This window comes from Catellatospora sp. TT07R-123, assembly GCF_018327705.1.
Classification (GTDB): Bacteria; Actinomycetota; Actinomycetes; order Mycobacteriales; family Micromonosporaceae; genus Catellatospora.
The window spans coordinates 169,833-227,503 of sequence record NZ_BNEM01000002.1 but is presented as its reverse complement, the minus strand read 5'-3'; the positions used below and the strand labels follow the sequence as shown (position 1 = coordinate 227,503).

Annotated in this window: 37 protein-coding genes (2 of these 37 cut by a window edge); 26 read left to right on the top strand and 11 right to left on the bottom strand. The window is 73.4% G+C overall.

Annotated features, from left to right (window positions below; translation table 11 throughout):
• Positions 1–236, bottom strand: the start of a protein-coding gene (locus Cs7R123_RS21330) for a hypothetical protein (protein WP_212829477.1). Its footprint begins 364 nt before the window's first position; only the first 236 of its 600 coding nucleotides appear in the window; the start codon lies at positions 234–236; its stop codon lies beyond the left edge, outside the window.
• A 578-nt stretch (positions 237–814) separates the two neighbouring features.
• Between Cs7R123_RS21330 and Cs7R123_RS21325 the strand changes: the two genes are divergently transcribed.
• The gene (locus Cs7R123_RS21325; RefSeq protein WP_374707008.1) at positions 815–1,870 is read left to right on the top strand and encodes a helix-turn-helix domain-containing protein; all 1,056 of its coding nucleotides are present in this window, start codon (positions 815–817) and stop codon (positions 1,868–1,870) included.
• A 12-nt stretch (positions 1,871–1,882) separates the two neighbouring features.
• Positions 1,883–2,215 (top strand): PCC domain-containing protein, encoded by a 333-nt coding sequence (locus Cs7R123_RS21320; protein WP_212829475.1) that lies wholly within the window; start codon positions 1,883–1,885, stop codon positions 2,213–2,215.
• Between the two features lie 120 nt (positions 2,216–2,335).
• Here the strand turns inward: Cs7R123_RS21320 and Cs7R123_RS21315 are convergent, their stop codons facing one another.
• Positions 2,336–2,854, bottom strand: a complete 519-nt coding sequence (locus tag Cs7R123_RS21315) for a (2Fe-2S)-binding protein (RefSeq protein ID WP_212829474.1) — start codon at positions 2,852–2,854, stop codon at positions 2,336–2,338.
• Positions 2,855–3,027: 173 nt separating this feature from the next.
• Between Cs7R123_RS21315 and Cs7R123_RS21310 the strand changes: the two genes are divergently transcribed.
• The 3 genes from Cs7R123_RS21310 to Cs7R123_RS21300 are packed head-to-tail and all read left to right on the top strand — an operon-like array spanning position 3,028 to position 7,440.
• Entirely contained in the window at positions 3,028–5,424 is a 2,397-nt protein-coding gene (locus Cs7R123_RS21310) for a phosphoketolase (RefSeq protein WP_212829473.1), read from the top strand.
• Positions 5,421–6,473 carry a universal stress protein gene (locus Cs7R123_RS21305; RefSeq protein ID WP_212829472.1) on the top strand — a complete coding sequence of 351 codons (1,053 nt, stop codon included), beginning with the start codon at positions 5,421–5,423 and terminating at the stop codon, positions 6,471–6,473. Before Cs7R123_RS21310 ends, Cs7R123_RS21305 begins: the two co-directional genes overlap by 4 nt.
• Positions 6,474–6,501: 28 nt before the next feature.
• Positions 6,502–7,440 (top strand): Dyp-type peroxidase, encoded by a 939-nt coding sequence (locus Cs7R123_RS21300; RefSeq protein ID WP_212829471.1) that lies wholly within the window; start codon positions 6,502–6,504, stop codon positions 7,438–7,440.
• Positions 7,441–7,445: 5 nt separating this feature from the next.
• On the opposite strand, the gene Cs7R123_RS21295 is transcribed toward Cs7R123_RS21300, so the two are convergent.
• Entirely contained in the window at positions 7,446–10,220 is a 2,775-nt protein-coding gene (locus tag Cs7R123_RS21295) for an AAA family ATPase (RefSeq protein WP_212829470.1), read from the bottom strand.
• 128 nt (positions 10,221–10,348) lie between these two features.
• Here Cs7R123_RS21295 and Cs7R123_RS21290 point away from each other — a divergent pair, with 128 nt between their 5' ends.
• Positions 10,349–11,434, top strand: a complete 1,086-nt coding sequence (locus Cs7R123_RS21290; protein WP_212829469.1) for a S8 family serine peptidase — start codon at positions 10,349–10,351, stop codon at positions 11,432–11,434.
• Positions 11,435–11,448: 14 nt separating this feature from the next.
• Here Cs7R123_RS21290 and eccCa read toward each other — a convergent pair whose 3' ends face one another.
• On the bottom strand, positions 11,449–15,450 hold the full coding sequence (gene eccCa / locus Cs7R123_RS21285; RefSeq protein WP_212829468.1) for a type VII secretion protein EccCa: 4,002 nt from the start codon (positions 15,448–15,450) through the stop codon (positions 11,449–11,451).
• A 146-nt stretch (positions 15,451–15,596) separates the two neighbouring features.
• Between eccCa and eccD the strand changes: the two genes are divergently transcribed.
• The 10 genes from eccD to Cs7R123_RS21235 all read left to right on the top strand — a co-directional run bounded on the left by eccD (position 15,597) and on the right by Cs7R123_RS21235 (position 33,600).
• A complete protein-coding gene (gene eccD, locus Cs7R123_RS21280) occupies positions 15,597–16,979 on the top strand; it encodes a type VII secretion integral membrane protein EccD (RefSeq protein ID WP_212829467.1) in 1,383 nt (460 codons plus the stop codon).
• Positions 16,980–16,982: 3 nt separating this feature from the next.
• Positions 16,983–18,365 carry a type VII secretion protein EccB gene (gene eccB, locus Cs7R123_RS21275; protein WP_212829466.1) on the top strand — a complete coding sequence of 461 codons (1,383 nt, stop codon included), beginning with the start codon at positions 16,983–16,985 and terminating at the stop codon, positions 18,363–18,365.
• Positions 18,366–18,532: 167 nt separating this feature from the next.
• Positions 18,533–18,817 carry a WXG100 family type VII secretion target gene (locus Cs7R123_RS21270; protein ID WP_212829465.1) on the top strand — a complete coding sequence of 95 codons (285 nt, stop codon included), beginning with the start codon at positions 18,533–18,535 and terminating at the stop codon, positions 18,815–18,817.
• A gap of 46 nt (positions 18,818–18,863) precedes the next feature.
• Positions 18,864–19,145, top strand: coding sequence for a WXG100 family type VII secretion target (locus Cs7R123_RS21265; protein ID WP_212829464.1), 282 nt, complete (start codon positions 18,864–18,866; stop codon positions 19,143–19,145).
• Between the two features lie 25 nt (positions 19,146–19,170).
• Positions 19,171–19,512 carry a hypothetical protein gene (locus Cs7R123_RS21260; RefSeq protein WP_212829463.1) on the top strand — a complete coding sequence of 114 codons (342 nt, stop codon included), beginning with the start codon at positions 19,171–19,173 and terminating at the stop codon, positions 19,510–19,512.
• Positions 19,513–19,542: 30 nt separating this feature from the next.
• Complete coding sequence (locus Cs7R123_RS21255; RefSeq protein WP_212829462.1) at positions 19,543–21,177, top strand: WXG100 family type VII secretion target; 1,635 nt, start codon at positions 19,543–19,545, stop codon at positions 21,175–21,177.
• Between the two features lie 37 nt (positions 21,178–21,214).
• Entirely contained in the window at positions 21,215–21,631 is a 417-nt protein-coding gene (locus tag Cs7R123_RS21250; RefSeq protein ID WP_212829461.1) for a YbaB/EbfC family nucleoid-associated protein, read from the top strand.
• Positions 21,632–21,646: 15 nt separating this feature from the next.
• Positions 21,647–22,000, top strand: coding sequence for a hypothetical protein (locus Cs7R123_RS21245; RefSeq protein ID WP_212829460.1), 354 nt, complete (start codon positions 21,647–21,649; stop codon positions 21,998–22,000).
• Positions 22,001–22,011: 11 nt separating this feature from the next.
• A complete protein-coding gene (locus tag Cs7R123_RS21240) occupies positions 22,012–32,547 on the top strand; it encodes a hypothetical protein (protein WP_212829459.1) in 10,536 nt (3,511 codons plus the stop codon).
• Positions 32,548–32,574: 27 nt separating this feature from the next.
• On the top strand, positions 32,575–33,600 hold the full coding sequence (locus tag Cs7R123_RS21235; RefSeq protein ID WP_212829458.1) for a hypothetical protein: 1,026 nt from the start codon (positions 32,575–32,577) through the stop codon (positions 33,598–33,600).
• Positions 33,601–33,606: 6 nt separating this feature from the next.
• Here Cs7R123_RS21235 and Cs7R123_RS21230 read toward each other — a convergent pair whose 3' ends face one another.
• From Cs7R123_RS21230 to Cs7R123_RS21215, 4 genes are all read right to left on the bottom strand, one after another.
• Positions 33,607–34,551 carry a hypothetical protein gene (locus Cs7R123_RS21230; RefSeq protein ID WP_212829457.1) on the bottom strand — a complete coding sequence of 315 codons (945 nt, stop codon included), beginning with the start codon at positions 34,549–34,551 and terminating at the stop codon, positions 33,607–33,609.
• 99 nt (positions 34,552–34,650) lie between these two features.
• Complete coding sequence (locus tag Cs7R123_RS21225; RefSeq protein WP_212829456.1) at positions 34,651–35,367, bottom strand: response regulator transcription factor; 717 nt, start codon at positions 35,365–35,367, stop codon at positions 34,651–34,653.
• A gap of 161 nt (positions 35,368–35,528) precedes the next feature.
• Entirely contained in the window at positions 35,529–37,835 is a 2,307-nt protein-coding gene (locus Cs7R123_RS21220; protein WP_212829455.1) for a hypothetical protein, read from the bottom strand.
• 124 nt (positions 37,836–37,959) lie between these two features.
• Entirely contained in the window at positions 37,960–38,604 is a 645-nt protein-coding gene (locus tag Cs7R123_RS21215; RefSeq protein ID WP_244872059.1) for a DUF5701 family protein, read from the bottom strand.
• 131 nt (positions 38,605–38,735) lie between these two features.
• Here Cs7R123_RS21215 and Cs7R123_RS21210 point away from each other — a divergent pair, with 131 nt between their 5' ends.
• Together Cs7R123_RS21210 and Cs7R123_RS21205 are read left to right on the top strand one after the other, a co-directional pair.
• A complete protein-coding gene (locus Cs7R123_RS21210) occupies positions 38,736–40,412 on the top strand; it encodes a SulP family inorganic anion transporter (RefSeq protein ID WP_212829454.1) in 1,677 nt (558 codons plus the stop codon).
• Between the two features lie 160 nt (positions 40,413–40,572).
• On the top strand, positions 40,573–41,244 hold the full coding sequence (locus tag Cs7R123_RS21205) for a phosphoribosyltransferase (RefSeq protein ID WP_212829453.1): 672 nt from the start codon (positions 40,573–40,575) through the stop codon (positions 41,242–41,244).
• 37 nt (positions 41,245–41,281) lie between these two features.
• Here Cs7R123_RS21205 and Cs7R123_RS21200 read toward each other — a convergent pair whose 3' ends face one another.
• Positions 41,282–41,692 (bottom strand): VOC family protein, encoded by a 411-nt coding sequence (locus tag Cs7R123_RS21200; protein ID WP_212829452.1) that lies wholly within the window; start codon positions 41,690–41,692, stop codon positions 41,282–41,284.
• 103 nt (positions 41,693–41,795) lie between these two features.
• Positions 41,796–42,389, bottom strand: coding sequence for a TetR/AcrR family transcriptional regulator C-terminal domain-containing protein (locus tag Cs7R123_RS21195; protein ID WP_212829451.1), 594 nt, complete (start codon positions 42,387–42,389; stop codon positions 41,796–41,798).
• A gap of 64 nt (positions 42,390–42,453) precedes the next feature.
• Between Cs7R123_RS21195 and Cs7R123_RS21190 the strand changes: the two genes are divergently transcribed.
• The 4 genes from Cs7R123_RS21190 (at position 42,454) to Cs7R123_RS21175 (ending at position 47,394) form a co-directional block, all read left to right on the top strand.
• On the top strand, positions 42,454–43,689 hold the full coding sequence (locus Cs7R123_RS21190; RefSeq protein ID WP_212829450.1) for a beta-ketoacyl synthase: 1,236 nt from the start codon (positions 42,454–42,456) through the stop codon (positions 43,687–43,689).
• Between the two features lie 579 nt (positions 43,690–44,268).
• The gene (locus Cs7R123_RS21185) at positions 44,269–45,534 is read left to right on the top strand and encodes an ABC transporter substrate-binding protein (protein ID WP_244872058.1); all 1,266 of its coding nucleotides are present in this window, start codon (positions 44,269–44,271) and stop codon (positions 45,532–45,534) included.
• A 139-nt stretch (positions 45,535–45,673) separates the two neighbouring features.
• Positions 45,674–46,501, top strand: a complete 828-nt coding sequence (locus tag Cs7R123_RS21180) for a carbohydrate ABC transporter permease (protein WP_374707091.1) — start codon at positions 45,674–45,676, stop codon at positions 46,499–46,501.
• On the top strand, positions 46,498–47,394 hold the full coding sequence (locus tag Cs7R123_RS21175) for a carbohydrate ABC transporter permease (protein ID WP_212829448.1): 897 nt from the start codon (positions 46,498–46,500) through the stop codon (positions 47,392–47,394). The genes Cs7R123_RS21180 and Cs7R123_RS21175 overlap by 4 nt, the downstream gene beginning before the upstream one ends.
• Positions 47,395–47,453: 59 nt before the next feature.
• Here the strand turns inward: Cs7R123_RS21175 and Cs7R123_RS21170 are convergent, their stop codons facing one another.
• Positions 47,454–48,563: an RICIN domain-containing protein gene (locus Cs7R123_RS21170; RefSeq protein ID WP_212829447.1), complete on the bottom strand. Its 1,110-nt coding sequence runs from the start codon at positions 48,561–48,563 to the stop codon at positions 47,454–47,456.
• A gap of 426 nt (positions 48,564–48,989) precedes the next feature.
• On the opposite strand from Cs7R123_RS21170, the gene Cs7R123_RS21165 reads away from it, so the two are divergent.
• From Cs7R123_RS21165 to Cs7R123_RS40270, 4 genes are all read left to right on the top strand, one after another.
• The gene (locus tag Cs7R123_RS21165; protein ID WP_212829446.1) at positions 48,990–51,998 is read left to right on the top strand and encodes a lectin; all 3,009 of its coding nucleotides are present in this window, start codon (positions 48,990–48,992) and stop codon (positions 51,996–51,998) included.
• An 89-nt stretch (positions 51,999–52,087) separates the two neighbouring features.
• Positions 52,088–54,868, top strand: coding sequence for a ricin-type beta-trefoil lectin domain protein (locus Cs7R123_RS21160; RefSeq protein WP_244872057.1), 2,781 nt, complete (start codon positions 52,088–52,090; stop codon positions 54,866–54,868).
• 83 nt (positions 54,869–54,951) lie between these two features.
• Positions 54,952–56,052: an RICIN domain-containing protein gene (locus Cs7R123_RS21155; RefSeq protein ID WP_212829445.1), complete on the top strand. Its 1,101-nt coding sequence runs from the start codon at positions 54,952–54,954 to the stop codon at positions 56,050–56,052.
• A 130-nt stretch (positions 56,053–56,182) separates the two neighbouring features.
• Positions 56,183–57,671, top strand: partial view of a ricin-type beta-trefoil lectin domain protein gene (locus Cs7R123_RS40270; RefSeq protein ID WP_244872056.1) — the 5' portion only. 338 nt of this gene lie beyond the right edge of the window; only the first 1,489 of its 1,827 coding nucleotides appear in the window; its start codon is at positions 56,183–56,185; the stop codon falls past the right edge of the window.

Sequence of the window (57,671 nt, the reverse complement as noted above, 5' to 3'; positions counted from 1 at the left end):
ACCTGGGGCGACACGGTGAACACGACCGCCTTGCCGGAGGCCGTCTTCTCCGTGCGGATGCTGAAGTCCACCGGCTTGCCGTTGTCTGCTACGAGATACGCGAACGGCACAGCGTCGGCCGGGATCTCCATCCGTACCTCGGTCTTCGCCGGCCCGGCATACGCCGGGCCGTTGAGCAGCGGGACAAGCATCGCCAGCAGGGCGATCGCGCTCAGTCGAGCGGTTAGCTGTCGCACGTTGTTACTCCTTCGGAGGGTTGGGATAGGCGGTGGTGCCGGAGTGACGGCTACCAGTTCGTCGAGCAGGCCCTGCTTGATCGTCGAGAGGCAGTCCGTCGGCTGAAGCAGAAATGCCACCTCGGGCAGGACTACGACCGGGGGCGCGGCCTGGTCGTCGCGGATATGCGCTGGGGGAGCGCGTACTCGGCCGTGTCCTCGGTGGCCCAGGCCGGGCGGTCGCCGGTCACCGGAGGGCCGCCGTGACGCGGTCGGCCCATTCGCGGGTCGAGCACGGGAACCACACGACGACACTGTTCGTGCCCTCGGGGGCCATAAGACATCCCCAGCAGACGCCGCCGTGGTCGACGTGCGTCGCGATCACGAGCACAGCCGTCTCGGCGGCTGCGGCTATGTCCGTGTCTGTAGTGAGCATCGTTGATCCCCTCCCATGGCGGGCGTACCGTCTGCCTTGGGCGTGAGGCGGCCGGATCTCGGATCTACGACCGCCCCGCGCTGGTAAGAGCGTCACTCGCCACAGGGATGACGGTCACTGGATACGCGTGCCGCAAAGAACTTGCCGCAAGCCGGGGGTATCGATGATTACGGGCAGGGACCTTCGCGCGGCCCGTCGCGCGATGGACATGACTCTCGATGTCGTGGCCCACCGAGGTGGGCTCTCATCAGGGCATCTTTCCCGCGTGGAGAGTGGCCTGCGTGAGGTGACGCCTGCGCTCGTCGCCCTGTATGAGCGAGTGACGGGCCGTGTGATCGAAGCTTCCCCGGATGATCTATCGAGCCTTAATGTGGACGACGTGCACAGACGAGATGCGTTCAGGCTGGCCGGTGCCACCTTGGCCGGCAGCTTCGGGGACGGTGAGGAGGCGCGGGTCAATGACGACGCCGTCGCCTGTGCGCAGTGGCTCAGCTGGGAACTGTGGCACCGCGACCGCGTAGACCTCCACGAAAGCGAGATCCCGACCGAGCTCCGTGCCGGGGCCGCGCAGCTCTTGCGCGAGCTTCAGATCATCCGGAGCGGGACCGGCGAAGTACGTTTCGCGCATGCGGGACTGATCGACTTCCACATCGCGGCACGTGTATACGCGGGTATCGCGGTGTCGAATCCGGCACTGCTCGCCACAGCGCAAACCAGCCATGCTACCGACCAGGTCATCCGCCAGTTCGTAGAGCAGGACGGGTCGAGCGCTCGCTCTTTGTCTGCGTGGATGACCTCGGGCTCTAGTCCTGTCCTGCGTGTGAACGCGGCTGGCATTCTGGCGAAGGTGCCATCGCCTACGCTCGCCGATGGCGTGATCACGGCGTTGCGGGCTGACCGGCCTGCGCGACAGCTCTACGTGACCGCCGTCGCGCATCGGGTCCTCGGGATTCCGTGGTCTGCGGCGCTGTCGCTGACTGACCGGCACGCCCACGGTACGACTCCCGAACTGTACGCCGGCCAGCTGGCCGCCGAGCTGAGGAACCCTCGCGATGCTGCTGCCCGGTGGTGTAGCGCAGTTCTGTTGCATGACCTGGGCCTTGCCGGACACGAACCTGTGCGGGCCGCCGTTGTGTCTGCGCTCCACACAGAGAGCGCACGGGAGAATCTTCGGACTATGGCCGCACTCCTGGCCGGTGTCAGCCCAGTCAACCCCTGATGAGGAAGAGCAATGCTTCTAGTGTCTGTCCAGCCGGGGCAGGAAGTCATGGAAACCATCGCGACTCAGCTCGCGGAGCGTGGCGTTACGGACGGGGCGGTCGTGTCACTCATCGGTGCCGTCGATGAGTGTTGCATCTCGAACATGCCTGCCGACGACGCCAGCAAGGACATCCTCACTGAGTATCGGCAGCCATTCGAGCTGACGGGGACCGGGGAGATCAAAGACGGGAAGGTGCATCTTCACGTAGTCCTCGGTCGCGAGGGTGACGCCGCGCTCGCGGGTCACCTTCACTGGGCGCGGGTCGAAACGTTCTTCGTCAACGCCTATGTACTGGCCCTGTAGGGCCTTGGCAAATTGTGATGCACGGCTCGGAGGCGTAGGGCTCCCTGGCGGAGCCCTCGTCCCTGCGCATCCCGTGTGACAAATTCACTGGTAGATGCCAGGTTATCCAACGGTGTGAACCTAGCGGGCCGCATGCGGCACCCCGTCGCGTACCTCGCGGATGGCGGCGCGGATGTTCGGGTACGCCGCGCAGCGGCAGATGTTGCCGCTCATCCACTCGCCGATCGCGGCGTCGTCGTCGGCGTGGCCCTCGTCCAGCAGCGCGACGGCGGACATGATCTGGCCGGGGGTGCAGTAGCCGCACTGGAACGCGTCGTGGCTGAGGAACGCCTTCTGCATGGGGTGGAGGTGCCCGTTCTCGGCCAGGCCCTCGATGGTGGTGATCTCGCGGCCCTCGCAGGCGATGGCCAGCGTCAGGCAGGACACGACGCGGCGCTTGTCCACCCATACCGTGCACGCGCCGCAGGCGCCCTGGTTGCAGCCCTTCTTGGTGCCGGTGAGGTCGACGACGTCGCGCAGGCAGTCCAGCAGGCTCACCCTGGGTTCGATGCGTACGACGTGGGTGCGTCCGTTGATGTTGAGCACCACGTCGACCGGGCCGGGACCCGATTCGGCGTCGGGCAGGTTGGAAGCCGACATCGCTCCTCCTAGTGGCAGGCCTTCCCGTCACGCTATAGCGCCGGGTCGGCATACTCGGGCAAATTCGCATTTCGGACATTGCCGTAAAAGCGCAGGCGGCGGCCTGGATCTCAGGCCGACGAGGCGGACATTTTCCATGCGGACCGGGGTCTAAACCGGCGAAGATCGGTCATATGACCCTGCAATCGCACGGCACCGACACCACCGCGGGGGTGGTGCACCTCAGCCATGAGGACCTGACCCGCATCGACACCTGGTGGCGCGCGGCGAACTACCTCACCGTCGGCCAGATCTACCTGATGGACAATCCGCTGCTGCGCGAGCCGCTGCGCCCGGAGCACATCAAGCCGCGGCTGCTCGGGCACTGGGGGACCAGCCCCGGCCTGAGCCTGATCTGGGCCCACCTGAACCGGGCCGTCATCGCCCGCGACCTCGACGCCATCTACGTCACCGGCCCCGGCCACGGCGGCCCCGCGATCGTGGCCAACACCTGGCTGGAGGGCACCTACAGCGAGCTGTACCCCAGCGTCGACCGGTCCGAGGCGGGCATGGCCCGGCTGTTCCGGCAGTTCTCCTTCCCCGGCGGCATCCCCAGCCACGTCGCGCCCGAGGTGCCCGGCTCCATCCACGAGGGCGGCGAGCTCGGCTACTCGCTCATGCACGCCTACGGCGCGGTGCTGGACAACCCGGATCTGCTGGCCGTGTGCGTGGTGGGCGACGGCGAGGCCGAGACCGGGCCGCTGGCGGCCAGCTGGCTGTGCAACACGTTCTGCAGCCCGCTCAGCGACGGCGCGGTGCTGCCGATCCTGCACCTCAACGGATACAAGATCGCCAACCCGACGGTGCTGGCCCGCATCCCGGAGGAGGACCTGCTGTCGCTGATGCGCGGCTACGGCTACCGCCCGATCCTCGTCTCCGGCGACGACCCCGAACGGGTCCACCACGAGTTCGCCTACGCCCTGGACCGGGCCCTGGACGAGATCAGGTCGATCCAGCGCCGGGCCCGGCGCGGCGAGGGCGACGCCCGGCCCCGCTGGCCGATGATCATTTTGCGTACGCCGAAGGGCTGGACCGGGCCGAAGGAGGTCGACGGCGTCACGTTGGAGGGCACGTTCCGCGCGCACCAGGTGCCGCTGGCGCAGGTGCGCGACAACCCGGCACACCTGGCCGAGCTGGAGCGCTGGCTGCGGTCGTACCGGCCGGAGGAGCTGTTCGACGCCACCGGCCACCCGTCCGCGCTGCTGGACCCGCTGGCACCGCGGGGGGACCGGCGTATGTCGGCCAACCCCCACACCAACGGCGGCCTGCTGCTGCGCGACCTGGTCCTGCCCGACATCGCGAACTACGCGGTGCCGGTCGAGGCCCCCGGCGCCGTCAGCGCCGAGGCCACCCGGGTGCTGGGGACCTGGCTGCGCGACGTGATGCGGGCCAACCCCGACCGGTTCCGGCTGTTCGCCCCCGACGAGGCGAACTCCAACCGGCTCGGCGCCGTGTTCGAGGTGACCGACCGGGTGTTCTCGGCCGACATCATCCCGGGCGACGACCACCTGGCGCGCTCCGGCCGGGTCATCGAGGTGCTGTCGGAGCACCTGTGCCAGGGCATGCTGGAGGGCTACCTGCTCACCGGCCGCCACGGCCTGCTGACCAGCTACGAGGCGTTCACGCACGTGGTCGACTCGATGGTCAACCAGCACGCCAAGTGGCTCAAGACGACCCGGACCATCCCGTGGCGGCGGCCGGTGGCGTCGCTGACGTACTTGCTGTCCAGCCACGTGTGGCGGCAGGACCACAACGGCTTCTCCCACCAGGACCCCGGCTTCATCGACCACGTGGTCAACAAGAAGGCCGAGGTCATCCGGGTGTACCTGCCACCGGACGCCAACACGCTGCTGTCCACCATGGACCACTGCCTGCGCAGCCGCCACTACGTCAACGTCGTGGTGGCGGGCAAGCAGCCGCAGCCGTCCTGGCTGTCCATGGCCGACGCCGCGCTGCACTGCCGCCGCGGCCTGGGCATCTGGGACTGGGCGGGCAACGACGCCGGGACGCTGCCCGACGTCGTCATGGCCTGCGCCGGGGACGTCCCGACGCTGGAGACCATGGCCGCGGTCGACCTGATGCAGCGCCACCTGCCCGGACTCAAGGTCCGCGTGGTCAACGTGGTGGACCTGATGCGGCTCCAGCCGGAGTCCGAGCACCCGCACGGCCTGCCCGACCGGCAGTTCGACGCGATCTTCACCACCGACCGGCCGGTCGTCTTCGCCTACCACGGCTACCCGTCGCTGATCCACCGGCTCACCTATCAGCGGGCCAACCACGACAACATCCATGTACGCGGGTACAAGGAGGAGGGCACCACCACCACGCCGTTCGACATGGTGATGCTCAACGACCTGGACCGCTTCCGGCTGGTCATCGACGTGATCGACCGGGTGCCGGGACTCGCGGTCACCGCCGCCGGGCTGCGCCAGCAGATGACCGACGCCCGCCAGCGCGCCCGCGACTACACCCGGGCCTACGGCACCGACGCGCCCGAGATCACCGACTGGACCTGGCCGGGCCGGCGATGAGCACGCACGACGACCCGCCGGGCCCGGTCGTCGTCGGCGTCGACGGCTCGGACTCCGCACTGCTGGCGGTGCGGCTCGGCGTCCAGGAGGCCGCCGCCCGGCACCTGCCGCTGCACCTGGTGCACGCGTTCATCTGGCCGCTGATGAACGTCAACACCGGCCCGTCGGAGTCCGGCCCGGCCACCGGCGGCCTGCGCCACGACGCCGAACGCGCCCTCGCCGACGCGGCCGCCGCTGCCGCCGCGGTCGACCCGGCCGTGGCGGTCACCGCCGAGCTGATCACCGGCGCGCCGGCTCCGGTGCTGATGCACGCGGCCAAGGACGCCAGCCTGCTCGTGATCGGCGACCGGGGCCTGGGCGGCTTCACCGGCCTGCTCGTCGGGTCGGTCGCTGTGCACTGCACCCAGCACGGGCGCACCCCGGTGCTGGTCGCCCGGGGCACCGAGCACCCCGGCGGCCCGGTCGTCGTCGGCGTGGACCTCGCCCTGGACAGCACCAACGCGATCGAGGCCGCGTTCGGCGAGGCCCGGCTGCGCAAGGCCGAGCTGCTGGCGGTGCACACCTGGACCCGCCACTCCGGCCACGGGCACGAACCGGTGCCCGGCGCGGTGCACCGCGACGACGCGCACCACGGCGCGGTCCAGGGCGGCGAGCCGCACCACGGCGCGGTCGTGCACGATGACAGCGACCACGTCGGCGGGGTGCAGGTGGGCGCCATCCGCCCCGGAGCGCCGCCGACCGAGCCCACCGGTGCCGCGCTGCTGCGCCAGGACCGCGCCACCGCCGTCGTCGCCGAGCGCGAGGGCCGCAGCCTGGCCGGGGCGCTGGCAGCGGTCCGCGAACGGCACCCGGACGTGACCGTACGCGAGCACCTCGTGCGCGGCCGCCCGGCCCGGGTCCTGGTCGAGCTGTCCGAGCAGGCCCAGCTCGTCGTCGTCGGCGGCCGCGGCTGCGGCGGTTTCACCGGCCTCGTGATGGGTTCGGTCAGCCACCAGGTGCTGCACCACGCCCGCTGCCCCGTGCTGATCGCGCCCCGCCCGGCCGCGTGACCGGCCGGGCCCGCAGAGAGGACCACGAATGACGGCAATCCCCGAGGCTGTGCTGCGGCCGCTGACCCGCGACGCGCTCATCCTGGTGCTGACCGTCGACCCCGGCGGTGAGCAGACCGTACGCGACCTGCTGCCCGACCTGTCCGGTCTCCAGCGCTCGGTCGGGTTCCGTGAGCCCGACGGCGACCTCAGCTGCGTGGCCGGGATCGGCTCGCAGGTCTGGGACCGGCTGTTCGGCGGCGCCCGCCCGGCCGAACTGCACCCGTTCCGGGAGGTGGCAGGGCCGGTGCACCGGGCCGTGGCGACCCCGGGCGACCTGTTGCTGCACCTGCGCGCCCAGCGGCCGGACCTGTGCTTCGCGCTCGGCGCCGAGATCATGAAACGGCTCCGCCCGGCGGTGACCGTCGTCGACGAGGTGTACGGCTTCAAGTACTTCGACGTCCGCGACCTGCTCGGCTTCGTCGACGGCACCGAGAACCCGGTCGGCCCGGACGCCCGCGACGCCGTCGTGGTCGGGCCGGAGGACCCGCCGTTCGCGGGCGGCAGCTACGTGATCGTGCAGAAGTACCTGCACGACCTCGACGCGTGGAACGCGCTGTCCACCGAGGCGCAGGAGCGGGCGATCGGGCGCACCAAGCTGGCCAACATCGAGATCGACGACGCCGCCAAGGCCGCCGACTCCCACGTCGCGCTGACCACCATCGTCGACCCCGACGGCACCGAGCGGCAGATCCTGCGCGACAACATGCCGTTCGGGTCGGCCGGGCACGGCGAGTTCGGCACGTACTTCATCGGCTACTCCCGCACGCCGACGGTGACCGAGCGGATGCTGGACCGGATGTTCCGCGGCGACGGGACCTCGGGCCACGACCGCATCCTGGACTTCTCCACCCCGGTCACCGGCAGCCTGTTCTTCGCCCCGAGCGGGGAGTTCCTCGACGACCCGCCCGGCCCGCCGGGGACCTGACCCGGTCAGTGCAGCGGGACGAAGTCCTCCGGCAGCAGGGTGGACAGCTCCTCGACGGTCGGGTCGGCGATCAGGCACACCCGGCCCGCCTGCCGGGTGATCATCGAATCGAGCAGGCGGCGCGCGTACCGGCCGTTGCCGAACGCGCGGCCGCGCGGCAGCTGCTCGACGTGGCGCAGCAGCAGCGCCTTGGCCTCCAGCGTCGGGGCGTACCCCGACTCGGCCGCGTGCTGCTCCAGGATCGTGACCAGCTGCTCGGGGCCGTAGTCGGCGAAGTGGACGGTACGGGAGAAGCGCGAGGCCAGCCCCGGGTAGCCGTCGAGGAACGCCGCCATCTCGTCGGCGTACCCGGCCGCGATCACCACCACGTCGTCGCGGTGGTCCTCCATCAGCTTGATCAGCGTGTCGACGGCCTCGCGGCCGAAGTCGCCGCCGGTGCGGTCGCCGGGCGCCAGCGTGTACGCCTCGTCGATGAACAGCACCCCGCCCCGGGCCCGGTCGAACACCTCCCGGGTGCGCTGCGCGGTCTGGCCGACGTACTCGGCGACCAGGTCGGCGCGGGTGACCTCGACGAGCTGGCCCCCGGCGAGCACCCCGAGCGCGGTGAGCAGCTGGCCGTACAGCCTCGCCACGGTGGTCTTGCCGGTGCCCGGGGCGCCGGAGAAGACCAGATGGCGGCTCAGCGGCGGCACCGGCAGCCCCGCCGCGACCCGGCGGCGGGCCGTGGACAGCAGGTTCACCGTGTCGGCGACCTCGCGCTTGACGTCGTCCAGGCCCACCATCGCGGCCAGCCGCGCCTGGAGCTCGCCGAGGTCGGGGCGCTGCCCGTCGCCGGTGCGGATGCCGCCGGTCGGCGGCGGCCCGATGTCCTCCGGCAGCAGCCGGGTCAGCTCCGGCCCGGACACCGCGTCGAGCTTGGCCAGCCGCTGCGCCTGCCGCCCGACCGCCTCCTCGAAGACCTTGCGCGCGGTGCGGCCGTTGCCGAACGTCGCGTCGCGGGGGATGCGCGCGAACAGGTCCGCCAGCGTCTGGCTGGTGCCGTAGTCCAGGGTGTACCGGTGGCGGCGGCAGAAGTCCTCCACGATGGTCACCAGCTCCGGCACCGAGTAGTTGCCGAACTCGATGGTCTTGGTGAACCGCGACGCCAGACCCGGGTTGGACGCCAGGAACGTGCGCATCTCGTGCGAGTAGCCGGCCGCCACCACCACGATGTCGTCGCGGTGGTCCTCCATCAGCTTCACCAGGGTGTCGATCGCCTCCTGGCCGAAGTCGGCGCCGCCGCCGCTGTCGGCCGACAGCGCGTACGCCTCGTCGACGAACAGCACCCCGCCCAGGGCCGACTCGAACTTCTCCGTGGTCTTGATCGCGGTGCCGCCGATGATCTGCGCGACCAGGTCGGCCCGCGACACCTCCACCACGTGGCCCTGCCGCAGCGCGCCCAGGGCGCGCAGGATCTGGGCGTACAGGCGCGCGATGGTGGTCTTGCCGGTGCCGGGCGGCCCGGCGAAGACCAGGTGGCGGCTCATCGGCGGGGCGGGCAGCCCGGCCGCCTCCCGCCTGCGGGCCAGCAGCTGGAGGTTGACCAGCATGCTGACCTCCTGCTTCACCCCGGCCAGGCCGACCAGCGCGTGCAGCTCGTCCAGCAGCGCATCGACCGAGGCCGCCGGGACCGGCGGTGGCGCGGGCGCCGTGGCCTGGGTGGCGGCCGGGGCGGGGGCCATGGCGGCTCCTTCGGGCAGGGGCGAGTCGGGCGCGCCGTTGGCGCGGCTGTCCAGCCCGGTCACGACGAGGTCGGTGCCGCCGGTGTGCCGCAGCCCGGCCCCGCCGTTGTCGTACACGGCGCAGCCGGTGAGCACGGTCGGGCGGACGGTCTCGACGCGTACGCCGTCGCCGGTGTTGCCGTACACCTCGGTGCGGGTGATCCGGGCCGTGCTGTCGGGGTCCAGCAGCAACCCGGCCCCGCCGTTGCCGTGTACGCGGCACCGGTCCACGGTGACGTCGCCGCCCGGCCCGACCCGCAGCCCGTCCCCGGCCGCGCCGCTGACGGTGCAGTCCTCGAACACCGGGCGCGCCTCGCCCATCACCAGCACCCCGGTGTCGGCGGTGTCGGTGATGGCCAGCTGCCGGAACACGGTGCTGCTCAGCTTGTCGACGGCGACCGCGGGCGCCTGGGCCCGGCTGATGGTGCAGCGCTCCAGGGTGCCGCGCGCGCCGTCGGTGGCCACGACGGCGTTGCCGCCGGTCTGGCTGACGGCGCAGTCGCGCAGCACCGGATCGGCGCCGGACCGCAGCACCACCCCGGACGTGCCGATCGGGTGGAACACGCAGTGCTCGACCAGCGCGGTCGTCTGCTCCACCGCGATCAGCCCGGCCCCGCTCGGGTTGGCCACCACGCAGCGGCTCATCGCCAGATGGGCGCGGTTGCGCAGGTACACCGCGGCCGCCGCCGTCGACCGGATCCGGCAGTCCTCCAGCCGCAGCCGCCCGACCGGCACGTCGACCGTCGCCAGGTCGGCATCGGAGCTGGTGAACGTGATCCCGGTGATGGTGGCCGACTCGGCCTCCAGGGTCAGCGCGCTGCCCGCCGCCGCGGTGACCACGACCGAGTCCGGGCCGTCCTCGCCGGTGATCGTGCACGGCACCCGCAGCCGCAGCGACTCCCGGTAGGTCCCGGCCTGCACGGTGATGACCGCACCCGGCTGGGCCAGGTGCAGCGCGTCGCCGATGGTGCGCGGGCAGCCGGGCAGGGTGGGGGAGACGGTGATGACCCGGTCGTTCAAGGGTTCCTCCGGGGCTGGCGGGCAACGTGCGCGAATAGGACCGCGGGCCCATGCCGGGGCGCGGGCACCCCCGTAGCCTGCGGCGCGGGGCGGGCGCCGGGCCTGCCCGACGAGACCGGGGTGAACGGATGGTTCGGCTGATCGCCGCGATCGCGGGCGCCGCCGCAGTGCTGGCCCCGGCCCCGGCGGCGTACGCGGCCGGGGCCGGGCCGTGCCTGCCCGCCGCGACCACGGTCCGGCCGGGCGTGCCGTGGGCGCAGGACCTGCTCGGCCCGCAGCGGATCTGGCCGCTGACCCGGGGCGGCGGCGTCACCGTCGCCGTGGTCGACACCGGCGTGGACGCGGTGCCGCAGCTGGCGGGCCGGGTCACCGGTACGCGCACCGACTGCGCCGGGCACGGCACCTTCGTCGCCGGGATCGTCGCGGCGGCCCCCGCCGACGGCGCCGGCTTCACCGGCCTGGCACCGGCGGCGACCGTGCTGTCGGTCGCGGTCACCGCCGACGCGTCCCGCCGCCCGCCGCAGGCCCAGCTCGCGGCCGGCATCCGTACCGCCGCCGCCCAGGGCGCAGACGTCATCGCCGTGGCACTGCCGCTGTGGCGCGCCGGGGACGAGCTGCTCAGCGCGGTGCAGGAGGCGGCCCGCCACGACGCGCTGGTGGTCGTGCCCGCCCTCGCCCCGCAGGACGGCGACCCGGCCCTGGACCCGCGGCTGCTCGACCTGGTCCTGGCGGTCGGCGGCATGGACGCCCAGGGCGCCCCGGTCGCCGACACCGCCGCCCCGGCGGACCTGCTGGCCCCGGCCGCCGAGATCGTCAGCACCGGCCCGCGCGGCCCCGGGCACCTGGCGGCCGGGGGCACCGGCTACGCGGTGCCGTTCGCGGCGGGAGCGGCCGCGCTGGTGCGCGCGTACCACCCCGATCTCACCGCGGCGCAGGTCAAGCGGCGGCTCACCGTCACCGCCCGCACCGCCGGCGGCGTCCTGGACGCCTACGCCGCGGTCACGGCGGTGCTGCCCGAGGAGCTCGGCACCCGCCCGGCCGAGACGGCACCCCGGCCGGTGACCGTCGCGGCCCCGGTGCGGTCCGACCGGCGGGCCCTGGTCGTCGCGGCGTACGCCGTCGGGGCCGCCGTGGCGGTGCTGGCCGGGCTCGCGGTGCTGGCCGTGCTGCTGCCCCGGGCCCGGCGCCGCGGCAGGCGAGCGGTCGCGCGCTGACGCGGACCGGCCCGTCACGGCCGGTCACGGGGGGACAGGGCGGTCTGCACCAGCAGCGCCGCGCGGCGGCGGCTGACCAGCTGGGCGCGGCCGCGCGGCAGGCGCCGGGGCTTGGCCTCGCCGAGGAAGGAGCCCTCCTCCTTGTCGTACGAGAACAGCAGCGCGTCCCCGCCCAGGTCCCACAGCCGCCGCAGCACCGGGTCCATCATCATCGCCCGGCTCGCCCCAGCCGTGGTGCGGGCCAGCACCAGGTGCAGGCCCACGTCGGCGCCCTGCGGCAGCGCGTCCAGCAGCGGCTCCAGCGGGCTGCCGTGCCCGCCCGACAGCAGGTCGTAGTCGTCCACGAGCACGAACAGGTGCGGGCCGACCCACCAGTCGCGGCGGCTGAGTTGCTCCGGGGTGATGTCCGGGCCGGGCAGCCGCTCCCGGATCGCCTCCATCGCCTGCTTGACCAGGTCGGTCAGCGCCGGGCCGGACACCGCGTAGCCGACCTGGCTGTCGGGCGGCACCGCGTCGAACAGGGTGCGCCGGGCGTCGGCGACCAGGACCCGGGCCTGGCCCGGCGGGTTGTTCGCCACGATCGACGCCGCGATCAGCCGCAGCAGGTTCGTCTTGCCCGACTCGGACTCGCCGAACACCAGCAGGTGCGGCGAGGCGTCGAAGTCGTGCCACACCGGGGCGAGCTGCTGCTCGTCCAGGCCCAGCGCGACCCGGCGCGGCGCGGCCGGGGCGGGCAGGTCGGCGGCCGCGACGAGCTGCGGCAGCAGCCGCACCGGCGGCGCGGCCGGGCCGGTCCAGGCGTCGGCGCTGCGCGCACCGGTCAGGCGCACCGCCTCGGCCAGGTCGTCGGTGCGGGCCAGCCCGTCCAGGCGGGGCAGCGCGGCCAGGAAGTGCAGCGCGTCGCGGGTCAGGCCCCGGCCCGGCACGGCCGGCACGTTCGCGGCCTGGCGCATCCCGACCTCCGAGTCGACCGGGTCACCCAGGTGCAGCTCGAACCGGGTGCCCAGCAGGTCGCGCAGCCACGGCCGGATCTCCGACCAGCGCGAGGCGGTCACCACCAGGTGCACGCCGTAGTTGAGGCCGCGTGTGGCCAGCTCCGAGAACGACGGCTCCAGCGTCTCGAAGTCCTGGTGCAGCGTCAGCCAGCCGTCCACGACCAGGAACACGTCGCCGTATCCGTCGTCGGCGCCCTCGGGCAGCCGCCCCTCGGCCCGCCCCTGCCGGTACGCGGCGATGCTGTCGACGCCGTGCGCGGCGAACCGCTGCTCCCGCCGGGCCAGCAGATCGGCGACCTCGGCGACGGTACGCGACACCCGCTCGCGGTCCAGCCGCCCCACCACCGTGCCGACGTGCGGCAGCCCCGCCAGCCCGGCCAGGCTGCCGCCGCCGAAGTCCAGGCAGTAGAACTGCACCTCAGCCGGGGTGTGCGTGAGTGCCAGCGCCGTCACCAGGGTCCGGACCAGGGTGCTCTTGCCGCTCTGGGTGCCGCCGCCGATGCCGACGTGCCCGCCCGCCCCGAGCAGGTCGGCCATGAGCAGGTCGCGGCGCTGCTCCAGCGGCCGGTCGATCACCCCGACCGGCACCCGCAGCGTGCCGGTGCCGCCCTGCCGGGTCGACAGCCCGAACCGCGGATGCGGCAGCACCGGCGGCAGGAGCTGGTCCAGCGTCGGCGGCTGGGCCAGCGGCGGCAGCCACACCTGGTGCGCCTGCGGGCCGTGGCCGACCAGCCGCGCCGCGATCACGTCGAGCAGCCGGGCGCTGCCGACCGCCTCGGCGTCGGCCGGTGCCGGTTCGGGCGCGGCGTCGGGCTGCTCGGGCAGCGGCACGTGGCCCAGCCCGTACGGCACCAGGCCCAGGCGGGCCTCCTCGCGGCGGGCCCGGCGCTCGGCCCGGCGCAGCGCCGCCGACACGTACGCGGCCTTGAACCGGATCAGGGTGCTCATGTCGGCGCGCAGGTAGCCGTTGCCGGGGGCTGACGGCAGCTCGTACGCGTCGGGCACGCCGATGACGCTGCGGCTCTCGATCGCGGAGAAGGTGCGCAGGCCGATGCGGTAGGACAGGTGCGACTCCAGCTGGTGCATCCGGCCCTCCTCCAGCCGCTGCGAGGCCAGCAGCAGGTGCACGCCGAGGCTGCGGCCCAGCCGCCCGATCATCACGAACAGGTCGATGAAGTCGCGTTTGGTCGCCAGCAGTTCACTGAACTCGTCCACCACGATCAGCAGAGTGGGCAGCGGGTCCAGCGGCGCGCCCTCGGTGCGGGCCTTCTCGTAGTCCTTCAGCGCGCTGAACCCGGACTGGCGCAGCAGCTCCTGGCGGCGTACCAGCTCGCCCTGCAGCGTCTCCTGCATCCGGTCGACCAGCGGCAGCTCGTCGGCGAGGTTGGTGATCAGCGCCGAGGTGTGCGGCAGCGTCTCCAGGCCGAGGAACGTCGCCCCGCCCTTGAAGTCGACCAGGATGAAGTTCAGCACGTCGGAGGAGTGGGTGACGCCCAGCGCCAGCACCAGGGTGCGCAGCAGCTCGCTCTTGCCCGACCCGGTCGCGCCGATCAGGATGCCGTGCGGGCCCATGCCGCCCTGCGCGGCCTCCTTCAGGTCCAGCTCGATCGGCGTGCCGTTGGACGACACCCCGATCGGCACCCGCAGGTGGTCCCAGCGCGAGCGCCCCGCCCGCACCGCGTCCGGGTCGAACGTCTCCGGGTCGCCCAGCCCCAGCAGCGTCGTCAGGTCCAGGTCGACGGTGAGCGAGTCGGTGGTCTCCACCGACGCCCCCAGCCGGTACGGCGACAGCCGCCGCGCCAGCCCCGCCGCCCCCGCCGGGCCCAGCCGGTCGGGCACGCCCAGCCGCGTCGAGGTGTCCCGGCCGCGGCTGTCCGCGCCGACCATCTCGACCCCGTCCGGCCCGGCCAGCAGCCGCAGCGTCAGCGGGTCGGCGGCCCAGCGCAGCGCCCCGCTGACGTCGACCACGGTCGCGTTGCGCACGCTGCCCGCCGCGAACCGCGCCGTCGGCGGGATGATCGCCCCGTCCACCACGATCACCGTGTACGGCTCGTCGCGGTGCGGCAGCGCCGGATCGTCGAACCTCGGCCGCTCCGCGAACGACGGGCCGAGCAGCCGCTCCAGGTCGGCGAAGTTCTCCGCGAGCAGCCGGGCCGCGCCCGCGCCGTCGCCGTGCCCCGGGTGCTGGGCGTGCGGCAGCCACTTCACCCAGTCCCAGCGCTCCTGCCGCTCCGGCGGGGCGCACACCACGATCCGCAGGTCGTCGGGGCTGTGGAAGGTCGCCAGCTGCGCCAGCATCGCCCGGACCAGACCGAGCACGCCGTCGTCGGCGTCCGGTCCGGAGCCGTCCTCGGCGGTGCCGGACGGGGCGAGCAGCACCCGCGCGAAGCCGCGCAGCTGCACCGCGACCGGCAGCCCCGGCACACTCCAGTGCGCCTCGATGAACCGGCGCAGCGCCTGCGCGCACAGCGGCTCCAGGTCCTCCACCGGCTTGGTCTGCGGCGGGGTCAGCGTCACCGTCAGCCGCTGGCTGCCCAGGCCCAGCCGGATCTCGCCGAAGTCGGCGGAGGTCGGCCGCCGCTCCCACATGCGCCGCTGCCCGGCCAGCGACCACAGCGCCGCCGGATGCGGATGCGTCCACGCCAGCGCCTTGGCCTGCCGGACCGCCACCTGCCGCACCTGGCGGCGCATCTGCGCCAGGTAGCGCAGGTAGTCGCGGCGCTCGCCGCGCAGCCGCCGCCTGCGGTCACCGCCGCCGCGGCCGAGCTGCCCGACCAGCATGCCCAGCCCCGACACGCCCATCATGCCGCCGGCCAGGTAGCTCAGCGACGACCCGCCCGGCTGGATGAAGATCAGCGCCATCGCGCCGGAGCCCAGCGCCGCCGGCAGGTACGTGAACGCGGCCGACAGATCCGCCCCGCCCACCTCCGGCAGCGTCGGCGGCTCCTGCAGGACCAGCTCGCCGCGGGGCAGGGACGGCCCCGGCTGGCGGGCCGGGCGGCGGAACACGACCGTCGTCACCTGGCCCCCTCCCGGGCGACATGGCTACGCACCGGATCATTCTGCGTGCCGCTGACCGGCCTGACTTGGGTCCGCGGGCCCATGTTCGCGCCGCCTCCGCGTCACTACTGTCGCCGCGTGAACGACATGGCCGGGCCAGGCACCCGATGAGCGCCCCCGCGGCCGAACGCTGCCGCATCACCGTCGTCGCCCCGCAGCGGTCGCTGGACCTGGCGGTCCCGGCCAACATCCCGCTCGTCGACGTGCTGCCCGCGATCGTGGACCTGCTCGGCGCCGACGCCGCGCAGGAGTACGCCGGACGCGGGGTGGTGCTGCAGCGCCTCGGCGGCGGCGCCCTCGACGAGGACCAGACCGTCACCGCGCTGGGCCTGCGCGACGGCGACCTGGTCTACCTCAGCCCCCGCGACACTCCGATGCCGACCTTCCCGCATGACGACCTGATCGACGGCGTCGCGGGCAAGGTGCGGGAGAGCTCCGGCCGCTGGTCCCCGGCGCTGACCCGCGGCAGCCTGCTGGCCTCGGCCGCCGCCGGGCTCGCCTTCAGCCTCGGGGCGCTGCTGCTGCCGGGCCCCGCCGCGGCCCGGACCCTCACCGCGGGCGTGCTGGCCGCGGTGCTGCTGGCCGGGGCCGCCCTCGCCGCGCGGGCCCTGGCCGACCGGGCTGTCGCGCTGCTGCTGGCCCTGGGCGGCGTCGGCGCCGCCGCGCTCGGCGGGTCGCTGCTGCCGGAACTGTCCGGGGCGACCACGGTGCCGCCGGGCGCGCGCCTGGCCGCCGCGGTCGCCGCGACAGCGGTCACCGGTGCCGCGGCCGCCGCGGCGATCAGCGGGCTCGGACCCGCCCTCGGCCTGGTCGCGGCCGTCGCGGGCGCCGCCGCGCTCGGCGGGCTGCTCCAGGCCGGAGGGCTGGCCACCACCGAGGGCGCCGCCGCGACGGTCGTGGTGCTGATGCTGCTGCTCAGCCCGGCCGTCCCGACGCTGGCGTTCCGGCTGGCCGGGATGCGGCTGCCCGACCTGCCGACCAGCGTCGCCGACATCACCCGCGAGGTCGAGCCCATCCCCGACGACCTGCTCAGCCGCCGCAGCGCCCTGGCCGACGCGTACGTCACCGCGGGCTACACGGCCATCGCGGTGACCGCCGCCGTTGCGGCCGCGGTGCTGCACCGGGGCGGCTGGGCGGCGCTGACCCTCACCGGCACGGTGTCCGTGCTGCTCCTGCTGCGGTCGCGGGTGCTCACCGGCGCCTGGCAGCGGCTCGCGCTGCTGGGCGCGGCCGCCGCCGGGATCGCGCTGCTGGTGCTGCGCGCCGCACTCGACGGCGGCGCGGTGACCCGTACCCTCGTCGTGCCCGCCGCCGGGCTGGCCGCGACCGTGCTGCTGCTGGCCGCGCTGCGGGCACCCGCCGGGCGCAGGCCCCGCCCCTACTGGGGGCGCCTGGCCGAGATCGGCGAGACGACGCTGGCCGTGGCGCTGATCCCGCTGCTGCTGGCGGTGCTCGACGTGTACCGCCGCGTCCGCGGCCTCGGCGGCTGAGCCGTGCAGACCAAACGCGACCAGTTGCAGGCCCACAACTTCGTGGTCGGGCGGATGCGCTCGGCGCTGCTGCACGGCGACGCCGACGCCCTGGAGACCCCGACCCGCCGCTTCAGCGTCGCCGCCTTCGCCGGAGCGCTGGTCGCGGGGCTGATCGCCGCGGCCTGCGGGGTCTACGGCCTGTTCTTCCCCGGCGGGGACGACGGCTGGCGCGCCTCGGGCTCGATCATCGTCGAGCAGGAGACCGGCGCCCGCTACCTGTACGACCCGACCACCGAGACGCTGCACCCGGCGCTCAACTACGCCTCCGCCCGGCTCGTCGCCGGAGCCGGGGCCGTCGTGCGCACCGTGTCGACCAGATCCCTGTCCGGCGTACGGCACGGACCGGCCCTGGGCATCCCCGGCGCCCCCGACGACGTGCCCGCCCCGGCCGAGCTGTCCAGCGCGCCGTGGCTGGTCTGCGCGGCCCCCGGCACCGCCCCGTCCACGACCGTCGTGCTCGGACAGGACCTGCCCGCCGCACCACTGCCCGAAGACCAGGCGGTGCTGGTGGCGACCCCGGCGGGGCAGCGCCACCTGATCTGGCACACCCGGCGGCTGCGGGTCGTCGACGCGACCGCCTCCGTGGTGTTCGGCCTCGACGCGACCCGGCCCGTCCCGGTCGCCGACACCTGGCTCAACGCCGTCCCGGCCGGACCGGACCTGCGGCCGCCGGACCTGGCCGGGCGCGGGAGCGCCGGACCGGTCGTCGACGGGGTCGCCACCCGGGTCGGGCAGGTGCTGCGCATCGCCGCCGACGCCACCGGCAGCGCCGAGGACTACCGGCTGGTCCTGCCGGACGGCCTGCTCGCGGTCCCGCCCACGGTCGCGGGCCTGGCGCTGGCCGACCCCGCCAACCGCGCCGCCTACCCCGGCGGCGAGCCGCGCGCGATCGCGGTCAGCTCCGCCGGGGTCGTCGCCGCGCCGCGGTCGGCGGCCGACCTCGACTTCGCCGACCTGCCGCAGCGCCCGCCCACGCTGCTGGCCCCGGCGGACCTGGGCGGGCGCTCGCTGTGCGCGCGAACCGCGGTCGACGGCCAGGCCCGGCAGGACCTCGTGCTGGCGGCGGTGGCAGGGCTGCCCGCCGCGACGCCCCGGCGCGGCGACGACTCCCGGGCCGCGGAGCACATCGCGGTCCCGGCGGGCGGCGGCGTGCTGGCCCGGACCGGGCAGGCCCGGTACCTGATCACCGACCTCGGGCTGGCGTTCCCGCTCAGCCCCGGCGGCGCCACCGCGCTCGGCTACGACGCCGCCGCGGCCGCCGAGGTGCCCGCGACGCTGCTCGCGCTGGTCCCGCGCGGGCCGGTGCTCGACCCGGCCGCGGCGGGCGACTTCGCGCAGCGCTGAGGCGGCCCCGCGCGGCGGCGGGTGGGTCCGCGGGCCCATCCGTCGCTGGGTGAGGGCCCCGGCACCGCCCGTGATTTGGGTCTTCGGCAGCGGCACCGGTTCCCACTACGGTTCGGGGCGAGGACCGGCCGTCCGACAGCGACGGCCCACAGGAGAGGTGACCTGCGATGGCCACGATGAACCTGCAGATCGACGCGGCGCAGCTGCGCGCCGCCCTGTCCGAGTTCCAGCAGTACTCCGCACAGGTGGAAGCGATCCGCAAGACCGTGGACGGCTCCATCCGCGGCATCGGCAACAGCTGGTACGGCCCGGCCCGCAACAGCTACAACAACGTCGTCGACCAGTGGCTGGCCGACTACCAGAGCACCGTCAACGCCCCGCTGCAGAACCTGATCGTCTGGTTCGGCCAGATGATCGAGACCATGGAGACGGCCGAGGCCCAGAACTCCTGACCACCGACCGTCCACCCGTACCGCAACTCGCAGGGGAGCAGCCACCATGGCATTCGGAATCACGTACGAGGTCGTCAACGGCGCCGCCGACCAGCTGCGCGCCCAGAACCGGGCCCTCAGCGAGGTCGTGGAGCACATGCGCGCCACGGCCAGCGCCCGGTTCGCCCAGTGGAACGCGCTCAGCGTCACCACCTACACCGACGCCCAGACCAAGTGGAACAACTCGGCCGGGGTCATGAGCGGTGACCTGGAGGCCAACGTGCAGCGCCTGATGACCATCGTCGCCAACTACCAGGACGCCGACCGCCGCGCCTCCGGCGGCCTGTGACCGGCCCGGACGAGAGGAACCCGCCGTGGCCGCCCAGCTGACCGTCGACGCCGCCCTCATCAACGGCGCCGCGTCGAAGTTCCTGCTGCTGCCCCCGATCCTGGACGCCCCGCAGAACGAGTTGCAGCCGCTGCCCGGCGCGCTCAAGGTCGGCGCCTTCACCGAGGGCAACACGCTGGTCACCACCGTCACCACCGGGGTGACCTCGTTCGTGACGGCGCTGGAGAACCTCCAGCTCGCCTTCGCGGACCTGTCCGCCGGGCTCACCACGGCGGCGACCACCCTCACCGACGCCGACGAGGACAACGACACCCTCGCCACCACCGACATCTCCGCCATCGGCACCCGCTACGGCGGCTCCCGGTAGCCGGAACCTGACCGAAGTCGCGGAGGAACCGTGCCGGCGAGCGAATGGGCGTCCTGGGACTGGCGCAAGGTCCAGGAGATCCTGGTCGGCGACGTACGCCGCGACGGCTACACCCACATCAACGAGCGCGGTGCGGCCAGCCCCCAGACGCTGTGGGACATCTCCTCGGCGCTGGTCAAGGTGTCGACCGCGCTGACCAGCTCGCTGACCGAGATCGAGAAGCAGCGCACCGCCCTGATCACCTCGCACAAGTGGACCGGTGACGCGGCGACCGCGTTCGACACCGTGCTCACCCAGCTGCGCACCATGATCCGGGAGAACAACACGCTGCTGACCCGGCCGGTGCGCAGCTACGACGACCTCATCCTGACGTCGGGCAACGCCCTCAACACGGCGATCAACGCGATCATCGAGCTGAACTACCAGGGTGCGCGCGAGACCAAGGCCCGCTACGACAGCCTGTACGAGACCTGGCGCAACGAGGTCGTCTACACCGAGTACGGCTGGTACCCGGACCCGCCGCACCAGCCGTGGTTCACCAACGGCAGCGGCGAGACCGTCTACACGCCGTCGGCGTACTCCGACATCGACAACAGCCTCAGCGAGCGCGCCCGCGCCATCCTGACCACGCTGGCCACGGCGTACCAGGACGTCACGACGTCGCTGACCGCGCTGAAGGTCACCACGACGCTGCCGCCGCCGGTCACGCCGAACCCCAACGGGCCCAACACCAACACCCCGCCGCCCAACCCGCCACCCCCGCCGAACATCCCGTCGCCGAACATCCCGGGGCCGAACTCGCCCGATCTGCCGGGTGGCAACTCGCCCGATCTGCCGGGGTCGAACTCGCCGAACATCCCGGGGCTGAACTCCCCGAACCTGCCCGGCTCGAACTCGCCGAACGTCCCCGGCCCGAACTCGCCCAACCTGCCGGGGTCCAACTCGCCGAACCTGCCCGGCGCGATCCCGAACCTGCCCGGTTCGAACTCGCCGTCGATCCCCGGCACGACCAGGCCGACCATCCCCGGCTCGAACTCCCCGGGCATCCCGGGCTCGGGTGTGCCGGGCCTGCCCGGCTCGGGTTCTCCCGGCATCCCGCCGGTCCTGCCCGGTGGTATTCCGGGGCGCCCCAGCATCCCGGGCAGCCCGTCCCTTCCCGGCTCACCCGGCGGCCTGCCCGGCGGCGGCGTACGCCCCGGCCTGCCCGGCGCCCCCGCGCTGCCTGACGGCACGTCACCGCCGGTGCGCTCGGAGTTCCCGTCCGCGGGCGGCTCGGCCGCGGCCCAGGACGTCACCCTCGGCCGCGGCGGCCCCGGCACCGGCGGCCTCGGCTCGACGTCGTCGCTGCTCGCGGCCCGCGGCGGCGGAGCGGGCGGGGCGGGCGGCAGCGGGACCGGCATGCCGTTCATGCCGATGTCGCCCGGTGCAGGCGGGGGCAAGAAGGACGGCGAGGAACGCGAACGCACCACCTGGTTGCAGGAGGACCGCGACATCTGGGGCGTCACCGACGACGTGGCCCCCGGCGTCATCCGCGGCGGCGACCCCGGCACGGCCGACGAGCCGGACTACGTGGTCACGCCGGGCGCGCCGGTGCCGGTCACCCCGGTGCCCCGGCCGGAGCAGCCGACGACCGCGCCCGCGCCCCGGCACGCGACGGGCCGCTGACCATGACGGGTACGGCGGCAGCCGGGACGGGAGCACCATGACGGCCGCGGATCGGGGCCTGGAGCAGGCCGCGGCGGACTACGCCCGGCACCGGGCGTTCGCGATCGAGGCGCACCGGCGCATGGCGGCGGTGTCGGCGACGATGACCTCGCCGCAGGGCCTGGTCACCGCCACCGTCGGTGCCCAGGGCGAGCTGAGGGCGCTGACCTTCAACTCCCAGGACTACCGGCGGATGGCCCCGGCCGAGCTGGCCCGCACCGTGCTCGACACCGTCGCCCGCGCCCGGCAGAGCGTGCTGCAGCAGCTGCTCGGCGAACTGCCCGAGGCGCCGGTGGGCGGCCTGAGCGTACGCGACCTGATGGAGGGCACCGCCGACCTGGAGCGGCTGCTGCCCGAACGGCTGGACCTGGACGGGCTGCCCTTCACCCGCCGTCCCGGCGGCCACGGACTGTGACCGGAGGCTGATGGCATGGCGCAGCAGTTGCGGGTGCAGGACCAGGTGCTGGTCGGCGCGTCCAACCGGCTCCAGGCCGCCGCGATGACCGTCGAGCGGGCCCGGATCGCGCTGGTCGCCGGGGTCGACCGGCTCGACGGCTGCTGGGGCGAGAACGACGAGGTGGCCCAGCAGTTCGTGTCCGAGTACGCCCCCGGCCGCGACGCCGTGCTCGAAGGCGCGGTCCAGGTCTCGACGCTGCTGCGGACGCTGGGTGAGCGGGTCGGGCGCACCGCGAACACCTTCGTCACCCTCGAACAGGACAACACGGCAGGTGTCCAGGCGCTCCAGCGCCGCATCGCCGAGCAGCCCGCCGTGCCCGCGGACTGATCCGGGTGGGCATGGAGGTGCCCGACTGGGCCCGCAAGCTGTTCCTGGTCGTCATCGGGGAGTCGTGGCCGCAGGCGGACGAGGACCTGCTGCGGGAACTGGCGGTCGAGTGGTACACGTTCGCCACCGCGCTGGCCGACATCGAGGACGAGCTCGCCCTGATCTCCAACGGCACCGCCGGCTGGGAGGGCGACGCCGCCACCGCCGTCCGCGGCAAGCTCGACGAGCTGGTCAGCTCCGGCGGTATCACGAAGATCACCGACGCGGCGACCAAGCTCGGCAAGCACTCGGAGAACACCGCGCTGAGCGTGGAGTACACCAAGTACTCCATCATCGGGCAGCTGGTGATCCTGGCCGTGCAGATCCTGTGGCTCATCCCGATGCTGTGGTTCCCGGCCACGGCCCCGGCCGCGTCCGGCATGATCTCCGCGCTGATGGCGTTCGCCCGGTACATGGGCCAGACGCTGTTCCGGCGCCTGGTCTCCTCGATCGTCTTCGGACTGGTCCTGCAGGTCGGCCTCGACGTCACGATCCAGCTGGTGCAGTTCGCCGAGGGCAACCGCCACGAGTGGGACACCCGCCGCACCGGCGGCGCCGCCCTGTCCGGCGCGATCGGCGGCGTGCTCGGCCCGGTCCTGCACGGCGCGGGCACCAAGCTGTTCGGCAAGAAGGTGATGGAGTCGCTGTTCGGCCAGATGGTCACCGGCGGCCTGCACGAGTGGAGCACCGAGGCGCTGGCCGACCTCATCTTCACCGGCAAGTTCACCGCGCCCGCCTTCTGGGCGGCGTCGGCCGGGGCCGTCGAGGGGGCGTTCGACTGGCTCGGCGGCCGTACGCGGGGCGCGTTCGCCAAGGGCGGCAGTGGCCTCGACATCGGCGACCTGAACATCCCGGGCCTGAACGGCGGCGACTTCAACCTCGACCCCGGCCCGGACCGGTTCACCGGCCCGGCCGTGCTCACCGGCGAGACCACCTTCACCGGCTACTTCCCGAACCCGACCACGTTCGTCGGCGACATCACCTCGACCGGCTCGTTCACCCCGCAGGGCGGCAGCACCAGCTCCGGCACGTTCACCGGATCGGGCACGTTCACCGGCACCTTCGACGGCATCGCCAACCGAATCGTGCTCGGCACGACCGACATCGGCGTCGTCACCGGCCGGTTCACCGGCGACGGCACCTTCACCGGCGACTTCCAGCTGTCCGGTACGTTCACCCCGGCGCCCGCCGGAGCCGACGCGCACCGGTTCACCGAGCTGCCACCGGGCACGCCCGTCCCCAGCGGCGCCGTCCTGACCCCGTCGGCCACCGCGACCACCACACCGACCGGCACCGGCGTGCAGCAGCCGAGCCCGGCCCCCGCGACCGGAAGCGCGACGCCGTCCCAGACCGGGACGACCGGCACCAGCACCTCGACCACCAGCACCTCGACCACCGGCACGAGTGCCTCTGCCACCAGCACGAGTACCTCTGCCAGCACGAGCACGTCCACCAGCAGCTCGGCTTCGGCGGCCGCCACCACCGTCAAGTCCGGCGACGTCTCCGCGCCCGCCCCGGCGCCGACCACCACCTCCACCGCGACCGCCACGGCCACCGACGTGGGCAGCGCCCGCACCCCGGCGAGCAGCAACAGTGCCGCCCAGTCCGCGGCGGTCACCCCGTCCGGTCCGAACACGACCGCCGCCCAGCCCGCCTCCACGCCGACCGTGACGAACAGCTCGTCCACGACGCTCACACCGACACCGACACCGACACCGGCCAGCCCGGTCACCACCGTGGTGTCGGCGACCAGCACCGTCACACCGACCAGCATCGTCACACCGCGCCCGCCCACCTTGCCGACAACGTCGCAGCCGAGTCCGGCCAGGAGCGACGCGGACCGCAAAGCGCCACCGCCGCCCGTGCGCTCCGGCCAGGTCGACACCACGCCGTCCAGCTCGCCGGTCGTCGAGAGCCAGGCCGCGATCACCGCACCCGGGCGCGCCGAGCCGGTGCCCGCGAACACGCTCGCGGCCAACGCCACGAGCCTCGGCGGCGCCAAGCCGGGCCCGCAACCGCCGAACACCCCCACCGTCCCGGCGAACGGCACCGCCGATACCAGCCCCGTCCGACCGCCCGCGCCGCAGCGCCCCGCCGACCCGCAGCGGACACTGCCGGTACGCGGCCAGCCTGTGCCCGTCACCGGCTGGCACGCCGTGCCCGGCGGATTCGCCCACCCCGGCGCGAACCTGCTGGTCACCACCGATGGCAGACTGACCGACCTGCCCCCGGCCACCCGGCCCACCGGCACCGCCGACACCACCCTGGTGCGATCGGACCTGTTCGGCGTCTACTTCGCCACCGCCGACACCTCCGTCATCCACGTGCCGCTGCGCGGCGAGCACGTCGCGACCCAGCCGCAGGCCCCGGCCGCGCCGACGGCCCCGGCCGTCACCACGCCCGCGCCCGGCACCCTGCCCCCGCAGACCGTCGCGCAGCTCGCGGCGCTGGCCGTGATCGAGGACGGCAAGGTCCTGTTCCCGGGCACCGACCCCGTGGCCGACACCGCCGCGGCCCGGTGGGTGCGGCCGGGCAGGGACTCCACCCGGGTGCTCGCGCACGCGCACGGCGGGCTGGTGCAGGTCGGCGACACGATGCTCACCCCGCAGCAGTTCGCGCAGGTGCTGGCGGCGCTGCCGCCGGGCACGCTGCGCGGCACGGTCGAGCTGATCAGCTGCAACACCGCCGCCACCGCCGGGGCGCTGGCCGGGCCGCTGGCGGTCGCGCTGGACCGGCCGGTCGTCGGCGCCACCACCCCCGTGTGGACGGCGGTCGGTCCGGGGGCGCCGCCCTGGTCGCGGGCGATCGCCGCGTCCGTGGACTCCTCGGGCCGGATGCGCCCCGTGTTCGGACCCGACGGCCTGCCGGACGGGCGGTTCGTGCGGCACGTCCCCGACGGGTCGGGCGGGTTCCGCACCGAGGAGCTGGGCTCGTCGCTGGACGACAGCTCGGTCCCGGACGGGGACATGACGGTGCTCGACGAGCCGGCTCCGGGCGTACCCCCGCCGCCGACCGGGTCCGACCCGGGCCCGCACCGGGACGCCGACCTCATGCCGACGGCCTGGCACCGGTGGGCGCCGCAGTTCGGGCCGTTCGGCGCGGCGCAGCAGACCCCGGTCATGCTGCGCGAACCGGGCGGGCAGAGCGTGCCGGTGCTGTCGGTGACCTCGGGGCAGGGCGTGCCCAACGCCGACGCGCTGCGCGCCCGCGTCGTCACCGACCTGGTCGCACTGCTGACCCCGGCCGGGGGCGGCCCCCTGCCGGGCGGCTGGAACCAGGCCGACCTCACCACCGCCGTGAACGCGCAGCTCACCGACGACGTCCTGCTGACGCGGGCCGCGTCGCTGTTCACCGGCTCGGGCCTGCGGATCACGCTGGGGGAGGGCGCCAACGCCGTCGAGCTGCGCCTGAACGGCCGGGCCGGGGCGCAGAGCCGGGTGGCGCAGCTGATCGGCGGCGACGCGTCGTCCGCCGAGGTGTCGTCGGGCACCAGCCCCGACCGGCGTACGCCGCAGCGGGTCGCGACCGAGACGGTCCAGAGCGAGACCAGCTCCGGCGGCGGCGCCCTGGCCCTGGGCTACTCCGCGCTGGGCGGGTTCGACACCGCCACCCCCGGCGTGACGGCCACCCCGGTCGGCTCGGTCGCGGTGCAGGGCAGCACCAGCACCAGCCACACGACCAGCGCCACCACCCGGCTGCGCACCAACGAGGAGATCACGCTGCCCTCGGCGGGGGCCCAGGCCGCGCAGTCGCAGGCGTACCGCACGACGTCCGACCTGACCGTGACCGTGACCCGCCGCGGCGCGCCCGCCGCGACCATGGTGATCCCGGGCCTGCTGGAGGTGACGTTCTCGGCGCCGAACGCGCTGGCCAACGCGCCCGTCCCCGTCGCGCCCCCGCCACCGGCGCAGGCCTACCGGCTGCCGCCGAACGCGGTCCTGGAGACCGCGTCGGTGCCCGCGGACCTGTTCGACACCCTGGTCGGGCACGCGCAGGTGCCGCCGGGGTTCCGCAAGCCCGGCAGCGACCACCGCGACACGCTGGCGGATCTGGCCGACGCGACGTCCCTGGGGATGAACCGGCAGGCGCTGGTCAACAACGGCCTGTCCACCGACAAGATCACGTCGAAGCGGGCGGGCGACCCCGACGCCCACTGGTGGCAGGACCGCTCCACCCAGCGCGGCTACACCACCCTCACCGCGACCGTCGGCACGCCGACCCTGGTCGGGCCGATGGTGACCCTGCCGGGCCGGGCCGAGTCCGCGATCCGCTCCGGCGCCTCCGGCGGCAGCACGAAAACCCAGGACACCGTGCTGCGGCTGCAGGGCAGCTTCGGCACCGCGCTGTCGTTCGGCGACAACGGACCCGACAGCCTCGAATTCGGTACCTTCGGCGCCTCGCTGGTCGGCTCCGTCGAACGCGGCTCCGGCAGCAGCTCCTCGACCGACTTCAGCACCCAGACCGAGGCCAAGAGCAAGGTCACCGGGGACATGCTGCTCTACCGGGTGCCGCTGACCGTCCTCGCGACCGACCACATCGGCGCCACCGCGTCGGCCCCGCGCCAGATCGGGACCGGTCCGGCGTACGTGTACCTGTGGGTCACCCCATTGGACGCGCACCGGCTGGGCTACCCCGGCGCCCCCGCGCCCACCCCCGCGCCGCCCCCGGCGCCGGGCACCGCGCCGAAGGTGATGCTGCCGCCGAGCACGCAGTGGTGGCAGCCGCTGGCCCTGCCCGACGTACGCGAGGTCCGCACCACCGCCCCGAACGGGCAGAAGCTGTGGGACCGGGTCCTGGCCGCGGTCAACGCCGTCGACCCCGACCTGCTGCCCCGCGACGGCACCGTCCCCGACCGGCTGCGGCTGCGCAACCTGCACGCCCTGCAGAAGGCGGTCACCCAGTCGTCGCTGCGCGGCAACTGGCGCACCCTGCTGGAATCCGGCATCCGGGTGTCGCTGGAACGGCCCCCGTCGGTCGGCCGCGACACGCGCACCGCCTCGCCGTACGTCTCGATCATCATCAGCGCCGAGCTCACCAGCCCGATGGCGCCGAGCAACGACATCATCGGCGGCACCCAGATCGAGGAGACGACCCGGGTCGGGCAGGGGCAGTCCGACGGGCGCAGCGTCACCCTGGGCGCCCGCGCCGGCGGCCAGGCACAACTGGGCATGAGCACCGGCCGCCCGGCCACCGCGCGGACCAAGCTGCGGGCGTTCTTCCTGCGCGCCGGCGTGATCTGGTCGTGGCGGCGCCAGCGCTCGCTGACCGGCGGCACCGCCCCGGCCGTCGGCCACCTGACCAAGGTGGACCGCACCCTGCACGACCACTCCGCCGACATCCGCTTCCGGGTGCGCGCCGAGTGGGCCGAGCGGCCGCGCACCGTCAACACCCCGCTCAACCCCGTCGACGGCCGCAGGCACGAGGTCAACACGATCCCGGTGCTGGTCGTGCCCGGCGGCTTCCGGGCCGGGCTGCCCGAGTTCGACACCGACCACGGCGCCGTGCTGACCCCGCCGCCGCCCGGCCACGCCTCGGCGCCGCCGACGATCGAGCTGGTGGACACGGCCACGCCCCCGCCGCCGCCGGTGGTGATCAGCGGCCCGCACCAGTTCCTCGACTCCCACATCACCGGCGACGCCCTGTTCACCGCCGCCGACATCGCGCTGGGCGCGAACTTCGAACGCGTACGGCAGCCGCCCGGCGGCCCGGCCCTGCCCAACCCGACCGCGCCCCGCCGCGGCGGCATCGGGCACTTCTGGACCACCTGGCGCCGCACCGACCAGATCCAGTCGACCAGCGGACACACCTACCGGTATCACTCCACCGCACTGACCGAGCCCGGCTCGCCCGCCGAGGCGGCCATCCGCAACCGGATCACCCCGGACGCGGTCCGCGCCGCGATCGACGTCTACCTCAACGGCGGCGGCCCGGCCGAGGTCATGCGCGGCGGCACGTTCACCGACGTGGTCGGCGACCTGACCATGACGGTGCAGCTGGCCAACCCGCGGCGGGCACTGGAGGCGACCACCGGGTACAGCATCTACGACTCGGCCGAGGTCACCGACAGGACCGAGTCCGGGCTGCGGACCGAGCACGGCTGGGACGCGGCCGTCTCCGCCAACTTCAACAACGAGGTCGTCCCGAACCACCCCACGGACCCGCGCGGGGTCAACCGGCTCGCCGTCACCCCGCAGGCCGGGTTCGGCAAGCGGGAGGGCCGCCGCGACGAGGCCGAGAACACCCACACCGTGGCCCGCCGCGAGGTGAGCGAGAACGAACCCGCCACCGCGATGATCGGCGACCTGATCATCACGTTCACCGGGTCGGTGTCCACGCCCGGCCTCACCGTGGCGCCTGGCAACGCGGACGTGTCGGTGCGCGTGACCGCACCCGACTCGGTCCTGTTCCTGGTGACCAGCGCCGAGGCGAACCAGCTGGCCGGCCTGCCCCCGGCGCCCGCCCCCGCGCCCGCCCCGGCGGGGCCGCCACGCGTCCCGCCGTTCCTGCGCCGCATGCTGGGCCTGGGCCTGGTCCGCAGCGCGGTCGACCCCGACGCGGTCCCCGCGCCGACGCCGGGCCAGCCCGCCCCGACGTCGCTGCGCCGGCGCCTGCTCGACTCGCTGCCGGACACGATGCCGCGGCGCATCCGCGACCGCGCCGCCGATACCGCCGCGAGCCTGCTCACCCTCACCAAGCTCAAGCCCGACATCGACGGCCTGTACGACGGCGGCGTCTACGACACCTTCACCGAGCCCGGCATCCTGTTCCGCGACGAGGTCAAGGTCACCGTGACCGCCGTGGCCGGCAACCACACCGCGTCCGCCCAGCCCGTGCCGCCGCAGGTCCGGGCCTCGCTGTTCACCTCCGCCGGCATCGGCACCAAATGGCAGGAGTTCAAGCAGCGCGTCTTCGGCGTCAGCAACCCCACCGTCTACGGCGGCGGCAGCCGCCTGACCACCGGCACCGGCGACTCCGTCGGACTCCAGTCGATGCCCGCAGGCCTGACCGGGGCGGTCACGAAGGTCGGCAACCGTGCCCACCAGCAGTCCGACTCCGCGACCACCTCCGGGTACGTGGAGAAGTCCGGGCCGCTCACCGGCTTCGACGTCGACCACACGTACACCGTCACCGTCACCCGCCAGCGCGTCTCCACCAAGTGGGGCACGGCCACCGCGTTCGTCGGCATCGGCACCCACTTCTTCGAATACTTCCGGCGCCGCGAGTGGACCGGGGCCGCCGTCCCGGAGACCGGCGCGGTCACGCTGGCCGTCCCGAACACCTCGATCAACCGCCCGCCCGGTCTGGACACGAAGATGGCCAACCTGGGCGACCCCCACCATGGCACCGCGCCGCTGCCGCCCGCCCGGCACACCCCGGCCCCGGGCACGTCCTGGAGCCTGCCGCCGCGCACCGAGTACTCGCTGGAGGGCGCGATCGCCGGGGCCGCGCTGCGGACCGCGATCGACAACGCGTTCACCCCGCCCGGCGGCACCGTGCCCCGGGTCCTGCGCGACTACGTCACCGACCTGGTCCTGAACCGGATCACCGGCGGCGGCACCACCCTGGCCCGGGTCCGCACCATGCTCGACGACGGCTTCCGCTCCGGCGACCTGTTCGACGACTCCGGCCTGGTCATCCGGCTGGGCGGGTTCAAGGTCACCGCCCGCCTGCACGGCATGCCGCTGCTGCAGTCCAACAGCCTCACCGTCGAGCAGGAGGCGCAGAAGGAGGTCGGCTCCAGCAGCCGCGAGCAGTCCGGTTCCGGGGTGGACGTCAGTACGGGGCTGCGTACCGGCCCGATCCTGGGCAGCCAGCCGCCGGTCGGCACGCCGCGCGGCGCCCTGGACTGGGCGCCGCACGAGCTGCAGGGCGAGTCCGGGCTCGGCAGCGGCGGCCGCGACGCCGGCGCCAGCGGGTCGGGCACCAGCGGCGGCACGAAGATCAAGCAGAAGGGCTGGTCGGGGGTGTACGGCGTAGGCCTGGCCCTCTACGTCGAACCCGACGACGCCGCGAACACCGCCGCCCTCGTCGAAGGGCAGCTGCCCGTCCACGCCACCTCCGTGATCGTCGACTGGGGCGCCCAGCTGCGCCTGTGGGCCGGGGACGTACGCGCCATCGGCCTGTTCGGCTGGCGGGAGCGCTTCGGCGACCCCGTCGACCTGTCCGCCGTCACCGTCGCCCCGACCACCCACCTGGAGGTGCGCGGCGGCCTGCTGCACCTGGCGCCCGGCCCCGGAGCGGCCCAGGGCGACATCACCGACCTGCCGTCGGACTCCACCGCGCGGCTGGTCGTCGACCCCGGCGTCACCGCCGCCGAGGTCGGCGTCTTCACCAACGCCCTGACCGCCGCCAACCGGCCCCCGGCCCTGTACGCGCCCGGCCACACCCACGCGCAGGCCGCCGCGCTCGCCACCGCCACCGGCCTGCCCGTCGACGGCCTCAACGGCACCCGCGCCGGGGCCAACGCCCCCGTGCTCATCCCGCCGGGCGCCGACCCGGCCCGCGACCCCGGCTGGCACGCCATCGCCGAGCAGGTCCGGCACACGCCGGTACCCGGCGGCCCGGCCCAGCTCACCGTGCCCGCCGACGCCATCCGGGACCTCGCGGGCTGGACCGCGCCCGGCCACGGCCTCACCGCCGACCCGCTACAGCCCGGCGTCTACACCCTGCCGCCCGCGTACCCGAACACCGTCGTCGAGGTCACCGCCTCCGGGCTGTGGATCCGCCCCGCGAACGCCCCCACCGCCGCCGCGGTACGCGCCGCCCACGACGCCCCGCCCCTGCCCGCCGGGCCGCTGGTACGCATCGACGCCGACACCCCGGCCCTGCACGCCGCCGCCGCGCACGTGCTCGCCCACCTCGACCCCGCCCTGGCCCGCCACGCGATGGTCGGCCACCCCCACCCGCCGCAGGGCACCCCCGCGATCCAGCCCGCCGCCGTCTACGCCGCCACCGGCCAGACCCAGGCCCGCAACCTCACCGCCGACCAGCTCGACGCCGCCCTGCCCAGCGGGCAGACCCCGCGCGGCCTCGCCACCGCGGCCACGGCCGCCGACGCGCAGGCCGCCGCGTGGCTGAACCCGCCCGGCGGCCGCCCCGACCCGCAGCAGGCCGCCACCACCGCGATCACCGCCTACGACACCGAGCTGCGCGCCCGCCGCCGCGCCTTCGACGCCGCCACGGCGGCCCTGGCCGCCGACCCCGCCGACACCGCACTGCTCCAGGCGGTACACGACACCGCACTGCGCCTGGACCCGGACCGGCCAGCCAACCACGACCTGCGCGCCCTGCGCGACACCGCCCAAGCCCGCGTCGACGACCTGGCCGACCTGCGCGACCAGGCGCAGGCACACGAGCAGGCGCTGGCCGCCCACCAGACCGCCGTCGCCGCCCACCAGGCCGTCCTCCAGCAGCACCAGCTGGCCGCGCAGGCCGAACTCGACGCGCTCACCAACGCCGCCGGGGTCGCCCCCATCGCCCGCGCCAACGACGCGATCACCGCCGCCACCGCGACCCGCGACGACGCCCGCGCCATGGCCCAGGCCCACACCGACCTCGGCACCCGCCGGACCGCCCTGACCCAGGCCGACCAGGACCTAACCCGCGCGCACACCGCCGCGCAGACGGCCCTGGCCGCGCTCCGCGCCACCGACGCGAACAGGCTGGCCACCGCCCACCAGGCCCTGGCCCGGCACGCCGACCAGCCGGCCCTGGACGCCTACGCCGCCACCGCCATCGCCCGCGACGGGCAGCAGCAGACCGTTCAGGACCTGCGCGACGTGCACGCCCAGCGGGACCTGGCCGCCGCACCGGCCCGCAACACCTGGACCGGCCACACCGCCGCGCACGCCGCGGCCATCCCCGGCCACGACATCGCCCGCACCGGCCTGGACACCGGGCTCGGCGACGTACGCACCCTCATAGACGCCTACGACACCGCCAGCCCCGGCACCGCCCCCGCCCGGCCCGACAACGGCGCACCCGGCCTGCACCAGGCCGCCGACCAGGTCGCCGCCGCGCTCACCGCCTGGGACGACGCCCGGCAGCGGCTCGACACCGCCGTCGCCGCCCCGTTCGCACCGGACTCGACCGCGCTCACCGACGCGCTCGACGCATTCGACACCGCCGCCACCGATCTGCAAGCCCGCCTGGCGGAACTCACCACCGAACTCCACGGCCTGCCCGACCAGATGCTGGGCCAGCAGCCGTCCGAGGTCCAGGCGCGCAACCGCGCCGTCCGGCAGCTCCGCCAGGCGGCCGACCAGCTCGCCGCCCAGGCGCGTGCACTGGCCGACGCGGTGGTCGACCCCGCGCTACGGCCCGCGTGGGACGCGCTCGACCAGGCCGAACGCCTCGTCGCCGCGGCCCGCGAACGCCTCCGGGAGGCCACCGACGACCTGGTCCCGCTCCAGGCCGCGTACGACGCCGACCCCCGCCGCCGCGCCCTGGCCGCGTGGCGCCAGGCCGTGCGGGACCTCACCGCCGCCCTGGCCGCCCTGCCCCGCTGAACCGCCGAACCGCCGAACCGGAGACACATGACCACCGAAGCCGTAGCCCGCTGGCACCATCTGCTGCTGCGCCTGTCCGGCCGGATCCCCGACGGCCTGCTGGCCGAGGCCCGGGGCCTGCTCGCCCACGGCCTGCTGGACGAGCTCGCCGACCGCGTCGGCACGACCGTCGCCGCGCTGGAACTCACCGTCACCGCCGCCGAGGCCGCCCTGCTCGGCCCCGCGCTGCCTCCCGCACTGGTCGACGACGCCGACGTCATGCCGCCGTACGGCCTGGCCCCCGTCGCCCCGCACCTGCTGGCCCGCCACGGCGACCGCATCCCGCCCAGCCTCGACCTCACCGCGGCCGAAGGCGCCGACGAGCTGCACGAGCTCGACCACTTCGACTGGGCGGTGCTCGCCGCGGCGGCCGCGCCGATACGGGCCCTGTGGCGGGTCTGGCGCTTCCCGACCGCCGACACCCCGTGGGCCGAACCGAAACGCATGTACGTCGCCGAGGTCGACCCGGCACACCCGACCGCCCTGCCCGGCACGACCCTGCGGCTACAGCACGCGCTGACGGCGGCGGGGGAGACCGACCCGCTGGTCGAGTCCTACGCCGACAGCGGGGCACTGCCCGCGTTCCACCGCTACGCCCGCGCCTACGCGGCGCTGCTGTGGTCGGCCCGGCCGCCCGTCGAGGTGCGGCTGGCCAGGGTGTTCGACGGCGCCGACCCGGTGACCGGGCCGTACTTCGACCCCGCGCACGCCCGCGTCACCGACGACACCGAGTGCGAGCGGTTGCTGGCCTACCTGCGCGCCGGGGTGCCGCTGCTGGCCACCGCGTCGCGACTGGACGACGTGGTCGCCCCCGGGCGCGGGGCGGTGGTCCCGATGACGTTCCGTACCGACGGCCACTGGATCTGGACCGACGCCGTCGGCTACTACCTGGACCGGCACCGGCTCAGCCCCGACCCCGACCTTGTGGCGTGGATCCGGCAGGCCGGTGACCGGCAGCCCGAGGCCGACGGGGCGGCGGTGCACCGCGCGACCGCCGCCCTGTACGCCGCCTGACCCGGCTCAGGCCGCCTTGCAGCTGACCTTCAGCGCCGACACGCCCAGGTGGGCGCCGTCGCGGCCGGGCCCCCAGTCGACGCCGCGGGTCGTCATCCGCACCGACAGCTGCCCGCCCGTGATCGCGACCGACCCGGCCGACACCCAGCGCCCCTGGTTGGCGGTCTGGTCCACGTCCAGGGTGGCGAGCACGGCGCCGGTGGCGTCGGTCGAGCCGTACACCTGGTAGTGGGCGGGCTTGCCCGCGCTGTCCAGCGGGTGCCCGGTGCCGGGCACGTGCACCGAGACCGCGCAGGTGCCCCGGGTGACCGGCCCGGTCCGGAACCACCAGACGACCACGTTGTCGGCGTCGTCGGCGGTCGCGCTGCCGGTCATCGGCACCGACACGCTCGCGCCGCCGCACCCGTCGCCGGACCAGCCCCCGCCGCCGCCGTACCAGTCGGAGGCCCAGCCGCTGCGCCGGAAGCCCCGGTCGGCCTGGCCGGGGCAGCTCTCCCCGGCCACCGCCGTGAAGGTGACCGGCACCGGTTTCGGGCTGGTGCCGGCGGGCCGGGGCGAGCTCGCACCGGGCCGGGGCGTCGCCGACGCGGCCGGGCTCGGACCCCGGGTGGGGGTGCGCACCGGCCCGGCCGTGGTCGCGGCCGGTGACGGCGACGCCGACACGGCGGTGCCGGGCAGGGACACCGGCTCGCCGGCGTCCGGGGTGGGCAGTGCCACAGCCGCAGGCGCGCCCGGCTGGTCGGCCGCGGGCTGCTGCTGCCGGGGCAGCAGCACCGCCGCCACCACGACCAGCACCACCGCCAGGCCCGCCAGCAGGAGCACCTGCCGCGAGCGGGCGAGGCTGCCCGCCAGCCTGCGGTGACGCGGCCCCGGCGGCGCCGCGTCCGGCAGCTGGTACGGGCGGGCCAGCCGGAAGCCGTCGCCGGAGTCGTCGGGTTCGAGCTCGGTCATGCGGTCCCACCTCGGGTCACGGATGTCGCGGAAGGCCGGGCCGGGGCCGCCCGGCCGGAACTGGTGCTGATGGGACCCGCGGCCTGGGTCCCGGCCCGGTCACGGCCGCTGCGGATGGTCCGACAGGCCCAGCCACAGGGCGATCGCCTCGGCCCGGTTGCGGGCCCCGAGCTTCGTATAGATGTGGTTGATGTGGTTCTTGACCGTCTTCTCGCTGATGAACAGCCGGGTGGCGATCTCGCGGTTGCTGCGGCCGCACACGATGTGCTCCAGCAGTTCCGCTTCCCGCCGCGACACCTGGTGCCGCAGGCCCCGGGTGGTCTCGCGGTCCGGCCGCGGCGGCTCGGCCGGCTCGGCCGGGGCGCGCAGGCACTCGACCATCGCCGCGACCGCGCCGGGCGACAGGTACGGCCGCCGGTCGGCGGTGGCGACCACGGCCGCGACCAGGTCGTCGGGCACGAACTGGCCGTGCACCAGGTAGCTGGTCGCCCCGTCGCGGAACGCCCGCTGCACCGCCCGCCGCTCGTCGGTGTGCGACAGCACCAGCACCCCGGCCCGGCCCGCCAGCGGTCCGGCGGGTTCCGCCCCGGCCGCCAGCGCCTGCTCGCCGACCACGATGACGTCGGGGGACAGGTGCTCGGCGCACGCGATCGTCTCGACCCGGCTGCCCGCCTCACCCACCACCAGGACCCGGTCGCTGCCCTCCAGCACCGCGCGCAGGCCCAGCCGGACCAGCAGGTTCTCATCGCTGATCAGCGCGCGTATCCGGATCGTGCCGCTGCGCGTCGGGCATCCGTACGTCTGAGCGACGGTCATGACGGGTCCTCCGTCCCGGCGTGGGTGCACCGACCGGGCCCGGGTCCCGTACGGCCGGGCGGTCGCGCCGCCCGTCAGCAGGTCCCGGGTATCGATCGATCTGGTCCTATCTGGACCTTAGGCGGGCCCAGCGAAGGCCGGATGGCGCCACGGTGAATGGTTCAGCAGCCTGGGCTGGCCATCAGTGTGCGCAGCACCTCGTCGTCGCCTGGGCCCGGCATGGTGCCCTCGGCCCAGCCGGACACGGCCTCGCGCAGGAACACCCGGGCACCGTCCTCACCCAGCCCGATCACCCGGAACGCCGTGCCGGGCACGAACAGCACCTCGGCGCGGGCCGACAGCGTGCCCGCCTGCCGCCCGGTGAGCGACTGCACCACCAGCGCGGGTCCGGGCAGGTCCGCCGGGACCGAACCCGGCCGGTACGCCCGCAGCACCGCACCGGCGTGGACCGTCCGCCCCGGCTGCCACGCCGTGCCGTCCCCGCCCGCCGCCAGCCGGGCCGCCCCGAACCAGCTCGGCAGCCGCAGCACCGCACTGGTCAGGCACGCCAGCGTGGCGGGCTGGTCGTGCAGTGCCCACGGGTCCGTGCCCGCCAGGAACGCGGCCAGGGTCACCAGGTCGATCACCGCCGATTCCGGAGTTTCCTGCCCGCTGTCACGCAGGCCCGGATGCCGGATCAGCGTCTCCGACACGGTACGCACGTGCACGTCGTAGCGGCCCGCGAGCTCCTCCCGGGCCCGGCGCTGCTCGACCGGGCTGCTGCGCCGCGCGCTCGCGGGCACCGGGTCCGCCGCGAGCAGCGCGCGCACCGGGGCAGGGGCCGGTGGCGCCACCACGACGGACACCACGGGAACAGGTATCGGCGTCGGCACTGCGGCGGGCCGGGCAGGCGGCGCGACCACGGCGGCGATCGGCGCCAACGGCACCGGCGCGGGTGGCACGACAGACTCCGCCGCCACCGCCACGACCGGCTCCGCCACGATGTGCGCTCGCACCGATGCCTCGGGCCGGGATACCAGCAGCGGCACCGTCGCCGGCACCGCATCCGCCACGGGCTCGCCTGTCAGCGATCGCCCCGGCGAGCGCGGCTCGGGTTCCGGTTCCGGCTCGGGTTCCGGCTCGGGCTCGGGTTCCGGCTCGGGCTCCGGCTCGGGCATTGGTTCCCGTTCCGGCTCGGGAGCCGGCTCAGGCACTGGTTCCAGCACGGGTGGCAGTTCCAGGTCGGCGCCCGATTCTGGCTGCGGTTCGGGTTCGTCCGCTAGTTCCGGTTCGGGTCCGGGTCCGGGTTCCGGTTCCGTCGGAGGCGTGGGCTTCGGAGCAGGCGTGCCGTCGGCGAGGATGTCGAGGGTGAGCGCGGCGCGGATGCGCTGCGGCATCACGGCCAGCATCCGGGCGGCGGTGCGCTCCGCCTCGTCCAGCCGCGACGGCGGCACCTGCGCGTAGAACCGCTCGCCGCCGGGGTCGGCGGGCAGGTGGCGGCACTCGTCGCCGTCGTGCTCGGCGTGGCGCAGCCATACCCCGCGCCGGGTCAGTTCCAGCAGCCAGCCGTCGGCGACCTGCCAGACCGGTTCACCGACGCCGGGCCGCCCGGTGAACGGGTCGATCCACTCCTGTAGCCGCCAGCCGTCGGCCCGGTAGCGGACCCGCTGGGCGATCGGCAGCCGTGAGCTGCGGCCCTGCGTGTCCAACACCGCCAGTCGCAGCCGCGTGCCGTCCGGCGCCGCCACCGGCAGCCCGGCCGCGACCTCGACCGGATGCTCGGCGGCCAGCTCCTCGGCGACGGCGTCCACCAGGCAGCGGTCGGTGCCGTACGGGACGAGCGTCAGCCGCTGCCGGGTGTCGTCGGGCAGCCCGCGCAGGAACGCGCCCACGGCGCCGGGGTCGAGGCGGCGGCCGGACGGGTGCCCGATCAGGACGGACACGCGGGCGTCCTCGGCGGGCACGGCGTACGCGGGGTCGGTGGCGTCGGGCCAGATGGTGTCCTCGCCGTGCAGCCACACGCCGCAGGGCACGCTGCGGGCCACCAGCGTCCGCCGCTGCAACCGGGTCGGCCGCGGCAGCTCCAGGTGCCACTGCGGCGCGGGGTGGCGGGGGCCGAGCCGGACCGGCGCGGCGTCGGCCCGGAAGGCGCACCACTGCCCTTCGCCCTCGGGGCCGAGCACGAACAGCATGCCGGGCAGCAGCAGCACCGAGGTGTCCGGGGCGAGCACTTCGAGCCGGAGTTCGACGGCGAGCCGCTGGGCGTGGCCGAGCCGTCCCGCGTGCGACATGGCCAGCCGCACCGACACGCAGTCGGGCGGGAGGTGCTCGGACAGCAGCGCGGCCAGGCGCGCCAGGTCAGGCGGCGGATCGGCGGTGACCAGCACGGTGCACCGGCCGGGTTCGGCGGGCAGGCTCCGGACCAGGTCGCCCGGCGGCGCGGTGTCTCCCGCGACCACGAGTACGTGGCCGTACCAGCCGATGTTCATCCACGCTCCTGACCCGTCCGCTGATCCTGCCGTGCCCACCGCCAAGGCCGGACCAGCGGCCGGTGACGACCGGGCCAGCGCCCGGTGAACATTGGGTGCGGGAGCCGCGCGGGCCTGCGCGGGGTCAGGCGGCGGGCGCCGACCGGCCGCTCGCGGAGGCGAAGCCGAGCCAGGTGTGCCGGTTGCGGGCCCAGCACCAGCCGACCTTCGGCGCGTCGCGCCGGGCGGCGCCGTCGCGGCCGGTGCCGTTGCTCAGCCACAGCGCGGGGGTACGGGCGTCGAGCCGCCCGTCCGGCCGCCGCAGCCGCGAGCCGATCGTCATGAAGCATTGGTTGCGCGCCAGCGCGTCAGGCTGCTGGAGCACCCAGTGGATGCCCTCGGTCAACGTCAGCGGCGTACGGTCGGCCGCGACGATCGCGGGCAGCGCCTCGTCGGGACTCCAGCCGGCCATCTCGTCGCCGCGGTCGACGCCTCGCAGCAGGTACAGCGGCGACGGCGGCACCGCGGCCGCCTCCACCGGCGCGAACGCGTCGACGTCGGTCATGTCCTCGACCACGAACCCGCTGCGCTGCCCGTGCCGCATCAGCGGAGCCAGCGCCGAGGCCGCGACCCGGTCGGCGTGGATCACCAGTAGCCCGTCCTGCCCGCCGGACCGCGCCACGGCACGCACCTCGGCCTCGGTGACCCCGGCCTGCCGGTGCAGCCCCAGCTCGATCAGCCGTTCGGCCTGCGTCGTCAGTGCGGGCAGCGGCGCGAGGGCGGTCGGCACGGTGAACCTCCGGTGTCAGTCGGGCGGCCTTCCAGTATGGTCGCGCGCCACCCGGTCGCCCAGCCGAACTCGGCACCGGCACCCCTGTTCGCCGGATCCCCAGACCGCCGCCGGTGCGGTACAAGTGTCGGATGGACCGTCCATCACCGACGTCGCTGCTGCCGGGACTGACCACCCTGCGCGCGTACGACCGCAGCTGGCTGCGCGGCGACCTGCTCGCCGGGGCGACCGTCGCGGCGTACCTCGTCCCGCAGGTCATGGCCTATTCGGGGCTGGCCGGGCTGCCGCCGGTGGCCGGGCTCTGGGCGGCCGTGCCCGCGCTGGCGCTGTACGCCCTGTTCGGGTCGTCGCGGCAGCTGTCGGTGGGGCCGGAGTCGACTACCGCGCTGATGACCGCCACGGTGATCGCGCCGCTGGCCGCGGGCGACCCGGCCCGCTACGCCGCGCTCGCGGCGGGGCTGGCCGCGCTGGTGGGGCTGCTGTGCCTGGTGTGCCGGGCGGTCCGGCTCGGGTTCGTGGCCGACCTGCTGTCCAAGCCGATCCTGGTCGGCTATCTCGCGGGCGTGGCGGTCATCATGATCATCGGTCAGCTGGAGCGGCTGACCGGCGTGCCCGTACACGGGCAGTCCCTGTTCGGCGAGGTGCGCGCCTTCGTCACCGGCCTCGACCACGTCCACCCGGCCACGGTCCTGCTCGCCGCCGCCGTCCTGGCCTTCCTGTTCCTGGCCCAGCGCTACCTGCGGGTCGTGCCCGGCCCGCTGCTGGCCGTCCTGCTGGCTACCGCCGCCGTGCCGGTGTTCGACCTCCAGCGCTACGGCATCGCCGTGGTCGGCCCGATCGCCTCCGGCCTGCCCGCCTTCGCCTGGCCCGCCGTCGGCGACCTGTCCGACCTGCTGCTGCCCGCCGTCGGCGTCATGCTGGTCGGCTACACCGACAACATGCTGACCGCCCGCGCCTTCGCCGCCCGCCACCGCCGCGAGGTCGACGCCAACGCCGAACTGCTGGCGCTGGGCGCGGCCAACCTCGGCTCCGGGCTGCTGCGCGGCTTCCCGGTCAGCAGCAGCGGCAGCCGCACCGCGCTGGCCGACGCCGCGGGTGCCCGCAGCCAGCTCTACTCGCTCACCACGCTGGTGCTGGTCCTGGCCACGCTGATGTTCGCCGGGCCGCTGCTGGCCGGATTCCCGACCGCCGCCCTGGGCGCCATCATCGTGTACGCCGCCCTGCGCCTGATCGACCTGCCCGGTTTCCGCCGGCTGGCCCAGTTCCGGCGCAGGGAGTTCCTGCTCGCCCTGGCCGCGTTCGCGGGCGTGCTCGCCTTCGACATCCTCTACGGCGTGCTCGCGGCCGTGGGGCTGTCGGTCGCCGAGATGCTGTCGCGGGTCGCCCGTCCGCACGACGCGGTGCAGGGCACCGTGCCGGGGCTGGCCGGGATGCACGACGTCGACGACTACCCCGACGCCACCACGGTGCCGGGACTGCTGGTCTACCGGTACGACTCGCCGCTGTTCTTCGCCAACGCCGAGGACTTCCGCCGCCGCGCGCTGCGCACGTTGGACGCCGAAACCGGGGTGCGCTGGTTCGTGCTCAACACCGAGGCGATCGTCGAGGTCGACATCACGGCCCTGGAGGCCCTGGACGCGCTGCGCCAGGAACTGGACCGGCGCGGGATCGTCCTGGCGCTGGCCCGGGTGAAACAGGACCTCCTGGACGATCTGGTGGCATTCGGCCTCGCCGACACCATCGGCCGCGACCGCCTCTTCCCGACCCTCCCCACCGCGGTTGCCGCCTTCCATACCGCCACCACCTGACCCCGGCCCCGTGCGGCTGGCTTGATCGGCGTTTCAGGTCGAAACCCGCGCTCACATGCCACCCGGTGACCGCAAGCAGCGATCATGGCGCCGCGCCGCGCCGCGACCTGGCCTGGTCGGTAGGCCGCGAGCGGGACACCATGGGTGGGGGAGGTGGACCATGAGCTTCTCGCACCGCACCGACGCCGGGCACCGGCTCGCCCAGCGCCTGACGTTCCTGCACGACGCCGAGCCGGTCGTGCTCGGCCTGCCGCGCGGCGGCGTGGTCGTCGCCGTCGAGGTCGCCCGCGCGCTCGGGGCGCCGCTGGACGTGCTGGTCGTCCGCAAGCTCGGCGTGCCCGGCCAGCCCGAGGTCGCCATGGGCGCGATCGGGGAGGAGGGCGTCCGGGTGATCAACGACGACGTACTGGCGATGACCGGCCTGGGCGAGCACGACATCGCCGCCGTCGAGGAGCGCGAGCGCGCCGAGCTGGTCCGCAGGGTGGCGCGGTACCGGGGCGGCCGGGAGGCCGAGCCGATCGCGGAGCGGACCGTCGTGATCGTCGACGACGGGGTGGCCACCGGCGCGACCGCGCGGGCCGCCTGTGAGATCGCGCGGGCCCGGGGCGCGGCCCGGGTGGTGCTGGCGGTGCCGGTCGCCTCGCCCGACTCGGCGACCGAGTTGCGCCGCGTCGCCGACGAGGTGATCTGCCTGGAGACGCCGGGCTCGTTCTTCGCCGTGGGGGAGTTCTACGACGACTTCCGGCAGACCTCCGACGAGGAGGTGATCGCGCTGCTGGAGGGTTCGGCCCACATCCTGGAGGCGGCGCACCCGCAGCCGCCGACCGCGTGAGCCGACCCGGGGCGCGCGGCCCCGGGCCGGTGGGCGGTCAGGCCGGCTGGCCGATGTTGACCATCCACGGGATGCCGAACTGGTCGGTCAGCGACCCGAACTCGTCACCCCACATCTGCTTCTCCAGCGGCACGTGCACCGTGCCGGCCGAGGCCAGCTTCTCCCAGTACCCCCGCAGCTCGTCGCCGTCGTCGCCGCTGAGGCTGACGGTGATGTTCGTGCCCGGGTTGTACTCCATCCCCGGCGGGGTGTCCGAGGCCATCAGGGTGAAACCGCCGGGGGTTTCGAGCATGGCGTGCATGATCTGGTCGGCGAACGGCTGGTCCGCCGAGCCGAACTCGCCGAACGTGTTCATCCGCAGGTCGCCGCCGAGGACGCTCTGGTAGAACTCCATCGCCTGGCGGGCCTTGCCGTTGAAGCTGAGGTACGGGTTGAGGCGGGATGCCACCGGTGATCCTCCTTGATCGTGGGTGATGACACGCGACAACCGGCATCATTACAGGACGGACCGACATCACCCGGCAGGCGCGACGGGCCCGCGCGGCAGCCGGTCAATCCGCCCGGACGGCGTGCACCGTGAGGACCCCGGCCAGGTCGATGTCGCTGGAACGCCCGCCGAAGCCGGACTCCGAGATCAGCCGCGCGCCGAGCACCGTGCTCCAGAACGTGCGCGCCTCGACCTCGACCGGCCGGTCCACCGCCCAGCCGTGCCGCGCCAGGATCGCCTCCAGGTAGCGCTGCGCCTGCCGGAACAGCAGCCCCAGGCCGTGTTCGGCGACCGGGTGCAGCTCGGGGCGGCGCCGGGCGATCGACATCGCCTGCACCGCCAGCGGCACGGCGGGCAGCGCCAGCGCGGTGCGGGCCAGCGCGGCGCGGAACGCCTCCGGGGTGTGCCGGCGGCGGCCGACCGGTTCCAGCCGTTCGGCGTCGCGCAGCAGCAGCAGGAACGCGGCGTGCACGAACAGGGCGTCCTTGGATCCGAAGTAGTAGGTGACCTGGTTGGGGTGGGCCCCGGCCGCCGCGGCGACCTCGGCGACGCTGACGGACTCGTAGCCGCGCTCCCCGAACAGCCGGGCGGCCTGGTCGAGCAGCGCCGCGCGGGTGCGGCGGCCGCGGGCGCGCGCGGGCTCGGTGGTGGTGGACACCCGTTAGTTGTATGCGATACAACTAAGGTACGCAACCCGCCGCGGTACGACCGAGGAGAGCAGCATGGGCAGTACCGACATCGTCGTCACCGGAATCGGCGCCACCGCGCCGCTCGGCGGCGACGTCGACACCCTGTGGGCGGGCCTGCTCGCCGGGCGCAGCGGCGTACGCCGCATCGACGACCTGCTCGAAGCGATGTCGCCGCGCGCGGGCGAGCTGACCACCCGCATCGGTGCCCCGATGGCCGTGTCGCCCGACACCCGGCTGCCGCGCGTGCAGGCCCGCCGCCTCGACCGCTGCCAGCAGGCGGCCCTGGTCGCGGCCCGGCAGGCGTGGACCGACGCGGGCGAACCCGAGGTCGACCCGGTCCGGCTGGCCGCCGTCGTCGGCACCGGCATCGGCGGCGTCACCAGCCTGCTGGGGCAGGACGACGTGCTGGAGGCGCAGGGGCCGGGCAAGCTGTCCCCGCACGCGGTGCCGATGCTGATGCCCAACGGCCCCGCCGCCTGGGTCAGCATCGAGTTCGGCGCCCGCGCGGGCGTCTACACCCCGGTGTCGGCGTGCTCGTCCGGTGCCGAGGCGCTGGTGCTGGCCGCCCGGCTGATCCGCTCGGGCGAGGCCGACGTCGTCATCGCCGGCGGGGCCGAGGCTGCCATCGCGCCGTTCACCATCGCCGGGTTCGCCCAGGCCCGGACGCTGTCCAAGCGCAACGACGAGCCCGAGCGGGCGTCGCGGCCGTTCGACGCGGACCGCGACGGCCTGGTGCTCGGCGAGGGTGCGGGCGTGCTCGTGCTGGAGCGCGCCGACTTCGCCGCCGCCCGGGGCGCCCGGGTCCGGGCCCGGCTCGCCGGCTATGGCGTCACCGCCGACGGGTACCACATCACCGGGCCCGACCCCACCGGCGCCGGGCAGATCAGGGCCATCCTCAACGCCGTGACCAGCGCGGGTCTGACGCCCGCCGACGTCGACCACGTCAACTGCCACGCCACCTCGACCGTCGTCGGCGACCTCGGCGAGGCGGCGGCGATCGGCAAGGCCCTGGGCGACGACGTCGTGCTCACCGCGCCGAAGTCGGCGATCGGGCACCTGTTCGGCGCGGCGGGCGCGGTCGAGAGCATCATCACGGTGCTGTCGATCGAGCAGGGGCTCATCCCGCCGACGCTCAACCTGGAGCGCAAGGCCCCCGAGGTGCACCACGACGTGGTCACCGGCACGCCGCGGCGGCAGCGGCTGCGCGCGGCGCTGTGCAACTCCTTCGGCTTCGGCGGCCAGAACGTCTCGGTGCTGTTCACGCCGTGACACCTGACGCCGAGCAGGCCCCCGGCGCACGCCGGGGGCCTGCTCGGCGTCGCGCCGCTGCCGGTGACGGTCGGCTCCGCCGGGTCGACGCCGATGACTATGGGTGAGCGGGGGCCGGGAGCGGGCGAGGATCGACGGTGTCGATGCGGTTCGGCCCAGCCGCGACGGCCTGCGTGTCGGCGTGCGGCGGCGGTGGGAGCGCGCCCGCCCGTCGCGCCCGCGCGTCGCCGGGATACAGGGAAACACGCAGAACCCGACAGGCGGAAATGTTGCAGTTTCATAAACAGAGATGCTGCTAGAGACTGCCACGACGTTGGTGAAAATCGACATACGTCGAGTTGATCCTGACTGATCATGTTGGAAAAAGTGTTTATGTGTAAGGTCAGCGCCGGTGACGGCGCCAGTCGCGTCGATCGCGGGAAGCCGCCGGGCCGGACGCGGGTGGCCGGCGCCGCGCTCGGCTACACCCCGTAGCGATCTTGAAAGCCAAACACCCTCCGCCGTTCCCATTGACAACGTTGTCGGAAATCGTGATCGTAGGTCTCGCCTTTCCACCATGAAAGTTCCAGCGGAGGAAACATGCGTTTCACCAGGAAGACGATGGTCGCCCTCGCGGCCGTCGCAGCCCTGTGCTCGACCGCGGCGTGCACGGCCGCCGAAGACACTCCCGGGCAGAAGAAGGACGTCGAGGTGTTCACGTGGTGGGCCGACGGCGGTGAGAAGGCCGGTCTCGACGGGCTCGTCTCCGCGTTCGGCACGGCCTGCCCCGACTTCACCTTCGTCAACGGCGCGGTCGCCGGCGGCAACGGGGGCAACGCCAAGGGCGTGCTGGCCAGCCGCCTGCAGACCAACGACCCGCCGAGCACCTTCCAGGCGCACGCGGGCGCGGAGCTGACCGACTACATCAACGCCGACCAGGTCGAGGACATCTCGGCGGAGTACGCCAGCTGGGGCCTGACCACCGCGTTCCCCAAGGGCCTGATCGACAACATCACGGTCGACGGCAAGATCTACTCCGTGCCGGCCAACATCCACCGCGCCAACGTGCTGTGGAGCAACAAGACCGTGCTGGCCAAGGCGGGCATCACCAAGGACGCCACCACCCTGGACGGGTTCTTCGCCGACCTGGACAAGCTGAAGGCCTCCGGCGTCGCCGCTCCGCTGGCGCTGGGCAAGGACTGGACGCAGGTCATGCTGCTGGAGTCGGTCCTGATCAGCGACCTGGGCCCGGCGAAGTTCACCGGCCTGTGGAACGGCTCCACCGACTGGAAGGGCGCCGACGTGACGGCGTCCATCGAGAAGTTCAAGAAGCTGCTCGGCTACAGCAACCCCGACCGCGACTCCCTCGACTGGACCGACGCGGAGAAGGCCATCATGGAGGGCAAGGCCGCCTACCAGCTGATGGGTGACTGGGAGGCCGCCGACCTCGACGCCAAGGGCTTCAAGGACTACGCCTACTCGGTGTTCCCGGGCAACGGCGCCGTGTTCCAGTGGCTGGCCGACGCGTTCGTGCTGCCCAAGGGCGCCAAGAACGCCGAGGGCACCAAGTGCTGGCTGAAGACCGTCGGCAGCGCCGAGGGCCAGAAGGCGTTCAACAGCAAGAAGGGCTCCATCCCGGCCCGCACCGACGTCAGCGCGGACGGCTTCCCGGCGTACCAGCAGGCTGCCATGGCCGACTGGAAGACCGCCACCCAGGTCCCGAGCTGCGCGCACGGCGCTGCCTGCTCGCAGGGCCTGCAGGGCGCGATCGTGAGCGCCGCGGGCAAGTTCTCCACCGACGGTGACGTCGCGGCGCTGCAGGCGGCGCTGGCCGCGGCCGCGGCGCAGTTCTCCGGCAAGAAGTAAGCACACGGCCGGGCGCCGCGCTGCCACCGGTACGCGGCGCCCGGCCGTCCCCCGACCCGAAGGAGTCTGCATGCGCAGCTGGAAGCGGCCGTGGCTATCCGGCCTGCTGCTGATCTCACCCTCGCTCATCCTGCTCGCGGTGCTGGTCTACGGACTGATCGCCTGGACCGTCAACCTGTCGATGCAGGACCGGCACAACGCCCGCCCGTCGAAGGGCTTCGTCGGCCTGGACAACTACACGAAGCTGTTCACCGGTGACATCAACGACCGGTTCACGCACTCGCTGATGAACCTGCTGGTCTTCACGGCCGTGTTCATGGTCGGCACCCTGGCGATCGGCATGCTGTGGGCGCTGCTGCTGGAGCGCGGCGCCCGCGCCGAGGGCCTGTTCCGGACCGTCTACCTGTTCCCGATGGCGGTGTCGTTCGTCGCCTCCGGCGTGGTGTGGCGCTGGCTGATGAACCCCGGCCAGGGCGCCGACGCGGGCGGGCTCAACGCGGTGTTCGGCGGGCTCGGCCTGGACTTCCTGCAGAACCCGTGGTGGACCGACCCCGACTGGGGCATGGCCGCGATGGCGGTGCCGGCGATCTGGCAGCTCTCCGGGTATGTGATGGCCCTGTTCCTGGCCGGCTTCCGCGGCATCCCGAACGAGCTGCGCGAAGCCGCCGCGATGGACGGCGCGAGCACCTTCCAGCTCTACCGCCGGGTCCTGTTCCCGCAGCTCACCCCGACCGTCCTGTCGGCTCTGATCATCACCGGGCACATGTCGATGAAGATGTTCGACCTGATCATGTCGGTGTCCGGGGCGCAGTGGCTGACCGAGGTCCCGGCCGTGTACGTCTGGCAGACCCTGCTCACCCGCGACTACGCCAAGGCCGCCGCCATCTCGGTGTTCCTGCTGCTGATCGTCGCGGTCGTGGTGGTCCCCTACCTCATCAACGTCAACCGGGCGGAGAAGCGGTCATGACCACCCAGACGCTCGCACCACCCGCGCCCGCACCCGCGCGCACCGCCGCGCCGCCGCGGCGGCCCGACCGGCGCCGTACCGGAATCGGCAACATCGCGCGGCACGTGGCTCTGCTGCTGTTCCTGCTCATCGTGCTGATGCCGCTGTACGTGCTGATCGTGACCAGCTTCAAGTCCGGCCGAGAGATCGGCGTCAACGGCCAGTGGAACCTGCCCGAGGTGTGGACCTTCGCCTCCTGGGAGAAGGCCTGGACCGCGCTGGGGCCCTCCTTCGGGCGTACGTTCCAGCTCGCGATCCCGGTGGCGCTGATCTCCTCGTTCGTCGGGGCGGCCAACGGGTTCGTGCTGTCGCGCTGGCGGTTCCCGGGCGCCGACGTGGTGTTCACGCTGATCCTGTTCGGCATGTTCATCCCGTACCAGGCGGTCATGATCCCGCTGCGCGAGGTCGTGCAGGCGATCGGCATCCCCAGCGGCATCCCTACGCTGATCTTCGTGCATGTCGTGTACGGCATCCCGATCTGCACCCTGATCTTCCGCAACTACTACGCCACCACGGTGCCGGTCGAGCTGATCGAGGCCGGGACCGTGGACGGGGCCGGGCTGCTGCGCACGTTCCGCTCGCTGATCCTGCCGATCTCGATCCCCGGCTTCGTGGTCACGGTGATCTGGCAGTTCACCTCGTCGTGGAACGACTACCTGTTCGCGATCTTCCTGTCCAACACCCGCAACGGGCCGATCACCATCGCCCTCAACGCGCTGGCCGGTGCCCAGTCGCCGGACTACGCCGCGTCGATGGCCGGTGCGCTGATCACGTCCCTGCCGACCCTGCTGGTGTACGTGCTGCTCGGCCGCTGGTTCATCGGCGGCCTGATGGCCGGGGCGGTCAAGAGCTGACTTCCGCGCCGGGACGCGCGGGCTCCCCGGTTCGCCAGGGGAACCCGCGCGTCCCGGTGCTAGCGGGCCGACCAGCGCTGCGCGCCGGTGCCGTTGCACTCCCACAGCTCGACCAGGGTGCCGTTGGCGGTGGCCCCACCGGTCACGTCGACGCACTTGCCCGATCCGACACCCACGACGGTTCCGTCGGTGTTGAACGTGAAGTGCTGGGCCGGGGTGCCGTTGCAGGTCCAGATCTGGACCTTGGTGCCGTTGGCGGTGCCGTTGCCGTTGACGTCGAGGCAGCGGTCGCCGAAGACGCGCAGCTCACCGGCGGCGGTGCGGGTCCAGCGCTGGTTGGTGCCGCCGTGGCAGTCCCAGAGCAGCACCTGGGTGCCCGCGGCGTTGCCGCCGCCGGAGACGTCCAGGCAGCGCTTGGCCTGCGGGTTGGACAGCAGCGCGGCCGCGTCGACCGGCGGCACGGCCACCGGGGACAGGCTGCCCGGCACCGACTGGAGCGCGCTGTACCAGCGGGCGGCCATCTTGTCGTAGCCGCCCGCGTTGGGGTGCAGCCCGTCGGCCAGGTCGGCGGTGGTGAAGCCGGAGTGCATGTCGACCAGGTGGGTCCGCGGCCCCTTCTGCGCGACGATGCCGGGCAGGGCGGCGTTGAACGTCTGCGACTGGGCTTCCTGGTTGGCGTCGCTGCGGGGGATCAGCTGGGCCACGAACAGCTCGACCAGCGGCGCGTTTACGCGGATCTTGTCGATGAGAGCGGACAGCCGGGCCGGGGCGTTGGGGACGTCGTAGCCCTGGCCGATGTCGTTGGTGCCGATGTGCAGCAGGATCGTGCGCGGGTTGGCCGCCTGGATCCAGCCGACGATGTTCGCGTCGAGCTGGTCGATGCGCCAGCCGGAGTGGCCCTCGTGGTCGTGGTCGCCGAGATTGGACGGGCCGTTCACGCCCGAGCCGACGAAGTCGGTCAGGATGCCGCCCGTGGCGAGGCGCTGCCACAGCCCGATGCGGTAGCCGCCGGGCACGTTGGCGCCGTCGGTGATGGAGTCGCCCAGCGGCATGACCCGTACGCCTCCGTTGGACTCGGCGTGTGCCGGGGTGGCGGCGGCCAGTGACAGCCCGGCGGCGAGTGCCAGCCCGAGCCCGGCGGCACCGAGCCGCCTGAGGGTCGATCGCATAGGTGGATCCCTTCTGATCTTGCATCGATGAAGATCGATGCAGTGTGCCAGATTGGCAACGTTGTCAATAGGTGGATTGCGATCCGGTCGATCGCGCGCGGGTGGATCGGGGCCCGCTGAGACCCTGGCAGCGGCCCTGAACGGGGGTCTGTGACACCGTGGCGCGGCGCACTCGCCGGGCCTGGCACTTATTGCAGACATGTAACGGAACGAATGTCAAGAGTTGACAGAATTCCCCGTGGCGACGAATCTCCGTAACAGACCCTCAAGCTTCAACGCAATCGATCGCAGATGGACATCAAGCCAACAGATGTCCACAGTCGACACTCGTGGAATCCGGCAGTAAGCAGCACTTCGGCTCGTTGATGACAACGTTGTCATATGTTCGACACCCACCTGGCCAGTCCCTTCACCAGGAGTCCTCCCATGCAGATTCGCTGGCGCCCGGTCCTGCTGACCGGCGCGTTGATACTCGGCTCGGTGGCGGCGGTCCCGGCCGCCCCGGCCATGGCCGCCCCGGTGGCGGACCCGGCGGCGATCGTCAACCCGTTCCTCGGCACCTCCCACGAGGGCAACACGTTCCCCGGCGCCGACGCGCCGTTCGGCATGGTGCAGTGGAGCCCGGACACCCCGTCGCGCCCCCCGGGCGGCAACTACGCCTACGGCGACAGCACCATCACCGGCTTCAGCCTGACCCACCTGTCCGGGCCCGGCTGCAACGCCATGGCCGACATCCCGATCCTGCCCACCACGGGCGCGGTCAACGGCAGCGCGACGTCGAGCTTCTCGCACGCCAACGAGTCGGCCAGCGCCGGCGCGTACACGGTGACGCTGGGCAACGGCGTCAAGACCGAGCTGACCGCGACCACCCGATCCGGCATGGCCCGCTTCACGTTCCCGCAGACCAGCCAGGCCAACGTGCTGTTCAAGCTCGGCGCCGCGGCCACCTCCACCGGGAACATCACCTTCACGGTGGTGAACAGCACCCAGGTCAGCGGCTCGATCACGTCGGGGCACTTCTGCGCGTCGAGCCCGACCTACACGATCTACTTCGACATGGTCTTCGACCGGCCGTTCACCTCCAGCGGGACGTTCACCAACGGCGGGTCGGTCACCTTCGACGCCTCCGGCAACCGGGTGGTCCAGGCCAAGGTCGGCATCTCGTACGTGTCACTGGACGGCGCGCGCGCCAACCGCGCCTCGGAGAACCCGAACTGGAACTTCGACGCCACCCGCCAGGCCGCCAAGGACGCCTGGAACACCCTGCTGCGCAAGATCCAGATCTCCGGCGGCACCACCGACCAGCAGGTCGTCTTCTACACCGCGCTGTACCACGCGCTGCTGCACCCCAATGTGGTCAGCGACGTCGACGGCCGCTACCGGGGCTTCGACCACCAGGTGCACACCGTCTCCGGTGGCCAGGGCGCGCAGTACGGCAACTTCTCCGGCTGGGACATCTACCGCTCGCAGGCGCAACTGCATGCGCTGGTCGCGCCGCGCCAGGCCGGGGACAGCGCGCAGTCGCTGGTCAACGACTACGCCCAGGGCGGCCTGCTGCCCAAGTGGTCGCTCAACGAATACGACACCTACGTCATGAACGGCGACTCGGCGCCCACGATCATCGCCGACTACTACGCCTTCGGCGGCCGCAACTTCGACACCGCGGCGGCCAAGAACGCCATGGTGCGCCAGGGCACGGTCGCCAACGGCATCCGCACCGGCCTGGAATACCAGTCCAACTACGGCTACCTGCCCGCCGACGCCGCGTACCCATACGGGTTCTACGGCTCGGTGGCCACCCTGCTGGAGTACTCGACCACGGACTTCGCGATCGGCGCGTTCGCCGGGGCGCTGGGCGACACCACCACCCAGAACCAGTTCGTCAACCGGGCCCAGAACTGGCGCAACCACCTCAACCCGGCCAGCGGGTTCATGCAGCCCAGGCAGAAGGACGGGTCCTGGCGGTCCGGGTTCGACCCCAACAGCAGCGACCAGTTCGTCGAGGGCACCTCGTGGCAGTACACCGGGATGGTCCCGTTCAACGTCAAGGGCCTGGCCGACGCCATGGGCGGCAACGCCAAGCTGCTGAGCTATCTCGACACGGTGCTGTCGCAGCTGCGCGACACCAGCGGCCGGCACGCCGACCTCGGCAACGAGCCGTCCATCGAGCTGCCCTGGGAGTACGCCTACCTCGGGCAGCCCTGGAAGACGCAGAAGACCGTCCGCGACGTCCTCAACACCATGTGGCCGAACTCCCCGTCGAACTGGAGCGTCGGCAACGACGACCTCGGCACCATGAGCGCCTGGTACGTCTTCGCGGCCATGGGCGTCTACCCGATGACCCCGGGCACCTCCGACCTGGTGCTGGGCAGCCCGCTGTTCCCCACCGTCACGGTCGCGCTCGGCGGGGGCGGCACCATCACCATCAACGCCCCGCAGGCTGCGGCCAACGCGCCCTACGTGCAGAGCGCCACCCTCAACGGCGCCACTTGGAACAACGCCTACCTGCCCGCCTCGTTCGCGGTCAGCGGCGGCACGCTGGACCTGACCCTGGGGACCTCGGCGAACACGTCGTGGGCGACCGGGGCGTCGTCGGCCCCGCCCTCGTACCCGGGCAACGGCGGCGCCCAGCCGCCCGCGACCGTGATCGGACCGACCGGCTCGATCGCTTCGGGCATCGCCGGAAAGTGCCTCGACGACGCCGCCGGCAGCAGCGCCAACGGCACCGCGGCGCAGCTCTACGACTGCAACGACAGCGTCGCCCAGCACTGGACCCTGCCGGGCGACGGCACGGTCATGATGTTCGGTAAGTGCCTGGACATCAACGGCGGCGGCACCGCCAACAACACCAAGGTCCAGCTGTGGGACTGCAACCTCAGCGGCGGCCAGCAGTGGGTCTACCAGTCCGGCACCGGGGCGCTGCGCAACCCGCAGTCCGGCCGCTGCCTCGACGACCCGAACAGCAGCACCGCCAACGGCACCCAGCTCCAGCTGTGGGACTGCAACGGCAGCAATGCCCAGCGCTGGACCCTGCCCCGGGTCCGTACCGGTGCGCTCGCCTCGGCCCTCACCGGCAAGTGCCTGGACGACAACGCGGCGTCGAGGACCAACGGCTCGCACATCCAGAGCAGGTCCTGCAACGCCTCCGACGCGCAGCGGGTGCACCTGTCCGGCGACGGCACGCTGCGGATCTACAACCGCTGCGTCGACGTCAGCGGCGGCACCGGCAACGGCGCGCTCATCGTGCTGTGGGACTGCAACGGCGGTGCCAACCAGCAGTGGACGTACGACCAGGGCACCGGGGCGCTGCGCAACCCGCAGGCCGGCCGGTGCCTGGACATCCCCAATTCCAGCACCACCGACGGCGTCCAGCTCCAGCTCTTCGACTGCAACAGCAGCAACGCCCAGCGCTGGAGCCTGCCCCCGACCGTCTGACCCCATAGTCCGCCGGTGGGCGGTTCAGGTCCGTCGTACCGGACCGTCCACCGGCACCCCCTTCACCCCGATCGAAGGAGTGTCCTGTCATGCATCCCCCTGCCCACCGCAGGCTGCGCAGCCTCGCCGCGCTGGCGCTGCTGTCCCTGACGGCGACCGTGGCCGTGGCCGTGAGCGCCTCGCCGGCCAGCGCCGCCACCACCACCGCGAACATCAACGGCAGCGTCGTCGGGCGCACGTTCGACGGCATGGGCGCGATCAGCGGCGGCGGCGGCAACTCGCGGCTTCTGATCGACTACCCGGCCGCGCAGCGGTCGCAGATCCTGGACTACCTGTTCAAGCCCAACTACGGTGCGGCGGTGCAGCTGCTCAAGCTGGAGATCGGCGGGGACGCCAACTCCACCGACGGCTCAGAGCCCAGCCACCAGCACGTACGCGGCGACATCAACTGCAACGTCGGCTACGAGTTCTGGCTCGGCGAGCAGGCCGTGGCCCGCAACCCCAACATCAAGCTGGTGGCGCTGCCCTGGACGGCCCCGGGCTGGATCGGCAACGGCAATTTCTGGTCCCAGGACATGATCGACTACGACATCTCCTGGCTCGACTGCGCCAAGCAGCACGGCCTGACCATCAGCTACCTCGGCGGCTGGAACGAGCGCGGCCACGACAGCACCTGGTACAAGAACCTGCGCACCGCCCTGAACAACCGCGGCTACGGCTCGGTGCAGATCGTCGGCGACGACTCCGGCTGGGGCATGGCCGACGAGTTCGCGGCCGACCCCGCGCTCAAGAACGCGGTCGGCGTGCTGGGCAACCACTACGTCTGCGGCTACCTGTCCGACGCGACCTCGTGCGGATCGTCGGCGAACGCCTCCAACTCCGGCAAACCGCTGTGGGCCAGCGAGTTCGGCTCGCAGGACGACAACGCCGGGGCGGCCCCGTTCATCCGTACGTTCACCCGCGGGTACCTGGACGCGCAGATCGTCGGGTTCATGAACTGGCCGCTGATCGCGGCGCTCACGCCGAACCTGCCGTACCCGACGGTGGGCCTGATGGACGCGGGCTCGCCCTGGTCGGGGTCGTACCGGCTGGGTCGCAACCTGTGGGCCAGCGCGCACGTCACCCAGTTCACCGCGCCCGGCTGGAAGTTCCTGGACAGCTCGGCCAGCGCCTACCTGGGCGGCAACCGGGCCAACGGCAGTTACGTCTCGCTGAAGTCGCCCAACAACACCGACTACTCGACCATCTACGAGACGGCCGGTTCACCGGGGACGCAGACGGTCAACGTCACCGTGTCCGGCGGGCTCAGCACCGGCACCGTGCACGTGTGGTCGACCGACCTGAACTCGAACAACACCGCCGATCACCTGGTCCGGCTGGCCGACATCACCCCGTCGGGCGGGGCGTACACGCTGACCCTCCAGCCCAACCGGATCTACACGGTGACCACCACCTCCGGCGGCGGCAAGGGCACCGCGACCAGCCCGGCCACCTCCGCGCTGCCGCTGCCGTACACCGACGGCTTCGAGTCCTACGGCGTGCGCGGCATGGCGAAGTACTTCTCCGACATGCAGGGCTCGTACGAGGTGCGCGGCTGCGCCGCGGGCCGCACCGGCAACTGCCTCCAGCAGGTGGCGCCGGTCCGGCCGATCAACTGGCAGGACGACAGCGACGCGTACACCCTGGTCGGTGACCCGGCGTGGTCGAACTACACGGTCAGCCTCGACGTGGACATGCAGCAGGCCGGCACGGTGACCCTGCTCGGCCGGGCGAACACCCAGCTGCGCCCGCAGTACAAGCAGGCCGCCTACCAGCTGCGGATCAACAACGGCGGCGGCTGGTCGATCGAGCGCAACAGCACCGGCGGCGTCCGTACCGTGCTGGCCTCCGGCACCCGCGCGGCGCTGGGCCTCAACACCTGGCACAACCTGAAGTTCGGCTTCACCGGCGACCAGATCACCGCCTCGGTCGACGGCGGCACCCTGGCCACGGTGACCGACAGCGCGTTCAACTACGGCCAGGTAGGCATCGGCGTGGTGGGCTACCAGACCGACATGTTCGACAACCTCAGCATCACCGCGAACGGGCCCGGCAACGTCTCCGGCATCCTCAAGGGCCAGGAGTCGGGGCTGTGCGTCGACGTGCCCGCCGCGAGCCAGACCAACGGCACCGCGGTCAACCTGTGGGACTGCAACGGCGCGGCCAACCAGAAGTGGACCGCCACCCCACAGGGCACCCTGTCGGTGTACGGCACCAAGTGCCTGGACGCGGCCGGCGGCGGCACCGCCGACGGGACGGTCGTGCAGATCTACGACTGCAACAGCACCGGCGCCCAGCAGTGGACGGTCAACGCCGACGGCTCGCTGGTCAACGGCGGCTCGGGCAAGTGCCTGGACGTGGTCAACCACGGCGTGGTCAACGGCGCCGGCCTGGTGCTCTGGGGCTGCAACGGGGGCGTCAACCAGAAGTTCGCCCGCGGCGCGGTGCCGGGCGTCCTCAAGGGCACCGAGTCGGGCAAGTGCGTCGACGTGCCCGCCGCCAGCCAGACCAACGGCACCCGGCCCGCGCTGTGGGACTGCAACAACGGCACCAACCAGCTGTGGGAGTCCACCGTCACCAACCAGCTCAAGGTGTTCGACACCAAGTGCCTGGAGGCAGCGGGCGGCGCCACGGCCGACGGGACGGCGGTGCAGATCTACGACTGCAACGGCTCGGCCGCGCAGCAGTGGCGGATCAGGTCCGACGGTTCGGTGATCGGGGTCGGGTCCGGCAAGTGCCTGGACGCGGTCGGCCACGGCACCGCCAACGGCACCCAGTTCGTGATCTGGACCTGCAACGGCGCCGCGAACCAGAAGTGGACGCGCGGCTGAGGCCATGAACATCCGTCCCGGGCCCCGCCGTAACCCACGGCGGCGGGGCCCGGGACGGACCCCTATCGACGACAGGAGCACCTATGCGTACCAACCTCAGGCGGCTGGCCGCCGCCTGCGGCATTGTCCTGGCCACGGCCCTGATCCCGGCGTCGCCCGCCCACGCCGAGTCCAACGGCGGCGTGCGGATCATGCCGCTGGGCGCCTCCATCACCGACGGCTTCAACGTGCCCGGCGGCTACCGCACGGGCCTGTGGCAGCGGCTGGTCGCGGGCGGCTACACGGTCGACTTCGTCGGCTCCGGCAGCAACGGGCCGACCTCGCTGGGCGACCACGACCACGAGGGCCACTCGGGCTGGCGCATCGACCAGATCGACGCCAGCGTCGTCGGCTGGATCCGCGCCGCCAACCCCCGCACCATCCTGCTGCACGTCGGCACCAACGACGTGAACCAGAACTACGACCTGGCCAACGCCCCGGCCCGGCTCTCCGCGCTGATCGACAAGATCCGCGTCAACGCCCCGCTGGTCGAGCTGTACGTCGCCCAGATCGCGCCGGAGACCGACCCGGTCCAGGAGGCACGGATCCAGACCTTCAACGCGGCCATCCCCGGCATCGTCGCGCAGAAGGGACCGCTGACCCACCTCGTGGACATGCACGCGGTGATCACCACTGCCGACCTCGCCGACGGCACGCACCCCACCGCCGCCGGCTACGACAAGATGGCCGCCCGCTGGTACAGCGCGCTGCAATCGGTGCCGGGCAGCCTGTCCTCGGTGGCGGTGCCGCCGACCGGCACGGCGGCCCTGCTGGACAACCCCCAGTCGACCCGCTGCCTGGACGTCCCGAACAGCAGCACCGCGATCGGCACCCAGGTCCAGCTGTTCGACTGCAACGGCAGCAGCGCCCAGCGCTGGACCCGCACCGCCTCGGCCGAGCTGCGCGTCTACGGCGACCGCTGCCTGGACGTCAACGCCAACGGCACGGCCGACGGCACGAAGATCCAGATCTGGACCTGCAACAACAGCGCCGCGCAGCACTTCACCTTCGGCACCGACGGCACCATCCGCCACCCGGCCTCCGGCAAGTGCATCGACGTCACCGCCAGCGGCACCGCGAACAACACGAAGATCCAGCTCTACACCTGCAACGGCACCGCCGCCCAGCGTTGGACGGCCCGCTGATCCGCACCCGCGCCGGTCCCGCGCGCACCCGTGCTCGCGGGACCGGCCGGCGACATCTCACGGGTGGACCGCGACCACGCCTGCCCGGGCGGGCCGCCACCCGTCCATCCTCCCGCCCCGAGGAGAGCACATGCGCACCTCATGGTTCAGACGGCTGAGCACGGCCGCGGCGGCTGCGGTCATCGGACTGGGCGCCGTGGCGGCCAGCCCGGACAGCGCCGCTGCGGCGACTCCCGCCGCGTCCAGCATCGCCACCCTGATGAAGTCGTACGACGCGAACTCCGGCCGCATCGGCGGCGGCTGGTGGACCGGCGCCGTCGCGCTGACCGCGGTGATGACCTACCGGCAGGCCACCGGCGACGCGACCTACGACTACGCGATCTCGGCCGCGTTCGACAAGAACAAGTCCGGGAACTTCACCAACGAGTACCTCGACGACACCGGCTGGTGGGCGCTGGTCTGGATCCAGGCCTACGACATCACCGGCAACCAGGCATACCTCCAGATGGCGCGGACCGACGCGGCGTACATGCACGACTACTGGGACACCAGGTGCGGCGGGGGCATCTACTGGAGCACCGCCAGGACCTACAAGGCGTCGATCGCCAACGAGCTGTTCCTGCACGTCACGTCGGCACTGCACAACCGGGTGCCCGGCGACACCACCTACCTCGGCTGGGCCCAGGCCGAGTGGAACTGGTTCAACGCCAGCGGCCTGATCAACGGCTCGCGGCAGGTGATCGACGGTGTCAACGTCGCCAACTGCGCCTTCAGCACGGCGGTCTACACCTACAACCAGGGCGTCGTGCTGGCCGGGCTGTCCGAGCTGGCCGCCGCGACCGGCGACACCGGGCTGCTGACCAGCGCCCGCTCCATCGCCGACGCGGCCGTCAGCCGGATGACCCGCAACGGCGTGCTGACCGAGGCCTGCGAGCCCAACTGCGGCAACGACGGGCCCGCGTTCAAGGGCATCTTCGTACGCAGCCTGCGCACGCTCGCCACCGCAGCGCGCAGCACCGCGTACGACGGCTTCCTCCGGACCCAGTCCGACTCGATCATCGCCAAGGACACCGACAGCGCCTGGCAGCACGGCCTCATGTGGGCCGGACCCGTCCAGGGCATCTCCTACGTCGCGCAGGCCAGCGCCGCCTCAGCGCTGATCGCCGCGCTGGGCGTCACCTCGACCGCCGGGGTGCTCAAGGGCCAGGAGTCCGGCCTGTGCGTCGACGTGCCCGGCGGCAGCCAGGCCAACGGCACCCGCCCCGCGCTGTGGGACTGCAACGGCGGCGCCAACCAGACCTGGACCGCCACCGCCTCCCAGCAGCTCACCGTGTACGGCACCAAATGCCTGGACGTCGCCTCCGGCGGCACCGCCGACGGGACCGCGGTGCAGCTGTACGACTGCAACAACACCGCCGCCCAGCGGTGGACCGTCAACCCCGACGGGACCGTGGTCAACACCGGGTCGGGCAAGTGCCTCGACGCGTACAACCACGGCACCGCCAACGGCACCCTGCTGGTCATCTGGAGCTGCGGCGGCGGCGCCAACCAGAAGTGGTTCCGGGGTGCCACCACCGGAGTGCTCAAGGGCCAGGAGTCGGCCCGGTGCGTCGACGTGC

Coding starts and splice junctions, on each gene's coding strand:
- Cs7R123_RS21325 (WP_374707008.1), top strand. CDS start 815: ATGATTACGGGCAGGGACCTTCGCGCGGCCCGTCGCGCGATGGACATG.
- Cs7R123_RS21320 (WP_212829475.1), top strand. CDS start 1,883: ATGCTTCTAGTGTCTGTCCAGCCGGGGCAGGAAGTCATGGAAACCATC.
- Cs7R123_RS21315 (WP_212829474.1), bottom strand. CDS start 2,854: ATGTCGGCTTCCAACCTGCCCGACGCCGAATCGGGTCCCGGCCCGGTC.
- Cs7R123_RS21310 (WP_212829473.1), top strand. CDS start 3,028: ATGACCCTGCAATCGCACGGCACCGACACCACCGCGGGGGTGGTGCAC.
- Cs7R123_RS21305 (WP_212829472.1), top strand. CDS start 5,421: ATGAGCACGCACGACGACCCGCCGGGCCCGGTCGTCGTCGGCGTCGAC.
- Cs7R123_RS21300 (WP_212829471.1), top strand. CDS start 6,502: ATGACGGCAATCCCCGAGGCTGTGCTGCGGCCGCTGACCCGCGACGCG.
- Cs7R123_RS21290 (WP_212829469.1), top strand. CDS start 10,349: ATGGTTCGGCTGATCGCCGCGATCGCGGGCGCCGCCGCAGTGCTGGCC.
- eccD (WP_212829467.1), top strand. CDS start 15,597: ATGAGCGCCCCCGCGGCCGAACGCTGCCGCATCACCGTCGTCGCCCCG.
- Cs7R123_RS21270 (WP_212829465.1), top strand. CDS start 18,533: ATGGCCACGATGAACCTGCAGATCGACGCGGCGCAGCTGCGCGCCGCC.
- Cs7R123_RS21265 (WP_212829464.1), top strand. CDS start 18,864: ATGGCATTCGGAATCACGTACGAGGTCGTCAACGGCGCCGCCGACCAG.
- Cs7R123_RS21250 (WP_212829461.1), top strand. CDS start 21,215: ATGACGGCCGCGGATCGGGGCCTGGAGCAGGCCGCGGCGGACTACGCC.
- Cs7R123_RS21245 (WP_212829460.1), top strand. CDS start 21,647: ATGGCGCAGCAGTTGCGGGTGCAGGACCAGGTGCTGGTCGGCGCGTCC.
- Cs7R123_RS21240 (WP_212829459.1), top strand. CDS start 22,012: ATGGAGGTGCCCGACTGGGCCCGCAAGCTGTTCCTGGTCGTCATCGGG.
- Cs7R123_RS21235 (WP_212829458.1), top strand. CDS start 32,575: ATGACCACCGAAGCCGTAGCCCGCTGGCACCATCTGCTGCTGCGCCTG.
- Cs7R123_RS21230 (WP_212829457.1), bottom strand. CDS start 34,551: ATGACCGAGCTCGAACCCGACGACTCCGGCGACGGCTTCCGGCTGGCC.
- Cs7R123_RS21225 (WP_212829456.1), bottom strand. CDS start 35,367: ATGACCGTCGCTCAGACGTACGGATGCCCGACGCGCAGCGGCACGATC.
- Cs7R123_RS21220 (WP_212829455.1), bottom strand. CDS start 37,835: ATGAACATCGGCTGGTACGGCCACGTACTCGTGGTCGCGGGAGACACC.
- Cs7R123_RS21210 (WP_212829454.1), top strand. CDS start 38,736: ATGGACCGTCCATCACCGACGTCGCTGCTGCCGGGACTGACCACCCTG.
- Cs7R123_RS21205 (WP_212829453.1), top strand. CDS start 40,573: ATGAGCTTCTCGCACCGCACCGACGCCGGGCACCGGCTCGCCCAGCGC.
- Cs7R123_RS21190 (WP_212829450.1), top strand. CDS start 42,454: ATGGGCAGTACCGACATCGTCGTCACCGGAATCGGCGCCACCGCGCCG.
- Cs7R123_RS21185 (WP_244872058.1), top strand. CDS start 44,269: ATGCGTTTCACCAGGAAGACGATGGTCGCCCTCGCGGCCGTCGCAGCC.
- Cs7R123_RS21175 (WP_212829448.1), top strand. CDS start 46,498: ATGACCACCCAGACGCTCGCACCACCCGCGCCCGCACCCGCGCGCACC.
- Cs7R123_RS21170 (WP_212829447.1), bottom strand. CDS start 48,563: ATGCGATCGACCCTCAGGCGGCTCGGTGCCGCCGGGCTCGGGCTGGCA.
- Cs7R123_RS21165 (WP_212829446.1), top strand. CDS start 48,990: ATGCAGATTCGCTGGCGCCCGGTCCTGCTGACCGGCGCGTTGATACTC.
- Cs7R123_RS21160 (WP_244872057.1), top strand. CDS start 52,088: ATGCATCCCCCTGCCCACCGCAGGCTGCGCAGCCTCGCCGCGCTGGCG.
- Cs7R123_RS21155 (WP_212829445.1), top strand. CDS start 54,952: ATGCGTACCAACCTCAGGCGGCTGGCCGCCGCCTGCGGCATTGTCCTG.